We start from the raw sequence: 56,678 nt of genomic DNA, 5'->3' as shown, positions 1-56,678 counted from the left end.
GGAAAGCGTAATCTTCCGGCACCACCAGCGATCCACGCGGCCCGCCAATCGTCAGTTTATCGCCCGGCTTCGCCTGCACCGCCCAGTCGCTTGCCAGACCGGCCTGATGAATATAAAAGTCGAGCGTCAGGCGCCCTGCGTCACCGTCAAACGCCAGCGGCGTATAGTCGCGTGCAGCGGGCCGTACGCCATCTTTCCATACCACGCCTTCGGGGGTGATTTCCGGTAAATTCAGCTCACCGCCGTTGGGGAAAAAGACTTTGATATGATCGTCGAAACCTGCTGAATTGAAGCCCTTCAGCGCGTCGCCGCCAAATTCAATACGATTAAAACAACCCGCAACCTGGCGGGTGCTCAGCACGTCAATGGTGCGAAATCGCAGTTCATTTCTGACGCGCTGGGGTAAACGAGAAAAAGGGTGATTATCCTGCATGGGATCTCCTGCATAGCGTCGGCACATTATTATGAATGATTCTCACTCAACAGGGTGGGAATATATCTATGATATATCTTAAGCGCAAGCGGCAGGCGGGGTGAATTTGTGCGATCGAGGGTGAAAAGCGCCGTCGAATGACGGCGCGGAGTATATTACCGTGCGGAGACGCGCCAGACGGTATTACCGGCATCATCGGCAATCAGCAGGCCGCCCTCCTTGTCCATGCTCAGCCCCACCGGCAGACCGCGTACGTTTTTGTGATCGTCAGTCAGGAAACCGGTCACGACAGGTTTTGGCATCCCCTGGGGTTTGCCGTCTTTGAAAGCCACCCAGACCACCTGATAACCGTTCAGTGGTTTACGGTTCCAACTGCCGTGTTCACTGATAAAGGCGCCGCCGCGATACTCTGCCGGAAGATTGTCGCCGGTATAGAACAGCAGGCCCAGTGGCGCAACGTGCGAGCTGAGGGCGTAGTCAGGCTTGATGGCTTTTTTAACCAAATCGGGCCGTTGCGGTTTGACGCGCTCATCCACATGCTGGCCGTAATAGCTGTAGGGCCAGCCGTAAAAGCCCTGGTCCTGCACCGAGGTGAGATAATCCGGCACCAGATCGGCGCCGATTTCATCACGTTCATTCACCACCGCCCACAGCTTGCCGCTTTGCGGCTCCCATTGCAGGCCGGTCGGATTGCGCAGGCCGCTGGCAAAGATACGGCTTGCCCCGTTGGCCACATCCACTTCCAGTACCGCCGCGCGACGGTATTCCGCGCCCGTGCCGTTTTCGGTGATATTGCTGTTGGAGCCGACGCCCACATAGAGCTTACTGCCGTCCGGACTGGCGAGCAGCGATTTGGTCCAGTGGTGGTTGATGGGCCCGCCGGGAAGATCGGTCAGTTCGGTGCCGGGATCGGTGATTGAGGTTGCGCCGCTGTCATAGTGATATTTCATGATCGCATCGGCATTGGCCACGTAGAGCGTGTCGCCAATCAGCTGCACGCCAAACGGTGAAAAAAGATTGTTCAGGAAGGGGTGTTTTTCCCAGTGCTGGCCGTCGGCGCTTCTTCTGAGCAGCGTGATACGGTTGCCGCCCGCGCCGCCTTTGCCGGAGGCTTTTTGCACCAGCCCCATGATCAGCTCTTTAGGTTTGGCGGTCACACCCGGCGGGCTGTTGCCTTCCACCACCAGGATATCGCCATTAGGCAGAGTGGTGAGCTGGCGCGGGTGTTGCAGGCCATCGGCAATTTTTTCAATTTTTAACCCGTCGGCCACGGTGGGTTTCTCGCCCTGCTTCCAGGCTGCACCGCGCGGCACCTGCATGGGCGGCAGCAGAAAGTTTTGTGCCGCAGGCAGTTCAGGGTTTGCGCCGGTCTGGCGCGCGGGATCGATTTTAGCGCTGTCGTCGCAACCGCTGATCATCAGCGTTATGGAGAGCGTCAACAGGGAAAGTTTCAGAGACGTTTTCATCGGGCTTCTCCATAAGCGTAGCGGGTACGGACGGCGAGCTGGACGTTGGCGATCAGCAGCAGTAAAACCACCAGGGTGGAGAGAATGACGCCGGAAGGCACCACCGCCCAGGCATCGCGGCTGTGAACGAAAGCATTAAAAATGGCCAGCACGACGGCCAGCGCCGACAGCCAGAAATGGAGATTCAGCGCGGAGCGTCCTGGCAGATTGCGGCCCTTCACCAGATGCACAAGGCTGATAATACGGGGAATGATGGCAAGGATCAGACCGAAAACAATCAGCCAGCTGGCCGACTGCGTCCAGGCAATTTCCGTACTGAAGAGATAGATAACATCGAAGATCCATGCCGCGACAAAAAATCCCAGCGGCACCGGGTCGAGCAGTGAATAGACAAAACCAACAGGTCGGGAAGCGTGGTGTAGCGCCGAAGACGTCATGAACTTACTCCTTTTACCGTAAACGGTGACGACCAGATTGTCGTCACGCGGTTTGGTAAAAGGTTAGTAAGTTTAATGCCTTTATGTCGGGAAATATCACAAAAAATTAACGCTTACTTTGTGACGTTGTCACGCAGAGCCGCCAGGCTGTGGCGCTGTTTACCGTCTTCATCAAAGTTTTCTGGCTTCAGCCACTGTTCGAAAGCCTCCCGAACAGAGGGCCACTCTTTATCAATGATGGAAAACCAGTTGGTATCGCGGTTGCGCCCTTTATAAACGATGGCCTGACGAAACGTTCCTTCAAAACTGAAGCCCAGACGCCGCGCCGCGTTGCATGAAGGCGCATTCAGGCTGTCGCACTTCCACTCGTAGCGGCGATAGCCAAGCTGGTCGAAGACGTACTTCATCAATAAAAATTGCGCCTCGGTTGAGAGCGGGCTGCGTTTCAGGTAGCGGGAAAACGTAACGAATCCCACTTCAATCACACCGTGCCCCGGTTCGATACGCATTAACGCCAGGGTGCCCACCGCGCGATCTGTCGTCAGATCGATAACCGTATAGTGCAGCGCATCGCTGCTGCCGCCCGTCGCATCAAGATGGCGGCGGAATTCTCCTTCGTTCCTGAACGGCCCGAAAGGCATATAGGTCCAGTCCTTTTCATCTTCAGGATCTGCCCATGCGGCACAGAGATCGGCTAAATGAAGTTGGGGGTCAAGCGGTTCCAGACGGCAAAAACGCCCCTGCATGGTGACGCGCTCCGGTCGCGGTCGCGATGTCCAGCCTTCAAGGCTTGCGCCTACCGGCTGCTGATACTCGTTATCGTTCTCAGACAAAAAACACCTCGGTCGTTACGGCTCAAAACAATAACATAGAGTAAGTGAGGAGAGGTTGTCCAGACAACGATGGATCAGTCAAGAAAGCGCCCCGGATAATCGGCGCGTGGTTTCTGATAAGCGTCAAAGCGCCCGAACAGGCGATATCGGTTGCGGGCGATAAGATCATAACAGCGATTGCTTATCCCTTCAGGGAAGTAGCGCAGGATGCCGAGCGCCCGCCACGGCCACGGCAGCCCGGCCAGCACACGGAAAATCGCTGCGGCGCGCAGGTAAACCCGATCGCCCTCCAACAGTACAATGGTGTTAATGTTGTCGGGCGACAACCCTGCCTGCGTCAGCAGCGCCCTTCCCTTATCGGTTTGCACCGCCGCCAGCCTGACGGTGCGGCGTTTATCGTGACGCAACAGGAAGTTGACCCAGCCATTGCAGAGTTTACACACGCCGTCGTACAACACGATACGCCCGGTGGCGTTTTTCGTCATCGCGTTCATTATCCCTCCGCAGGCAAAACGCGACGTTACACCGCTTTTATGCCGGCATCAACTCTCACGCCAGACCGTCTGGGCATTAGTGAATTCCTGAATGCCAAAGCGCGACAGTTCACGGCCAAAGCCGCTGTTTTTCACCCCGCCGATCGGCACGCGCGGATCGGAAAACGTCGGTGAGTTGATAAATACGCCGCCGGTTTCGATACGCGCCGCCAGAGAAGTAGCCTGCTCAATATCGCTGCTCCAGATGCTGCCGCCCAGGCCGAATTCGGAGTCGTTGGCCATTGCAACAGCGTCATCCGCATCTTTCGCGACAATCAGTGAGGCAACCGGGCCAAACAGCTCCTGACGGAAGCTGGTCATGCCGGGCCTGACGTTGCTCAGCACCGTCGGCGCATAAAAGTTGCCTTCGCCCTGCATTGTATGGCCGCCAAGCAGGCACTCCGCCCCTTCAGCCAGCGTTGCCTGTACCTGCGCATCCAACTCATCACGCAGATCGTAACGCGCCATCGGGCCGATGTAGGTGGCTTCGTTGCGCGGATCGCCGACAGGCAGCGCGGCAACGGCGGCAACAAACTTGTCGCGAAAGGCCGTAAAAACAGATGATTCAACAATAATCCGCTTCGCGGCAATGCAGATCTGCCCGCTGTTCAAAAAGCGCCCGGAAATGGCGCCGGCCACCGCCGCATCAAGATCGGCATCTGCCAGTACGATAAACGCATCCGCCCCCCCAAGCTCCAGCACGCATTTCTTGACCGCTGCGCCGGCCAGCGCGGCAACAGCAGCACCGGCGCGAACGCTGCCGGTCAGGGTGACGGCGGCGGTGCGGCGATCGTTAATCAGCGTAGACACCGCGTCATTATCGGCATTGACGACACGGAACAACCCCGCCGGCACTCCGGCCTCAGTGAGGATCTTTTCCAGCAGCAGCGCGCAGCCCATGACATTTGGCGCAGGCTTGAGCAGGTAGCTGTTTCCCGCCATTATAATCGGCACGGCGCCGCGCAGCACCTGCCAGACGGGAAAGTTCCACGGCATAATCGCCAGGATCGGCCCCAGCGGAAGGTACTGAACAAACGCTTTGTTGTTTTCAACCAGCGCGGGTTCCGGCTGAAGGAAAAGCGGCCCGTGTTGTGCGTACCATTCACACAGGCGGGCGCTTTTTTCCACCTCGCTGACGCCCTGAACGATTGGTTTGCCCATCTCATCGCTCATCATTGCCGCCAGTTCGCGGGCATGATTGCGTAGCGCATGCGCCATTGCCGTCAGCAGGCTGGCGCGCGCGTCGGTATCGCTTTTGCGCCAGCCCTGGAAAGCCTGCCAGCTGCTTTCAAGCGCATGTTCGACTTCCGCCGCAGCGGCAAATGGCAGGACGGTAATAACGTCGCCGGTGAAAGGATTGCGGGAAACAGCACCGGTCTGAGCGGAGGATAATGCAGTCATAACGTCTCCATAAAGCGAAAGGATTGATACATCAATGAGGTCATCATAGGCTTGCCACTCTTTCTCATAAAATGAATAATAATGAAAATAACTTACCTGAATTGAGAAAGTTTATGGATATCACCCAGCTTGAAGTTTTTCGCGCTATCGCTGAAGAAGGCAGTGTGACCGCAGCGGCGGAAAAGCTGCATCGCGTGCCGTCGAACATCTCCACCCGGCTGCGCCAGCTTGAAGAGGAACTGGGCACGCTGCTGTTTAATCGGGAAAAGCTGCGGTTGCATATCACCGACGCGGGGAGAACGCTGCTGGATTACGCCACGCGTATTTTAGATCTCACCGCAGAAGCGAAGCAGCGCATAGCCGGCGGTCAGCCGGCCGGCGTATTTACCCTGGGCGCCATTGAAAGCACCGCCGCCGTCAGGCTGCCACCGCTGATTGCGCGTTATCATCAACAGTGGCCGGAGGTTGAGCTGTCTCTGTCAACCGGCCCGTCCGGAGCGATGACCGACGGTTTGCTGGCGGGCGAATTCAGCGCAGTATTTATTGACGGGCCGCCCATGCATCCACAGCTGGACGGCATAGCGGCCTTCCCCGAGGAGATGGTGCTGATCTCGGCGTTAAACTATCCGGCGATAACCGGCGCACACGCGCTTTCCGGCGCGACCCTCTATGCGTTTCGCACCAACTGTTCCTATCGCCGTCTGTTCGAAAACTGGTTTGCGCGCGCCAACGCGATGCCCGGTAAAATTTTTGAGATGGAGTCCTACCACGGCATTCTGGCCTGCGTCAGCGCAGGCGCGGGGCTGGCGCTTATTCCACGCAGCATGCTGGAAACGATGCCGGGCAGAGACAGCGTGCAGGCCTGGCCGCTCGCCGACAAGGCGGGTCATCTGGATATCTGGCTGGTGTGGCGAAAAAACGGGGAGAATGGCAATCTGAGGGCGATGATTGCCCTGTTGCAGGAGCAGGCCCGTCCGCAGACGAGCCTGACTGATGTGGCCAGAATTACATCTGCACCAGATTCCTGATTTTGACGTCGGCGTTAACGTCGGCGCCATAATCCACGCCCTCAACGCCAAAACCGAACAGGTGCATGAACTCTTTTTTGTACCCGGCGAAATCAGTAATGTCGTTGAGGTTATCGTTCGTCACGGTCGGCCACTGCGCCACTACCGTGTCCTGCACGTCCGCCGCCAGTTCTTTATAATCCGCGCGTAGACGGCCTTCATCATCAACGATGGGCGAAGCGCCGTACAGACTCTCTTTAAACAGGCCGTAAACCTGCTCAATGCAGCCCTCATGCGTTCCTTTCTCTTTCATCACCTTAAACAGCAGTGACAGATAGAGCGGCATCATCGGGATCGCCGAGCTGGCCTGCGTTACCACCGCTTTCAGCACCGAAACGCGGGCGTCGCCGCCTTTGTCTGCCAGCGTATCGCGGATAGTCAGCACGCGCTTGTCCAGATCCTTTTTCGCTTCGCCGATGGAGCCGTTCCAGTAGATATCGTGGGTGATTTTCTCACCGAGATAGGTGAACGCGGTGGTTTTCGCGCCGTCCGCCAGTACACCTGCGTCCTTCAGCGCATCAATCCACATTTGCCAGTCTTCGCCGCCCATCACCGCGACGGTGCCGTCGATCTCTTGCTGGGTGGCAGGCTCCAGCGTGGATTCGCTAATGGTCTCTTTATCGGTATTCAGACCGCGGATGGTCACCTGTTTGCCCACCGGCTTCAGCGTCGAGTTGAACACTTCCCCGGTTTTTGGATGGGTGCGGCGCGGCGCGGCCAGGCTGTAAACCACCAGATCGACCTGGCCGAGATCCTGTTTAATCAGCTCGATGGTCTTCTGCTTGACCTCGTCCGAGTAGGCGTCGCCGTTGATGCTTTTCGCATACAGGCCTTTTGCTTCGGCGAATTCTTCAAAAGCGGCAGAGTTGTACCAGCCAGCGGTAGCGGGTTTGGTCTCTTCGCCCGCGCGCTCAAAGAACACGCCCAGCGTGTCCGCACCACAGCCAAAGGCGGCAGAGATGCGCGCCGCGAGGCCGTAGCCGGTAGAGGCGCCGATAACCAGTACTTTTTTCGGGCCGTTGGCGATGGCACCCTGCCGGGTAACATAATCAATCTGGTTCTTGACGTTAGCTTTGCAACCCACCGGATGGGCAGTTACACAGATAAAGCCACGAATGCGTGGTTTAATAATCATGAAGACCTCATGTGGACTCTCATTAAATTTGGGCAGTAGAATACCTGCTTGTGTCGATTCAGGCAAAGTCGTCAGACAGTTATCGTGGATAAGGTAACGAAATCGTCTGCTATTTATCCGCCTGCGGCGCGAGATAGCGCGCCATTTCAGCTTCCGGCACCATACCGCCGCCGGTAGCCCAGACCAGATGCGTTCCCTGTTGCAGCATTGCCGTCGTAATCCCCTGCGCCGCCAGCGCCTCGCGCTTCTGCCAAAGCCGCCACGGGCCGGGCAAACCGGCCAGCGCCGACGGCTCCAGCGAGATCCCTTCATCATGGTTCAACAGCCGGAGCAGGTCGAGCATCTCGCTGTCCTGCAACGTATAAAACCCGCACAGCAGCCCTGCCATTGTGCGCCCGACAAAACCAGACGGGCGACCCACCGCCAGACCGTCCGCAATGGTTTTATTGTCGATGCCCAGATCCTGCACGGCAATGGCATCATGCAGCCCGGTATGCACGCCCAGCAGCATACAGGGCGAGTTAACCGGTTCGGCAAAGATGCAGTGTACCGCGTCACCAAACGCCAGCTTCAGGCCAAATGCCACGCCTCCCGGCCCGCCGCCCACACCGCAGGGCAGATAAACAAACAACGGATGCGCGGCGTTGACAATGACGTTGCGGGCAGCCAGTTGACGTCTGACGCGCTCGCCTGCCACCGCATAGCCCAGAAACAGCGTGCGGGAGTTTTCATCATCAATAAAGTAACAGGCCGGATCGCTGGCGGCCTCGCGCCTTCCCTCTTCAACCGCCACGCCGTAATCCTGCGCATGTTCAATCACCTCGACGCCATGCGCGCGCAGGCGGTCTTTTTTCCACTGACGCGCATCAGCAGACATGTGCACGCTAACCTTAAAACCGAGCCGGGCGCCCACGATACCGATGGAAAGCCCCAGATTGCCGGTTGAGCCGACGGCAATGCGATAGCCGGAAAAAAACGACCGGTGGCGCGCCGACAGCAGTATGCTGTAGTCGTCGTTTTCGTTCAGCAATCCCGCGCCGACGGCCAGCCGCTCCGCGTGCGTCAACACTTCGCAAATGCCGCCCCGGGCTTTGATTGAGCCAGAAATGGGCAGATGGCTGTCCTTTTTCAGCAGCAGGCGGCCGTTCTGAACGCAGCCATAACGCGTGTTGAGCGTGTGCTGAATAGCAGGAATAGCCACGATATCAGATTCGATAATCCCCTGTGCGGCTTCGGTTTCCGGGAACGCCTTCATCAGCCAGGGCGCAAAACGGCGCAGACGTGCCGCCATCTCTTCAACCTGGCGTCCCGTGCCGGACAATTCAGTATCAACCGATCCCGCCAGCGGGTTGATCCAGGTGACGGGTTCCAGACGACGCAGGCGTTCCAATAGCGGAAACCGCGTCAAAAGCTGTTTTATGGTGACATCCATTTGACCCTTTCCTCTTTCTTAACCAAAAGGTGATAAGAGAAGCTTAACAAAGTTTGAGCTTGTTCAAACTTTTGAAAAATAGCGATTAACCGCCTGCTATGCAGATTTACTGCATAAAAATGGCCTTTTTTTCTGAACCGATTCTCTTTGTGACCAACACAATAACTAATTATTCGTTACAGAGGGGCTGAGATGTAATTTCCTATAAAATTTCACAATAATTTAAAGAATTGAAAACCTCAGTTTGGTGTTAAATTACCGGCGTATAAGTCGTATGCACCAAAAAATTACCGATTTCGTAGTAGATATCACTTATCACACTAAGGTTTCTTATGGAAAAGCTATCATACGTTTCTGAAGGCAGCACAACAGCCTGGTCAACTTATTTGCAACAGATTGACCGCGTGGCGCCCTATCTGGGCGACCTTACTCGCTGGATCGATACGTTGCGCCACCCCAAACGCGCGCTGATTGTTGATATCCCCTTACAGATGGACGACGGCACCATTCGTCACTTCGAGGGGTTTCGCGTGCAGCACAACCTGTCGCGCGGGCCGGGCAAAGGCGGCATTCGTTACCATCCCAACGTTGACTTAAACGAGGTGATGGCGCTTTCGGCATGGATGACCATCAAGTGTGCGGCGGTAAATCTGCCTTACGGCGGCGCAAAAGGCGGTATCCGCGTCGATCCGTTTACGCTGTCGGACGGTGAACTGGAGCGACTGACCCGCCGCTATACCAGCGAAATCGGTCTGATTATTGGCCCGCAGAAAGATATCCCTGCCCCGGACGTCGGCACCAATTCACGGGTGATGGCGTGGATGATGGATACCTACTCAATGAATCACGGCACCACGGTAACCGGCGTGGTCACCGGTAAGCCTATTCATCTGGGCGGCTCGCTCGGCAGGGAAAAAGCCACCGGACGCGGCGTCTTTGTGACCGGCCGCGAAGTGGCGCGTCGCTCTAACATCCGCATTCAGGGCGCGAAAATTGCCGTACAGGGTTTTGGTAACGTAGGTAGCGAAGCGGCGCGACTGTTTGTGGAAGCGGGGGCCTATGTGGTGGCGATTCAGGATCATTCGGCAACGCTGTTTAACGCCGACGGCATCGATCTTGCCGCCCTCGCCGACTGGCAAAAAGCGCATAAAAATATTGCCGGTTTCCCTGGCGCAGAGACCGTTGACAGCGAAGCATTCTGGTCGGTGAGCATGGATATCCTGATCCCGGCAGCGCTGGAAGGACAGATAACCCGCGAGCGCGCTGAGCAGTTGAGCTGCAAGCTGGTGCTGGAAGGCGCTAACGGGCCCACCTTCCCGGATGCCGACGATATGCTCAGCTCACGCGGCATCATTGTGGTGCCTGACGTGATATGTAACGCGGGCGGCGTAACGGTCAGTTATTTCGAGTGGGTACAGGATATGGCCAGCTTCTTCTGGAGCGAGGGTGAAATCAACGACCGCATGGATAAGATTATGACCGAAGCGATGGTTCACGTGTGGGATAAAGCGAAAGAGAAGTCGTGCAGCCTGCGCACCGCAGCTTATATTGTTGCCTGCGAGCGTATTCTGATGGCGCGTAAAGATCGCGGTATCTATCCGGGTTAAGCAGCATCGGGCGGAACGCTTCCGCCCTTTTTCGTTGCTCGTTACGATTTGCCGATGAACAACGAAACCAGCCCTGCGGCAATCAGCGGCCCGACCGGCACGCCGCGAAACAGCGAAACGCCAATAATTGTCCCGATAATCAACCCCGCCACCACGCCAGGCTGACTGCCCATCAGGGTAACGCCGCGCCCGCCTACCCACGAAACGAAGATCCCGACGGCGATCGCCAGCAGCGATTTCCAGTTAAGAAATGATTGTATCAGCGTGCTGGTGGGTATAGCACCGCTGGCAATCGGCGCCAGCATGCCAATGGTCAGAACAATGATACCGATTGATACACCCTGCTTTTCGATCCATGGAAACAGGCTGCTGAGCGGCGTCATTTTCACAATAATCAGTACCAGCAGCGCAATCGTCACCGCCATGTTGTGGCTGAAATAGCTCATGCCGGCCAGCCCCAGAAGAATCAGCAGCGTGATATCGAACATTCTCTTTCCTGATGTAAGTCGTTATAACGGCAGCTTAAAACGCTTTAATCTCACCTGCCAGCTTTTTTACAGCTTAATACAGCGCATCAATAGCGGCCTGCAAACTCACTGCCGGTCCGGTCAGTACCGAGAGCGTGCTGTTAATCTGTTTTTCCGCACCGGCCATCGATATTTGCGCCAGTACGATGCAACCCAGCGGTGACTCCGGGCGTTGCTGGATATAACCGGCAATTTCCCGGTAGTAGCCGTCGAAATCGCCTGCATTGAACCACACCCAGGCTCCTGGTATCAGCTCGACCGACAGCCGTTCGGGAGGAATAAACGCTTCAAAAAGATGGGTGGTGGCCGCCAGCGTGGCGTGCGCGGTGCAAAGCACAAGGATCGAACCCTGATAGCGCGACGCGACTTTCGCCAGCGCGGCATCAACCCGGATCACCGGTTTGCTGAACTGGCTGGCGTCCCATGCCACCACCCCAAGCGTGGTGCAGGTAACGATCACCGCATCGGCGTAGTCACACAGCTCATGAATGGCCTGACGTGTCGCATCCGCGATCGCCTCGGTGACGTCTCCCGCATCGGCAACGCTTGCCAGCAGCTCGCCCTCTACGCGATGCAGCAGTTCAACATCGCTGAAATCAAGCCCGCGCAGCGCATCTTCATAAAGCGCAATGTTGCTTCTGGCCGCATGCAGGCAGGCGATAACAGTCATTCCACTTCTCCTGTCCAGAGGAAAGATTATGCTGACAAATTACTCTTTTATCGCCCGGAGATCCGGTCTTTTTAAAGGAGTAAGCGTCAGCCTTACCATTCTCATGGTGAAGTGCTAAGGTGTGTAACCCCCAAAATGTGTTGAGGAACAGTGAGATGATTGTATTTGTTACTGGTGCCACCGCCGGCTTTGGAGAGAGCATCACCCGCCGCTTTATCGCACAGGGTCACCGTGTGATTGCCACCGGCCGACGCAGCGAACGCCTTCAGGCCTTGAAAGATGAGCTGGGCGACAATCTTTATACGCTGAGGCTGGATGTGCGTAACCGCGCGCAGATTGAAGAAGCGCTGCAAAGTCTCCCCGCCGACTGGCAAAACATCGCCGTGCTGGTGAATAATGCAGGCCTGGCGCTGGGGATGGAGCCTGCGCATAAGGCCAGCCTTGATGACTGGGAAGCCATGATCGATACCAACAATAAAGGTCTGGTCTACATGACCCGCGCAATCCTGCCCGGCATGGTTGAGCGAAACGCGGGGCACATTATTAATATTGGCTCCACCGCCGGTAACTGGCCTTATGCGGGCGGTAACGTTTATGGCGCGACCAAAGCCTTCGTTCGCCAGTTCAGCCTCAATTTACGCACCGACCTGCACGGCACTCCGCTTCGCGTGACGGACATTGAGCCAGGCCTGGTGGGCGGCACGGAGTTTTCTAACGTGCGCTTCAAAGGCGATGACGCAAAAGCCGGTAACGTTTACGAAGGTACCGAGCCGTTAACCGCTGAAGACGTTACCGAAGCGGTCTGGTGGGTGGCCACGCTGCCGAAGCATGTCAACATCAATACGCTGGAAATGATGCCGGTGTGCCAGACGCTGGCAGGATTAAAAGTCGCGAAGCGTTGAGTATGGGGCGGCCAGCAGGCTGGCCGCCGGACGTCATTTATGCGGCGTTAAATGTTGCCCAGGCTGGGTAAATTCCGCGTAGAGTTTATCGTAACTGTGCCCGGTCAGATCCTCCACTACTTTTCTTATTTCTGGCGCTGCGTGACGTTCCGCACCGCTTATTTTTAACCGATCCACCTCATCAACAAATATTTTATGCGTCTGCTTATTCAGATGAAAACTTAATGCCTGCCAGAGTGCGAGAAGCAGTAACCCTGCCGTGCCCGCAAATAACATAATGGCGATGGTCTGCACGGCGCTTTCAGGCTGCGTCTGACTGCCCTTTATAAATCCTCCCGCCTGAAGCAGCATGCCAACCATAAAGGTGGCAACAGCTATCGTCGTTTTACGTGAGAAGGTCATGACGGCTGCAAATAAGCCTTCGCGGCGTTGGCGGGTGATTAATTCGTCAATATCCGGAATAAACGGAAATACGTTCCAGGGCGTGAATTCAAGCACGCAACGCCCGACCTGATAAAGCACCGCCAGGACAACTAAAAGCGCAACGTTATAGTCGCCCGGAAACTGATAAACCATCAACAAACCCACCAGACACAGCAGCATCAGACTGTAGGCAAACGTATAAAGACGTGCTGGCCCGTATCTGATGATCGCCACGCCTGCCAGCAGCGTCACCGGGAGCCCGACAATACTCATCGAGAGCAGCGTTCCCGCCAGCGCAGCAGAAATGTTCAGGCAGTAGACGCAGAAAAAAACAAACACCGTGTTGTAAATATCTTTCGCGGTAAATGAGAGAAGGTAAATGGCCAGATGCTTGCGGAACGCACGAACCCGAAGCGTTGAGGCATATTCCTTAAACAGCGCGAGCACAGAGACAAGTCTTTCCACAAGCGTGGCCTGCGGCACGACACGTTCCAACTCTGCCAGCATCTCCGGCGTTAACTCGCGCTCCCAGGTGACCTTCCAGGAAATAAAGACGCACACCATAAACAGGACGGCGAAAACAATACCGTTGATTAAATACGCATGAGGATTGTCCTCGCCGAAATGATGAATCAGTAAACCGGGAATAAAGGTGGCCAGAAAAGTGCCTGATGCCGACAGGAACATGCGGCATGTCGAGAGTTTTGTCCGTGAATTAAAATCTCGGGTCATTTCCGACGGCAACGTTTCCCAGGGAATAAGCACCATCGCGGCGATAATTTCAAAAGCAAGATAGACGGTAAGGTAAAAACCGTAGCTCATGCCATTAACCCATAACAGGGCATAAACCAGCATCAGCGGCGCGCCCGCCAGTAAAAAGAAACGGCGTCTGCCAAATTTTTTGCCGAAATATGTTTTATAAAAGTGGTCAGTGATGCTGCCCATAAATAAGCTGACAACCGCATCCACAATACGGGCAATCGCCACGATGGAAGCCGCCTGCATCGGCGTCAGGCCAACCCAGGTGGTGTAAAAAAACAATAACCACGCGCCGATAACGGTAAAGGCGCCTCCGCCCATAATATCCGTAACACCATAACCCAAACTGACAGGGATGGTGATTTTCCTGTTCTTTTGTGACATAGGATGACCCTTCCGTGGCTGCCAGAGAAGATCGAGGCCTCTCTGACAATTAAGATCCGATATGGTTGACGACCGCGTCATTCACGTTCGCGGCACCTACCATACAAGTATCTTAAAGGCCGTATTGGAAGTTAAATCACATTTTCAAAAAGCATCTGGTTTCGGCTTTATACCGCTAGCCTCTTTCCCATCCCGCGACCATGATCAGCATCCCACAGAACGCGACGGCAGCGCCCAGCCAGTCGTAATAGCTGAGTTTTACGCCATCCACAAAACGGAGCCAGAGCAGCGCCGTTACCACATACACGCCGCCATAGGCGGCATATACCCGGCCGCTGGCGGCGGGATGGAGCGTCAGCAGCCAGGCGAACAGCGCCAGGCTGGCGGCCGCAGGTATCAGCAGCATCACGCTCCCCTGTTTTTTCAGCCAGAGCCACGGCAGAAAACAGCCGATAATTTCAGCCAGCGCGGTAATAAAAAAAAGCAGCGTTGTTTTGAACAGCATAGAAATCTCTCTCAACCCTAAACGAGATGCGGGCGGCTGGTGAGCTATTTGCGGGTGATGATATACTACATAACGTGATCCATGCAGCCGCTCCGGCGGGCGTTGCATTTCAAACAAGAGAATTTACGGTGAAAACGATGATGACACACAAGCAAAAATGTATGGGCAAGGCTGCTCTGCTGCTGGTGCTTGCCGGTACGCTGTTCAGCATGAACGGTATCGCGCAGGCGCAAACCGATCGCCTGATTATTGATAACGGCAACAATGCGCTGAGCAACGAGCAGGCCCGGCAGGAAAAAGAGCAGTGGGATCAAACCCATATGCTACGCAGGAAGGTGAATACCCGCGTTGAAAAAGAGTTCGATAAGGCTGACCGCGCCTATGATAATCGCGATAGCTGTGAACAAAGCGCTAACGTAAACGCTTATTGGGAGCCAAACACGCTTCGCTGTCTGGATCGCCGCAGCGGTCGTCTGATCACGCCCTGATGATAAATGGCTGCTATAGTTATTCGCTGATACTAAGCAAAAGGATAAGATGATGAAAGGTTACAAGTGGGTTATCGCGCTGATTATTGCCTCTCCTCTCGCAGCCCAGGCATCTTGCGAATCGGTTAAGGCAGATATCAGCCAGAAAATCATTAATAACGGCGTGCCGGAATCGGGTTTCACCCTTGACGTTGTTCCCAACGATCAGGCTGACAGCGCAGGCGGCCAGGTGGTTGGTCACTGCGAAAATGATTCACAGAAAATCGTCTATAAACGCAACGGGGGCGAAAGCGAGCAGCCCGTACCGGCGAATGCAGGTTCTTCCCAGGACTCGCCCTCTTCCTGATAATAAAGGCCGCTTTCGCGGCCTTTATTCATTTAGTCACCCGGCCTTTTAACCGGCAATGCGCGTGAAACTATCAGGCTGGCTGTCGCGATAATCACCGACACCGCAAATACCCAGTGCAGCGAAGCGGCAATCTGCCCCGTCACCTCCGCCAGCCCCTGCGCACCCATCGCTGCGCGCTCTGCATGCGACATCACCTGCTGCACCGGATCCTGCCTGTCAGGCAGGCGGATCAGAAGATTATAATTCAGCACCGCGCCCATCACTGCCGTGCCCAGCGCGGAACCCAACAGGCGGCTGAACATAATTGACGCCGTGCAGATCCCACGTATCGAATGATGCGCTGAATTCTGTACCGAGATCAGGAAGGTGGTGCTGGTCATTCCCATACCGCTGCCAATTACAAAGGCGGTCAGACCGGACTGGAAAATCGAACTGTGGCTGTTTAACAGCAATAACAGCCCGGTGCCGATAATCAGCAATAACGAGCCGGTCTGCGCGGTGAAACGGTAAGAGGTTCGATGCATCAACCGACCGCTGAAGGTGCTGGCAAGCGGCCAGCCAATCGACATCATAGCCAGGGCACTGCCGGCCTGAAGCGGCGTTCCGCCGTTTACGCCCTGAATCCACGTGGGTAAAAAAGCGCTGATGCCCATCATTGCCGCGCCGATAGCCAGGTTCCCCATATTGCCTGCCAGCAGCGTTCTGCTTTGCCAGATGGCATGCGGGAACAGCGGTTCCGGCGCGTGCTTTTCATGGCGTACCAGCGCCCAGCCGGCGAGCGCCGCCAGTACAAAGAGACACAAAGACCACCAGCCTGGCTCCTGCGCCTGTAACAGCGCGGCAAGCAGCGCCGTCACCGACAGCATCATCAAACCGCTTCCTGCCAGGTTCAGACGTTGCTGCTGATGGTGGCCCGGTTCGCTAAACCAGCGTGCCAGCATCAGCATGGAAACGATGCCGATGGGCACGTTAACCCAGAAGATCGCCGCCCAGTTAAGGTGCTGCACAATCCACGCGCCGCTGAGCGGGCCAACGATTGCTGACACGCCCCACACGCTGGAAAGCCAGCCCTGTATAGAGGCTCGCTCTTCGGGCCGATAAACATCGGCAACAATGGTGGCGGTCAGCGGCATGATTGCGCCCGCTCCCAGCCCCTGCACGGCGCGGAACAGGATCAGCCACTGCATGCCCGGCGCGAAGCCACACAGTACCGAGCCCAGTAAAAAGAGTGAAGTGCCGATAAAAAAGACCCGTTTGCGTCCCCAGATATCGGCCAGCCGCCCATAGATCGGTACGCTTACTGCCTGCGTCAGCAGGTAAATCGAAAATACCCAGCTAAACTGCGCAAATCCTCCCAGCTCAGCAACAATGGTCGGCATCGCGGTGGCTACAATGGTGACTTCAATGGCGGCCATGAACATTGCCAGCATGCAGGCAATAAGAATCAGCGGGCGTCCGGCAACCGGCTCGTGCGTGCTTTCAGACATAGACGTGAATGCTTTCCTGTAACAACCGTGAATTTATCGATAACCGACGTAAAACCCTCAAAATGTGACGTTGTCACCGGTGACGCCAGAAATTCTCTTTTTTACCCTCAGACCTGTAATAAAGCGAGTTACAGCGCTTTAGTGCGAAAACTATCCTGCTGATTTTCCGCCTGAAACTGGCGGAACAGAGGGCACGCTGCTATAGAGTTTAAGGTACTTTTTGGTCATCTGGCGTTAAAAAACACCTGATGTATCTTTTTTAACCATTTTACCCGGCACAAACCAGGCGGATATCGCCTTATGCGCGATCGATGTTGTTGTGCTGTTTGTCACTATAACAAGGGCATGCCCGTATCCTGAAAAAACCAGGGAGAGTGAAACTTATGCAAAACGCGACGTTTTTACGGCGCACGGCACTGGCGGTACTATTCGTTATTGCCATTGTGGCGCTGCTGGTTTACGGCCTCGGCGTTGATACCATCAAAGCCCGCCAGGTCGATCTGATTTATCTGGGCAGGCAACATATGTTCCTGGTGTTCTGGTCGATGCTGTTTGCTTTGCTGGTCGGTATTCCCAGCGGCATCATCCTCAGCCGCCCTTTCGCCCGCCGCTGGGCGGAATACGTGATGCAAATTTTTAACGTCGGCAATACTTTGCCCCCGCTGGCGGTACTGGCGCTGGCGATGGTCATTATTGGTATTGGCGATCGGCCCGCGATTGTTGCGTTATTCCTGGCATCGTTGCTGCCGATTGTGCGAAACACCTATTCCGGGCTGTGCTCCGTTCCCTCCTCGCTGATCGAGGCGGCCAACGGCATCGGTATGACCAAAGGGCAACGGCTGCGTCAGGTGGAGCTTCCTAATGCCTGGCCGGTGATGCTCTCTGGTATCCGCGTGGCGATGGCGATAAACGTGGGCACCGCGCCGCTGGCGTTCCTGATCGGCGCGAGCAGCTTCGGTGAACTGATTTTCCCCGGCATCTATCTGAACGATTTCCCTACCCTGATCCTTGGCGCTGCCGCAACGGCACTTTTTGCGCTGATCCTCGATATGTTACTGGCCGGATTAGGTCGCCTGCTCAGCCCACACACGGCTGTATAAGAATTAAGGAGCAGACATATGGCTAAGGCCACACTCTTTACCCGCTGGGTGCGCAACACCGCGCTGGCATTAAGTGCGACGCTGGCGCTCAGCGCAGGCGCCGCTGCCGCCGACGCCGACGCCGGAAAACCTATCGTTTTTGCGACGAAAAGTTTTACCGAGCAGCACATTCTCTCGGCGATGACGACAATGTATCTGCGTAAAAAAGGCTTTCAGATTGAGCCGAAGACCAATATCGCCACCACCATTGGCCGTAACGCGATGATCAACAAGCAGGTTGATATGACCTGGGAATATACCGGTACGTCACTGATTATTTTCAACCATATCAACAAGCAAATGTCGCCGCAGGAAGCGTATGACACGGTGAAAAAACTGGACAGCAAACTGGGGCTGGTCTGGCTGAATCCGGCCCCGATGAACAACACTTACGCGTTCGCCATGCAGCGCAAACGCGCCGAGGCCGAGCATATCGAAACGATGTCCCAGCTGGTGGCGAAAGTGGAAGAGGTGCGTAAAAACGATCCGGATAATAACTGGTTGTTAGGCCTGGATCTGGAGTTTTCAGGACGCTCGGACGGCATGAAACCGCTGCAAAAAGCTTACAATATGCCGCTGGATCGCCCGCAAATCCGTCAGATGGATCCCGGCCTGGTGTATAACGCCATCCGCGACGGCTTCGTTGATGCAGGACTGGTTTACACCACCGACGGCCGCGTTAAGGGGTTCGATCTGAAGGTCTTAACAGACGACAAAGGCTTCTTTCCCAGCTATGCGGTTACGCCAGTGGTAACCAAAGCCACGCTGGACAGCCATCCCGGCCTGGAAGAGGCGCTGAACAGCCTGTCGCCGCTGATCACCGATGAAGCCATTACTGAAATGAATAAACGCGTTGATATCGACCATCAGTCTCCACAACAGGTGGCGAGCGATTTTCTGAAATCTAAAGGCTTGCTTTAAGGAGGCAGAATGGAAACTATTCACTACATGATTAACAACGCGGGCTACCTGGCCTCCCTGACGTTTCAGCATTTGTGGCTGGTGGGTCTGGCCGTGGGTCTGGCGATCGTCGTCGGCGTACCGCTCGGCATCATGATTGTGCGCTACAAATGGCTGGCAACGCCGATCCTCGGCCTCGCCACCATTGTGCTGACCATTCCGTCCATCGCCCTGTTTGGCCTGATGATCCCGCTGTTTTCGATGATCGGTCAGGGAATTGGCGTACTGCCCGCAGTTACCGCCGTATTCCTCTACTCCCTGCTGCCGATTGTGCGCAATACGCACACCGCACTGGAAAATCTGCCGGGCGGCCTGCGCGAAGCCGGACGCGGCATTGGTATGACGTTCTGGCAGCGTCTGCGCTGGGTTGAGATCCCGATGGCGCTGCCGGTCATTTTTGGCGGCATCCGTACCGCCGTGGTGATGAACGTTGGCGTCATGGCCATTGCCGCCGTCATCGGCGCGGGCGGCCTCGGCCTGCTGCTGCTGGATGGCATCAGCGGCAGTGATATTCGCATGTTGATTGCAGGCGCGCTGATGATTTGCCTGCTGGCAATTATTCTCGACTGGCTGCTGCACCGTTTGCAGCTGGCGCTGACTCCTAAGGGGATTCGATAATGATAAAACTGGAAAACCTCACCAAAACCTTTACGCAGAAAGGCACCTCGTTTAACGCGGTGGACAACGTCAGCCTGAACGTGCCGGAAGGTGAAATGTGCGTGCTGCTTGGCCCGTCCGGCTGCGGCAAAACCACCACGTTGAAGATGATTAACCGTCTGATCCCCGCCAGCAGCGGCAAAATACTGATTAACGGTGAAGACACCAGCGGTATGGACACCGTGACGCTGCGGCGCAATATTGGTTATGTGATCCAGCAAATTGGTCTGTTTCCCAACATGACCATTGAAGAGAACATCACCGTTGTGCCACGCATGTTGGGCTGGGAGAAAAAGCGCTGTCGTGAGCGGGCCAGTGAATTGATGAGCATGGTCGCGCTCGATCCGACAAAATTCCTGCATCGCTATCCGCGTGAGCTCTCTGGCGGTCAGCAACAGCGTATCGGCGTAATCCGCGCCCTGGCAGCGGATCCACCGGTATTGCTGATGGATGAGCCGTTCGGGGCGGTCGATCCGATTAACCGCGAAGTCATTCAGAATGAATTTCTGGATATGCAACGCCAGCTGAAAAAAACGGTAATGCTGGTAAGCCATGATATCGATGAGGCGCTGAAGCTGGGCGATCGTATTGCAGTGTTTGGTCAGGGCAAAATTGTGCAGTGCGCCAGCCCGGACGAACTGCTGGCGAAACCGGCCAATGAGTTTGTCGGCTCGTTTGTCGGCCAGGACCGCACGTTGAAGCGCCTGCTGCTGGTTTCCGCGGGCGACGTTACCGATCAGCAGCCCACCATTACCGTCAGGCGTTCAACCCCGCTGGCGGAAGCCTTTGGCACGATGGACGATAACGATATGCGCTCGGTCACCGTGGTGGATGAAGACGGCAAGCCGCTGGGCTTTGTCAAACGCCGGGAAGCGCGTGGCGCCAGCGGGGAATGCAGCGAACTGCTGCATAAATTTACCGTTACCGGACGTGCAGAAGAGAACCTGCGCGTGGTGCTGTCAAAACTGTATGAGCACAATATGGTATGGATGCCGATTGTGGATGAGGAAGGTCGCTACAGCGGAGAGATTTCTCAGGACTATATCGCCAGCTATCTCAGTTCAGGTCGCACGCGCCGCGCGCTGAATCCCTGATACTACTTTACTCATATAATGGCACCTGTTGGGTGCCATTTTTTTAGCGCTTTATCGCGCTCAGATCGATATATTTCGCCAGATCGCGCGATTCAGCACGCGGCAGATAGGGCAATTCACCTAACAGCGGCGCATCAATTTTACAGCGTAAAACCTCAATGATTTCTGCGTAGTGCGCCAGCCCCGGATTGATACGATTCGCCACCCATCCCAGCAGCGGCAACCCATCGTTGGCTATCGCCTGCGCGGTCAGCAATGCATGGCTGATGCAACCCAGCTTGATACCGACCACCATCACCACCGGCAGTTTTTCATCCACTGCCCAGGCGGAGAGCGGACGTAGATCGTTCATCAGGCTGTGCCAGCCCCCGGTGCCTTCAACCACCACGTGATCGGCCTGCTCATGCAATGACATCAGACCTTCGCTCAATTTTGCATAGTCGACAGGCGTATCGCGGCTGGTACTGATCTCATCTTCCAGCAGCGTTATCGGATTGATCGCAGCATAAGGAAGCGCAATTGACGACGATTCCTGAAGGATCAGCGCATCTTTGTTGCGGATGCCCTCTTCCGTCTGCTGACTTCCTTTGGCGACGGGTTTATAGCCGACGGTACGCTTATTGCCTTCTGCCAGTTTTTGTAACAGGGCGCGGCTGATCACCGTTTTTCCCACTTCAGTATCGGTACCGGTAATAAACAAACGTTTCATGCTGTCCCACCCCACTGGCCACCATCGGCCAAAAAAAAACAAAAATCACTGAGGCAGAAATAGTAGGACAGCATGAGCATGGGCAGCTTGCGTTAGCGCAAGATTTTGTCATAACAAAGTTGCGTCGCTATTTTGTTAATACGCGCGCTAATCTATTGCCTCATGCCGATGGCAAGTCGGTTAAACGCTGACATCAGGGAAATGGCAAAGGTCAGGTCGGAAATTTCACTATCAGAAAAAAAGGCATGAAGTGGTGCAAAATATTCATCAGCCGCGAAGGATTTATCGACATTGACCAGCGCTTCAGTCCACTGTAAAGCCGCTTTCTCTTTCTCAACAAAGTGATTACTGACCCGCCATCCCGCAAGCGCGTCAATTTTGGCATTGTCGACGCCCGCTGCGCGCAGGGACTTTGCATGCATTTCAAGGCAGAACGCACACCCGTTTATTTGTGAAACCCGTAGATAAACAAGCTCAATAAGTGTTTTCCCCAGGGAACTTTTCTCTAATGCTTTTTTTGTAGCAGACAATCCCATGTATGCATCGTGAGATAGGGTGAAATAAGGCAGACGAAGAGAGGTCATCAGATATTCCGTCAAAGAGGGTGAGCATAAAAGAATATCAGTCCGGCAACGCACCATTTTCTTTTCAGTGCTGCCAGACGACTAAAATTTTATGCGACGCATTGATCAAGAGAACGTCTTCGCCAGCTCAGCGCACCGTAATTAATGAAGTTGAGCAGCAAATTCGGCTAAATCGCGGTTGAACCTTGAGGGTTCTTCATTAAACGGCGCATGTCCGGAATCAGCATATATCAGTGAGCGTATCTGCGGGTTAATACTTTTGGCCCGTGCCAGAGAGGTCTGCGGGTTAACCAGTGCATCATACTTGCCATAAATAAAGAGTAACGGAACACGGGCGGAGCCGAGCCCCTGTTCAAGGGGAATACGCATACCCGGCACCGCGCGCTGCATTGACCAGGAGGCCATCGCGGCGCTGGCGATAAGTTGTTCAAACGTGCGGCTGTCCGGCTGCTGGTGAAAACACAACCTGAGAAAGTCGCGCTCTCCATTGAGATGCGTTTTCAACTCTGCTGATGTCATGCCTTCATAGACGACCGGATGCGCCGGGATTAGCACTGGCGTTAACTCAACCACGCCATCGACGTACATGGCTCCCCGGATTTGACGATCGCCATAGGCAGCCAGATATTGGGTGATAACCGCCCCGCCGAGAGACCAGCCAACCAGCAGCGGCCTGGCTGCATGACTTCCTTCAATGACCGTTGCAAGATCCTCCGCCCAGCGTTTGCCTTCCCGGTACGCAGAATCCTGTTCCGGTTTGCCGGAAAGACCATGTCCTCTTAAATCATACGTAATCAGCCGCAAATGCTTTAGTTGGTCATCCTGTAATTGATTTTCCCAGTTCAGGTGGCTCCCCAGTAATCCGTGGATAAGAATGACGGGCGTGCCGTCAGGATCCCCCGCTTCCTGTACCGCCAGCCGGGTGCCGTCAGGCGCGGTCAGAAAGTAACTCTTTTGTGCTGCATAAAGATGCAGAGAAAACATCAGCAGAAAAACCGATAGCAAGAAGCGGGAAGCGCGAAATAACAGCATGATAAACTCCTCAGTAAGTCATTTCAGGCTATGCTGCACCCTGACATTAATGTCAGGGTCAAGAGAAAAGAAGGCGATAAGATGGATTTATCTATTGGCGAAGTATCAGAACGGTCAGAGGTCAGCGTGCGGGCAATCCGTCATTACGATAAACACGGGCTTGTTACGTCAATACGTGGCAGTAATGGTTATCGTTACTTTAACGATCAGTCGGTTACCGAGGTTCGCCAGATTCGCCGTTTAATCGCCGCAGGGTTTACCCTCTCTGAAATCTGTGGTTTTCCTGCCTGTATGCGTGCCAGGGAAGAGGCTGAATTTTGCCCGGAAACACAGGCCGCACTTTTGAGGCACCTTGCTGAGGTTGAAAAACATATTTGTGCACTCGAAACACAACGGGCGGAGTTGGTAAAAGCACTGAGCCAACAGAAGTGTCCCTGAGAGCATTACCCCTGGAGCAGCCTGACCAACAGCGTGCCGTTATAGAGCGCCTCTTTCACCAGCGCGGCGCCCGGCATGGTGCCGATATTGTAAAAATGCGTGGCTTCAACGGCGATCTGCTGGCTGTAAACGGGCAAAGACTGTCGGCGAATGCAGTCTGCGATAGCGGGGTAGAGAATTTCGCTGGCCTGATTAAGCGGTGATCCAATCAGGATCTTTTGCGGATTAAAAAGGTTAACCATAATGGCCAGAATACGTCCGACATTATGTCCGACGCCGGTAATCACGTCTCTGGCAAGAAGATCGCCCGCCAGGGCAGCGTCACAGAGCGACTCGATGCTCAGCGGCAGATGATGAAGCGTGGATTGCGGCGAGGCAGGCAGCCGCTGCGCCGCCAGTTCCAACATGCTTTCGATACTGGCGACGGTTTCAAGGCAACCGTGATTGCCGCAATAGCACTGTTTGCCCCAGGCATCAATTTGCGTATGCCCTATTTCCACCAGCGTACTGCTGCCGCCGTGCAGCAGCCTGCCGCCGGTTATCACACCTGCGCCAACGTTATGATCGATAACAACCTGAATCACATCTTTTATATCGCGTGAGGCGCCAAACAGCGCTTCCGCCATCGTCCATGCACAAATATCATGCTGAATATAGACCGGCAGACCCGTGCGCTTCTCGAGCTCAGGGCCGAGCGGCATGGCATCTACCTGATAAAATGGCATCCGCTGGACAATGCCGGTTTTCGCATCAACAATGCCCGGCAAGGTGATAGCGATAGCAGTAAGCCGTTCAAGTTTGTTTTGATGGCGGACAAAAAAAGCGTCGATTTCAGCAATGATGCGGTTCAGTAGCGGCTTGTCATCGTTAACGGGAAGCGGGCGCAGCTCTTCCACCACCAGTTTGCTGCTAAGCTCGCGCAGAGCCAGCGTGATTTCGCCATTGCCGATACGCGCCGAGAGGAAATGCCAGGCGACGGTGTCGAGCGTTAATCCAATCGCGGGACGGCCGCGGCTGCCTGCATCCTGAAACTCCGTCTCCTGCACCAGATGCGCTTCCAGCATTTCGCGCACGATTTTTGTGATACTTGCGGGTGCAAGCTGGGCTTTTTTGGATAAATCAATGCGTGATACAGGCCCGAAGCGATCGATCAGGCGATAGACAGCACCTGCGTTAATTTGCTTGATCTGGTCGATGTGGCCTGGCTGACCGTCCGTTATCACACCCCTGCCTCCACTTATTTTCACGCTTCAAAATAAACCCTCAGACCATGGTGGAACAGTTAGCTGACCGCGTCAAATATTTGATTAGAAATGTGATTTACTGCACACAAAAAACCTTCTCCGTTCAGAAATCATTCGCCAGCAGCAGCGCTTTCATGTGTCGGATCGTTGCGCTCATCTCACGTCGCGTCGACCACACCAGCCACACTTCTGACCAGACGTCTTTTTCACGCAGCGGCAGCCAGCAGACATCATCCAGTCGGATGCGGCGAAATGAAGCGGGCAAAATGGAGACGCCCAGCCCTGTGGCGACCAGTCCGATAATCGTCATCGCCTCACCGACCTCCTGAGCAATATCCGGCACGATACCGTAACGTTGCAGCATGGCCAGCGTTTCTGAATAGAGCGCCGTGCCTACCTGGGGATCAAAAAAAACAAAAGGTTCGTTAGCCAGTTCGCTGACAGAAATACTCTCTTTGCCCGCCAGCCGGTGCGCACGATGAACCACGGCGCAAAGCGGCTCGCGCAGCATCAGCTGATGGTTGAGAACGTCAGGCAGCGGCGTATTGCGCATCACGCCCAGATCAAGCCGACCATCAAGCAGCGGCTCAAGCTGCTGCCGGGTATTGATCTCCTGCATCTGAATATGGACATGCGGATAGCGCTGGCGGAAGGTAAAGAGCGCATCAGACACCGTAGCGATAAAAGGCGCGGAAGAGGTAAAACCAATCCGCAATTCGCCCTGATGGCCGTGATGAATGCGTGACGCTTTATCGGCCGCCAGCGCCACACTCTGCATAATCTGGCGCGCATCATGCAGAAAGTGTTCTCCGGCGGGCGTGAGCTGCACGCTGCGATTGGTACGGGCAAACAGTCGGGCATCAAGCTGTTGCTCAAGCGCCTGGATTTGCTGGCTCAGAGGCGGCTGCGAGATATTAAGGCGTCGCGCGGCGCGGCCAAAATGCAGTTCTTCAGCGACGGCAATAAAATAACGGAGGTGGCGTAGCTCTATATTCATATTTTAAAAATATCATTTGAGATAATTAATATATTAGACATCATATTACTGCTTATTTACAGTAACCCTGCTGATTATTGTAAACAGGATTATGTGTGAATCGTTCAATGTCCGGCTCCGACGTGGAAGAAATAGTTCAACAACCTTCCGGAGCACACCCTGCTAAAAACCTCTATATCCGACGCGGTACCAGGCCCTTTATTCGGGTCACCTTCGCGCTTTTCTCTGCGGGACTGGCTACCTTTGCCTTACTTTATTGCGTGCAACCTATTCTGCCTGTCCTGTCGCAGGAGTTTGGCGTATCTCCTGCCGCCAGCAGCCTTTCGTTATCGGTTTCCACCGGCCTGCTGGCGCTGGGACTGCTGGTCACCGGGCCGCTTTCTGATGCCATCGGCAGAAAATCGGTGATGGTAACTGCGCTGCTGCTGGCGGCGGTCTGTACGTTGCTCTCAGCAACCATGACCAGCTGGCATGGTATTTTGATCATGCGAGCGCTGATCGGGCTTTCGCTCAGCGGCGTGGCGGCGGTGGGCATGACCTATCTCAGTGAAGAGATGCACCCTGGCGTTATCGCTTTTTCGATGGGGCTTTATATCAGCGGCAACTCTATCGGCGGCATGAGTGGACGTCTGCTGAGTGGCGTGATCACCGATTTCAGTTCATGGCGCGTGGCGGTGATGGCCATCGGCTGTTTCGCGCTGGCGGCGGCGCTGATGTTCTGGAAAATTCTCCCGCCTTCACGCCATTTTCGCCCGATTTCGCTGAAGCCACGCAGCCTGGCGATCAATTTCCGTTTGCACTGGCGTGACAGCGGCCTGCCGTTGCTGTTTGCGGAGGGTTTCCTGCTGATGGGCGCCTTTGTGACGTTGTTCAATTATATTGGCTATCGCCTGCTGGCGGCGCCGTTCTCTCTTAGTCAGGCGACGGTCGGCCTGCTGTCGGTAGTCTATCTGACCGGCACATGGAGCTCACCGAAAGCGGGCGCGATGACCGCGAAATATGGCAGAGCACGCGTGCTGCTCTTCTCGACCGCCCTGATGCTGGCGGGGCTGCTGATCACCCTGTTCAACAATCTCTTACTGATTCTGCCAGGCATGATGCTGTTTGCCGCAGGCTTCTTTGCCGCGCACTCTGTCGCCAGCGGCTGGATAGGCCCGCGCGCACGGCGTGCTAAAGGACAGGCTTCGTCGCTCTATTTGTTCAGCTACTACCTGGGCTCCAGCGTGGCGGGCACGCTGGGCGGCGTGTTCTGGCGGCAGTTTGGCTGGAATGGCATCAGTGCGTTTATCGGCCTGATGCTGGTCGTGGCGCTACTGGTGGCGCTTCGCTTGAAAAGTAAGGGGCTTTGAGCAAAAAAAAGCCTCCGGGCAGGAGGCTTTTACATCATGAGCGGGTGCGTTCCGCATAGCGCTTGCGTAATTTTTGCAGCTTGGGCGGGATAACGGCCAGACAGTAACGGTTCTCCTGTCCCTCACCTTCCCAGTAATTTTGATGATAATCCTCCGCCGGATACCACTCCGTCGCGGCTTCAATAGTCGTCACGATGGTTTCCTGATGATCGGCCTGCGCGCGAGCGATTGCCGCCTTCGCTTCAACCGCCTGCGATTCATTCAGCGGAAAAATAGCGGAGCGATACTGGGTACCGATATCATTGCCCTGCCGGTTTAACTGCGTCGGATCGTGTGTGGCAAAGCTGATATCCAGCAACTCACCATAACCGATCTTTTCAGGATCGAAGCCCAGCCGGATAGCTTCTGCATGGCCGGTTTCGCCGCTGCACACTTCACGATAGGTCGGACTGGCGGTGTGGCCACCAATGTATCCGCTTTCAACGGATTCAACGCCATTGATTTGCTTGAAAACCGCTTCGGTACACCAAAAGCAGCCTCCGGCGATGATTGCATATTCTGTGGTCATTAAGACTCCTTATCTGATGCGTGACGGGCAGTATGGCAGCCCAGGCGGCTGAGCACGGGCCATTGCAGCATAAGTGTATCAATAATGCTATTCAGCTCCGCACGCGTGGTGCCTGCGCGAGCGCGCACCGACATCCCCTGAAGAATACAACTAAGCCAGGCAGAGAGCGCATTGATATCCGTTTCAGCATCCAGCTCGCCGGTTTTCTGCCGCGCCAGCAGAAATGCCTTGAGATGATTTTCCTGGCTGAGCGACTGCTCATGAAGCATCTCAGCCACTTCTGTGGCGTCGGCGGAAAGCGCCGTCGAGGTGCAGATAAAAAAGCAGCCCGATGGCTTTTTACCGTCGGTAAAACAGACGGCGGTAGCACGAAAATAGTGTTCGATGCCCTCAGCCACGCTGCGTTCAGGACAGGCCAGTGCAGCTTTACGCTGCTCGCCAAACTTTTCATTATAGCGTTCGAGAACGGCGCGAAACATGCCCTGCTTATTGGTGAATTCGGCATAGAGCGTGGGTGCCTTAGCACCTGTTGCTTCCACAAGGTCGGATAATGAGGTGGCCTCATAGCCGTGTCGCCAGAACAGCTCCAGCGCCTTATCGATCGCCGCTTCGCGGTTAAACGTCTTAGGTCTTCCGCGGCTTTTTGCTGCACAAATTTCACCTTCAGTCATCACGTCTCCCGCCACTAGCGTTCCGGTAACCTGCTTAATACGATAAAAAAGCATGCGTTGGCATGCCGGGCGCAGTCCGTTGCACAGTAACCACGGTAACACAATTAAAATATAATTCACTAATAAAATAAATAATCAACATTATCAGTTAGTTATTTCATTTATTATCAATCATTAATAAATAGCATTGACGCGCTGAAATTCCCCGCGTAACATTAAGTTATCGATCGTTATTTAATACGATCTTGACAACCCTTTTACGATATTTCGAGGCGCATTATGAAACGTTACAGCATCCTGTTTACCACTTTACTCCTTACCGCTCTTTCTTCTTCAACCTTTGCTGCCGAGCTCATTGACAACGCGCCAGCGCATCAACAAGAGGTGGGCGTGATTTCCGTATCGGGAACGAATCTTTCTTCAATGGAATCACAACTGGCTGAAAAAGCAGACGCCACTGGTGCCAAATCTTTCCGAATCGTTTCCACTACCGGAAATAATCGCATGCACGCGACCGCTGCAATTTATCAATAATTACGCAGCGTGCGTAATTAAATATCAGTTCCCTACCCTTAAGGTAAATTTTATGAAAAACGTAACACGGTTAATCGTCTCCACAATATTTAGCGTGTTTGTTTTTAACGCTGCGGCGGCTGAGTTAGTGGTAAATACGCCCGTTGAACAACAACGTGCAGGCGTAATAAGTGCGACTGGCAGCAGCAGTCTTACCTCGCTGGAATCGCAACTGTCGACAAAAGCCGATCGCGCTGGCGCAAAGGCGTTCCGCATCGTTTCGACCTCTGGTCAGAACAATCTCCATGGCACCGCCATTATCTATAATTAACGCCCGCCTCAGCTGCCGTCAGTAATCCTCTGACGGCAGAGAGTTGAAAACGATAAACATATTCATCTCCCCTTCAGTCATTATTTCATCGCTTCGTTTCTTCAGTAGTAACACCCTTCAACCTGCCTGACCTTGTTCTTATATGAAGCGACTCTGTGTCTCATCAGGAGTATGAATTTAAAGCAACGGTATTATTAATAATATTAGTATGTTGTAACTAAAAAAGGATGATAACTTACCATCCTGATTGTCCCCGTCTTTTACTCGGCTTAACGAAGGAAGCGATAACGTAAATTTCTTTTATGACTATTCACGGCATGGTGTCGGATGAATCGAATGGTAATCGAACGCGGATTATTTGCCTTCCATCTTTCTTTATCGCGTTCAGTAACATGACTTACTCGCATCAACATTAAGCGCCGCCGTAAAACGGTACTTATCCGTTAAGATTTGTCTCAATAATGTAAATGTATTTACATCTGATGGTTGATCGTCTTCGCATAAAAAAAGAAAAACAGTGGTAATTGCGCATTATTTTATTAATTAGGTGTTTTTTACCGACGAATTTATCTGTACACTGGCCTTCGAATCGTACACTGATTAATTTTCAACCCAACACTACGGATTTCTTTATGAGCGAAACTCTGAAAGTATTAAATAACATTCGAACTCTTCGTGCACAGGCTCGTGAAGTTTCTTTAACTGAACTTGAAGAGATGCTGGAAAAACTCGAAGCCGTTGTTAACGAGCGTCGTGATTCGGAAGCGGCACTGGCTTCTGAAATCAAAGAAAAAGAAGAGAAGTTGGCTAAATATCGTCAAATGCTGCTCGACGACGGTATCGATCTTAGCGAACTGACTTCTGTTGATGCGGGTTCTGCTAAATCACGTTCCAAGCGTGCACCGCGTCCGGCAAAATACCAGTATAAAGACGAGAATGGCGAAACCAAATCATGGACCGGCCAGGGTCGTACGCCTGCAATTATTAAGCAGGCGCTTGACCAGGGTAAAAAACTGGAAGACTTCCTGATTTAATTTCTCCCGGCTGCGTCGGCCCCATTGGCGCAGCCAGCATCGTCTCCCCTGCTCTTATTAATTTTTCTTCTTTAATCATTAATGTCTTTGCTAATATAACGGATATCACTGCGAAGTATTTTCCAGCTTTTAAGCATGTTGTAACTAAGGATAAATATGAGTCGCCATGATGCTATCGACAGGCTGCACCGCTGCGTCGCCGACCTGGAAACAAGCCTTTCTGCCCTTTGCGACAGGCTGCAAGAGCAACGCTTGTTTGCTGCCCGCGTGTTTGAATTACCTGCTATCAATAAGGGAAACGAGCATGAACCTGTCAACCAGATTGCGGTTGAGCAGCATCTGGCCCAACCGGCTCTTGACCGCACACTCAAACATTTCACCCGTCTTTTTATACATCATCAGTCGGAAACGATCAGTACGAAAGCTGCCGTGCGTTTACCGGGTGTAATATGCGTTGAAGCAGCGCCCCAGGCGTTTATGGCAATCCATCAGATTACAGAAAGCATTAATAACCTGAAGAAACGACTCGAAGAAATTATTACCATTGAGTCGGGCGTGGCCAGTGAAGAACGCTTTGAATTTGTCCATACACATATCCCTGGCCTTATAACGCTGAACGCATATCGTTCAATTACGCTTCTCGACGCGCCTGATTCCGTGCGTTTTGGCTGGGCAAACAAGCATATTATTAAGAAAGTCAGCCACAAAGAGATCCTGCATAATCTGGAGAAAAGCATTGCTGCGGGGCGTTCAGTCGCGCCGTGGAGCCGGGAGCAGTGGGCGGAAAAATTAGAAGAAGAGATGGCCGCAATTAAATCGCTTCCTGCCTCAGCCGTCCTGAGGATTAAACGTCCGGTAAAGGTCCAGCCAATAGCGAGAGTGTGGAATAAACAACAACAAAAGCAGACGCAATTCGCCTGCCCTTCTCCATTGATTGCGCTTTGCCCGGATGCGGGCAGCGTACCGAAAATTGGCGAACTGCTGAATTATGATCAAACTAAAGTGACATATCGTTACAAGCCTGATGCAAAACCCCTGTATCCGATCGTTCCTCGTCTTCATCTCTACAGCGATCGGCTGATTTAAAATTTATTAAACTAAAAAAAAGGCGAAGAAACCTTCGCCTTTTACAATAGGATGGAAATCAGGATTTCATGCTGCCTACCATTTCCTCAGGACGTACCCATTCATCAAACTGTTCTTCGGTAAGATATCCCAGTTTCAACGCAGATGCTTTCAGCGTCAGTCCTTCCTTATGCGCCTTCTTGGCAATTTCAGCGGCTTTATCGTAACCAATATGCGTATTTAAGGCGGTGACCAGCATCAGCGATTCATTAAGCAACTGCGAAATACGATCGCGATTCGGCTCAATGCCAACGGCGCAGTGATGATTAAAACTGTCCATGCCATCTGCTAACAGGCGAACCGACTGAAGGAAATTATGAATAATCATCGGACGATAAACATTCAGTTCAAAATTACCGGAGGCGCCGCCCATATTGACCGCAACGTCATTGCCAATAACCTGACAGCAGAGCATGGTCATCGCCTCACACTGCGTCGGATTCACTTTCCCTGGCATGATTGAACTGCCCGGCTCATTTTCAGGAATAGCGATTTCCCCAATGCCGCAGCGCGGCCCGGATGAGAGCCAGCGCACATCATTGGCGATTTTCATTAACGAGGCCGCCAGCCCTTTAAGTGAGCCATGCGCATGAACCAGCGCATCGCAGGTGGCAAGCGCTTCAAATTTGTTGGGTGAGGTGACGAAAGGCTGATGCGTGAGATCGGCCAGCTCTTTCGCGACACGAACCGCGTATTCAGGATGCGTATTCAGCCCTGTTCCAACGGCAGTTCCCCCCAGCGCCAGTTCGGCGACGTGCGGAATGCTCTGCTCGATATGTTTGAAATTATGTTCCAGCATCGCCACCCAGCCGGAGATCTCCTGGCCGAGGGTCAGCGGCGTGGCATCCTGAAGGTGGGTACGGCCAATCTTCACAATGTCTTTGTACGCTTCTGCTTTCTGGTTCAGCGTATCCCGCAGCGCATTGAGCTGTGGAATAAGGTGCTCTTTCACCGCAATCACTGCCGCAACGTGCATCGCGGTCGGGAAAACGTCATTGGAGCTCTGACTTTTATTAACGTCATCGTTAGGATGGACCAGGCGCGACATGCCGCGCTCACCGCCAAGCAGTTCGCTGGCGCGATTCGCCAGCACTTCATTCATATTCATGTTTGTCTGCGTGCCGGAGCCGGTCTGCCAGATAGCGAGCGGAAACTCTGCGCTGTGCTTGCCTGCCAGCACCTCATCCGCCGCGCGAATGACAGCGTCGGTACGCTCGGCCGGCAGCAGTCCCAGATCGCCATTGACCTTCGCCGCCGCGCGCTTGGTCAGCGCCAGCGCATTAACCAGCTCGACCGGCATTTTTTCGGTTGAGATGCGGAAGTGTTCCAGCGAGCGTTGCGTCTGCGCGCCCCACAGTTTGTCAGCCGGTACGTCGACAGATCCCATTGAATCTTTTTCGATGCGATTGGCGGCCATTGTGCTCTCCTTAAGTATCAACAGTTAACAGATAAGTCACTTACCCTCTCACAAAAAGCAGGATGCGGGCCAGAGGTGACATACAATAATTTAACATTATGAGACAGCATTACGCTTATTTCATGACGCATTGACTCTTTACCGCCGTTTTCTGTTTTAATACACGCGATATATAAATTTTTGGTGAATCCACATGCAAAAATTAATTAATTCGCTGCAACATTACGCCTGGGGCAGCCCCCGCGCATTAACGGAACTTTACGGTATTGAAAATCCGCAACGGCTGCCGATGGCGGAACTTTGGATGGGCGCGCATCCCAAAAGCCCGTCATCTGTCAGGACCGGAGCAGAAACGCGCTCGCTTCGTGAGGTCATTGACGCGGACAAAACCGCGCTGCTGGGTGCGGCAGTCGCTTCCCGCTTTGGCGAGTTACCGTTTCTGTTTAAAGTGCTGTGTGCCGATCAGCCGCTCTCCATTCAGGTTCACCCCAGCAAAGCGGCAGCCGAAAAGGGCTTTGAAAAGGAAAATGCAGCAGGCATCGACCTTACCGCCGGCCATCGTAATTATAAAGATGCGAATCACAAGCCGGAGCTGGTGTATGCCTTAACGTCTTTCAAAGCGATCAACGGCTTTCGCGAACTGCACGAAATCGTTTCACTTCTTCAGCCGTTATCCGGCGCGCATCCGGCAATTGCACATTTTCTTCAGTTGCCTGACACCGACGGCCTGGCGACGCTGTTTGCCGCCCTGCTTTCGCTGGAAGGTGAAGAAAAAAGTCTTGCGATTGATGTGCTCAAAGCCACACTGCGCGGACAGCACGGCGAACCGTGGGAAACCATTCGCCTGATTGCGGAATTTTATCCGGACGACAGCGGCCTCTTCTCGCCGCTGCTACTGAACGTAATTGAACTTCAGCCAGGCGAAGCGATGTTTCTCTTCGCGCAGACGCCGCACGCCTATCTGCAAGGTGTGGCGCTGGAGATCATGGCCAATTCGGATAACGTTCTGCGCGCCGGCCTGACGCCCAAGTATATTGATATCCCGGAACTGCTCGATAATCTGAAATTTGAAGCGAAACCGTTTGCCAGCCTGTTGACACAGCCGGTAAGCGATGGCGCGACGCAGCATTTCCCGGTGCCGGTGGAGGATTTCGCTTTTTCAATCCACCACCTGAGTGCCGAACCCGTTACCGTTCGGCAGACGAGCGCGGCCATTCTGTTCTGTATCGACGGCCAGGCGCTGGTCAGCCACGGTGAAGAGAGCCTCTCGCTGAAACCGGGCGAATCCTGTTTTGTCGCAGCGAATGAGTTTCCCGTTACGCTCGCCGGTAACGGGCGCGTCGCCAGAGCCTGGAATGATTTGCGCAATAGCGGCTGACGTTAACGGCGGTAATTGCTATGATTATTCAGGTTTTAAGCAAAAAACGCCCGGTGGGCGTTTTTTTATCGCCGGGCAGTTGTCCGCAGGGCGGACGTGTCGGCACCAGGACTTAAAGGACGAATGGCAAATGAAAAAGACGAAGATAGCAGTAGGCGTGGTCGTTGCGCTTGGCGTGATTTGGACCGGCGCCGCCTGGTTTACCGGTAAGCAGCTTGAGAAAAACATGGGCGAGCTGGTGCAAAACGCAAATGCTCAGTTAAATACCATGGCGCCAGAGAGCCGCTTACGGCTCAGCTATCAGGATTTTAACCGTGGCGTGTTCAGCAGTACCGCGCGGTTCGTACTTCAGTCCAGTTCACAAACCGAAGACAATTCCATCATTAAACCAGGCCAGAGCGTGGTTTTTAACGAGAAAATCGATCACGGCCCCTTTCCGCTGGCGCAGTTGAAAAAGTTTAACCTGATCCCAAGCATGGCGTCGGTGCATACGCAGCTGGAAAATACCGATGCGGTTAAAAAGCTGTTTGAAATGACCAAAGGCGAATCCATCGTGAAGGCCGAAACCCGTATTGGTTACGGCGGCGCAACGGCATCCGATATCCATTTGCTGCCGGTCGATTATAACAATGCGCAAACCGGCGAACGTTTTGCCTCCAACGGCGGCACCTTCAAGGTCGATGCTGATGATAAAGGCGATAAGGTGAGCTTAAACGGCGAGCTGGAGAGCGTGCTGCTCACCGCGAAAAATCAGTACGACATGCCGGTACTTTTTACCGCTAACGGCCTGTCGCTGGACGCCAATACGCATCTGAGCGCGGAAGGCATGCGTATCGGCGATCAGCACATCTCGCTGAAAAAACTCACCGCAGCGGTCAACGGCGAAGAAGCGTTTACCGCGGAAGGCCTGAACGGTAAATCCTCATTTGATTCTGATAAGAGCCTGATCTCGGGCAGCATCGACTACACCCTGGATGCGCTGAAGGTGCAGAAGCAGAACTTCGGCCAGGCGAAGCTTGGCATCAAGCTGTCACAGTTTGATGCCAAAGCCATGAAAGCCTTCTCTGAAAACTACAATCAGCAGGTGCAGGCGCTGATGAATGAGCCCGGCATCAGCGATAATCCTGAGCGCTATCAGCAGCGAATGAGTGAAATTTTCAGCACCAATCTGCCGCTGCTGCTGAAAGGCGATCCGGTAGTGAACATCGCGCCGCTGAGCTGGAAAAATGATAAAGGCGAAAGCAGTTTCAACCTGGCCCTCCACTTTAAAGATCCCTCCGGCGGTAACGCCCAGCCGCAGGATATCGGCCAGGCGGTTGATAACGTCCTGAAAACGCTGGACGGCAAGCTGACCATCTCAATGGACATGGCGACCGAGCTGATGACCCGTGTGGCGATGACGGAAGGCTACAAGGAAGACGATGCGAAGAAACTGGCCGAGCAGCAGGTCAAAGGCCTGGCGGCGATGGGCCAGATGTTTAAGCTGACCACGCAGCAGGACAACAACATTGTCACCCGTCTGCAATACGCTTCCGGCCAGGTGACCATGAATGGCGATAAGCTGCCGCTCGATCAGTTCCTGGCGCGCTACATGCTTGGCGGTATGATGCCGCAGGTTCAGCCCGCGCCGCAGGCGCCGGCGCAACCTCAGGCGCAACCAAACGTGCCGTTGCAGCAGCCTTAATAGTAAACCTTTTATCGGGGCGCTTTCGGCGCCCCTTTTTTATGCCGATCCCCGCTCAATCAATATCGGCGGCAGGATCACGCTCTGTACCGCCCCCTGCCTGTCCGCCATCCGCTGTAACAGCCGCTGCGCTGCGCTGCGACCGATTTCCCGCGCCGAACTGGTGACAAAAGTCAGCGGTGGATCGGTGAGTTCCGCTTCCGGCACGTCGCCAAATCCTACCAACGCCATCTGCTGTCCATAATAGCTGTCTACTGCGCCCTTACCGATGGTTCTGCCGGTGCGTTGCAGGCCGAAATAGCATCCCAGCGCGACAGAGGCGTTATGGCACAGCACGGCGGTGATAGTGGGATGCTGATGGATCAGCTGCTCGGTCAATGCGGCCACGTCGCGCTGCTGGCGCCCACATTCGACGATCCACTCGCTGCGGAACGGCAAACCGTATTGCATCAGAGTGGCACAGTAGCCGCCAATGCGCTCCGCGCGGGTGAGTGACGAGCCGGAGCCGCCCAGCCACGCAATGCAGTGATGACCGCGACGGATCAGGTACTCGGTTGCCATTTTCGCAGCGTGCAGGTTATCAGGGCGAATGGTATCCGTCTCATCAAGGCTTGACGCGCGTGACGCGCAGATCAACGCGATCTGCTGCTCGCGTGCTTTACCCACCAGATGGGCCGCGTTTTCCGCGCCGCCGCCCAATACAATCCCCTCCACGCCTTGCGCCGCCAAAGAATCAAAGCAGCGATCAATATTCTGACCGCGCGCGCCGCTTTGCGTCAGAAACAGTACCTTGCCCTGCGCTTCCAGCCCTTCGCTGAGTCCGGCGGTCATTTCCGCATAAAAAGGATGGCAGATGTCACGCACGATCAGCCCAATCACGCCGCTTTCACCACCGCGCAGCATGGCCGCCGAACGGTTGCGGACAAACCCCAGCGCTTCAATCGCCTGGTTGACCCGTTCTGCGGTCGCTGTTGAAATACGTCCTTTTCCGGACAGCACCATAGATACAGTAGTGACCGAAACACCCGCCTCGTCAGCAACATCATTGATGGTAATTTTCTTCTGCGACATTTTTTAACCCGTTGCTGGTATCAGCTTTTAGCACCATGGGTAAAACGTTACACCTTCATGAAATTAAAGAAAACTCTTAAGCGTATCAGGAGTGTGATCGCTCGCGCATTCATGGTCGGTAAAACGTTTTATCATTTTTTACCTCAGCAGTGGCTGAGCATTTTTTTGCCAGGAGAACCTATGTCCGCCACCAAACAGAAAATCACGCTCTGGGAGTTTTTCCAGAGCCTTGGAAAGACCTTTATGTTGCCCGTTGCGCTGCTCTCTTTCTGTGGGATCCTGATGGGGATCGGCAGTTCGCTCAGTAGCCACGATGTGATCACCCTGATCCCTTTCCTGGGGAATACCGTGCTTCAGCTCATTTTTACCTGGATGAGTAAAATGGGGTCATTCGCCTTCAGCTACCTGCCGGTGATGTTTGCCATTGCCATCCCTCTGGGTATGGCGCGGGAAAACAGTTCCTCTATTTGATCCACGCCGTGCTGACCGGACTGGGCTTTACGGTGATGGCGGTATTGGGCGTCACCATCGGCAACACCGACGGCAACGTGATCGATTTTGTGGTGTTCGGCATCCTGCACGGTTTGCAGACCAAATGGTATCTGGTGCCGGTGGTGGCCGCCATCTGGTTCGTCAGCTACTACCTGATTTTCCGCTTTGCCATTACCCGTTTTAATATTAAAACGCCTGGCCGTGAGCTGGAGAGCGCCAGCGTCGAAAAAACTTTCTCCGCCGCGGTGGCCGGTAAGTCCGGCTACAATACGCCGGCCATTCTGGCAGCGCTGGGCGGTGTGGAAAATATCACCTCGCTGGATAATTGCCTGACGCGCCTGCGCCTGTCGGTCAAAGACATGAGCCTGGTGGATGACGCCGCGCTGAAGTCCAACCGGGTCATTGGCGTGGTTCATCTGAACCAGCACAATCTTCAGGTGGTCATCGGGCCGCAGGTTCAGTCGGTAAAGGATGAGATGGCGAGCATGATGCACACCGCGTCCGCCTGAGGTCAGATCGGGCCGTTCAGGCCCGTTTTTATTGAGGTGACTATGTTTGATTTTGATCGGGTGGTGGATCGCCGCGGTAGCTGGTGCACCCAGTGGGATTTTATCACCGACCGCTTCGGCCACGACGATTTACTGCCCTTCACTATCTCGGATATGGATTTTGCCACCGCGCCGTGCGTGATTGATGCGCTTCAACAGCGCGTCGCGCACGGGGTGTTTGGCTACAGCCGCTGGCAGCATGATGATTTTCTCTCCGCCGTGTGCCACTGGTATCAACACCGCTTCGGGCTGACTGTTGACAGACGGCAGCTTGTTTACGGGCCATCGGTGATCTATATGGTGGCGCAGATGATCCGCCGCTGGTCGTCGCCGGGTGACGGCGTGGTGATCCATACGCCAGCCTACGACGCCTTTTACAAGGTCATTGAAGGCAACCAGCGCACGGTGCGCGCGCTGTCGCTGCATAAGCAGGGCGCGACGTGGCGGTGCGATATGGTTGCGCTTGAAGCGCTGCTGGCGCAGCCGCAGTGCAAAATTTTATTATTGTGCAGCCCGCATAATCCTACCGGCAAAGTGTGGCGGCGCGAGGAGTTGGCGCAGATGGCGTCACTGTGTCAGCGCTATGACGTGCGGGTGATAAGCGATGAAATTCATATGGATATGGTGACAGGCGCGACGCCGCACACGCCCTGGTCGGCGGTGGCGCACGATCGCTGGGCCTTGTTCACGTCGGCCTCTAAAAGTTTCAATATCCCTGCCCTGACCGGCGCATATGGTTTTATCAGCGATGAGCAGGATCGTCTTGCCTGGTTTCAGGCGTTGAAACAGGCCGATGGTCTGTCGTCCCCGGCCGTCATGGCGGTGGCAGCACATATCGCCGCCTATCGTGAGGGCGAGCGCTGGCTGGATGCATTACGCAGTTACCTGGCCGAAAACCTTCGGCGGGTTGCCGATCGACTGAACAACACTTTTCCCGTTCTCGAGTGGGCGCCGCCGGAGGCGACCTATCTGGCGTGGATCGATTTAAGGCCGCTACAGATCGATGATGACCTGTTGCAGCAGAAGCTCATTGAGCAGCAAAAAGTCGCAATCATGCCCGGTTATACCTATGGTGAAGACGGCCGGGGTTTTCTCCGCCTCAATGTGGGTTGTCCGCGCAGTAAGCTCGATCGCGGTCTGGATGGGCTGATTGCCGCCATTCACGACTGCCTGGTGCATAAATAAACGGCAGTTAATTGTTATGATGCGCAATTCGCTGGCGGAGTTGCGCAAATTGTTTTTATACTGTTATGCACTTTTATGAAAAATTAACAGAGTGCGCCATCATGATTGATCCTCAGCTTCCCCTTACCGATATCCATCGCCACCTTGACGGCAACATCCGCGCACAAACCATTCTTGATTTAGGTCGCGAATTTAACCTTACCCTGCCCGCTACCACGCTGGAGACGCTGCGTCCGCATGTCCAGGTGACGAAAAATGAACCGGATCTGGTGAGCTTTTTGCAGAAGCTGGACTGGGGTGTAAAAGTGTTGGCGTCACTGGATGCCTGCCGTCGGATTGCTCAGGAAAACGTCGAGGACGCGGCAAAAGCCGGTATCCACTACGCCGAGCTGCGTTTTTCACCTGGCTATATGGCCATGACCCACTCTTTGCCGATAGCGGGCGTGGTTGAAGCGGTCATTGATGGCGTTCGCGCAGGCTGCCAGCGGTATGATATCGACGTGCGTTTGATTGGTATTATGAGCCGCACTTTTGGCGAAGACGCCTGCTTGCAGGAGCTGGAAGGCTTACTGGCTCACCGCGATGGCATCACGGCGTTGGATCTGGCGGGCGATGAAATCGGCTTTCCCGGCAGTCAGTTCCTCAGCCACTTTAATCGGGCGCACGATGCCGGGCTACATATCACCGTGCACGCTGGCGAAGCCGCCGGCCCGGAGAGCATCTGGCAGGCGATCCGCGAGCTTGGCGCCGAGCGCATCGGTCATGGCGTGAAAGCGGTTGACGATCCGGAACTGATGGATTTCCTCGCGGCGCATCATATCGGTATTGAATCCTGCCTGACCTCGAATATTCAGACCAGCACGGTGTCATCGCTGGCGCACCACCCGCTGGCAACCTTCCTCGAACGTGGAATTTTGGCAACCATCAATACCGACGATCCGGCGGTTCAGGGTATTGAACTGGCGCATGAGTATAACGTCGCCGCACCGCAGGCAGGATTGAGTCAGGCGCAGATCCGCGCCGCGCAGGAAAATGGTCTGAAAATTGCGTTCCTGAGCGATGCAGAGAAGGCAGCCATACGTAAAAAGGTATCGACAAACATTCAGGCGTAACGGGAATAGCAGAGTCATGCCCGGCAGGGATGCTGAGGGTCGCGGAGCGTCGCGCATTATTGCCGTTTCACGTTCAACCCGGAAACGGGCTTTATCCCGTCAATGTTCTCAAGGCTGCTTATCAATGCGTCGGTCAGCATGCGTGCTTTCAGCGGGATAAAACGTCCTGTGGGATATAACGCATACAGCGTGAGAGGCGCCCAACGGTACTGTGGCAACAGGCGAACAAGTGTTCCCTTCTGCAAATGTTCAGCAACCAGCGGTTTCTGGATGCTGCCGATGCCCATGCCTTCTTCCAGTGCGGTGATCAGCGATAAACTGTTATTGGCGCGAAAAACAGTTTTCAGAAGAACCGTTTCTTTACCGTCTGGCCCTTCCAGCGTCAGCGCGTCTCCTTCAGCCAGCCCGCTGTAGCGCACAGAACGATGATCCGCTAAGGTGGACAGCGTTGCGGGCGTACCTGCGCCGTGCAGGTACGCGGGCGCAGCAACCAGCACACGTTCAACTTCCCCCAACTGCCTGATAACCTGATTTTGTCTGACCGGTTTGCCGAGTCTGATTGCCAGATCAATACCTTCACTGACGATGTCTGAAAGACGATCTTCCAGCATTAATTCTATGATCAGCCCGGGATGTTGTTGCTGAAAAGCGATCACTACCGGCGTAATCAGTTTCTGACCGAGCCCGGAAGGCGCCTGTATGCGCAACGTTCCGGTAAGCTGCTGGCGCTGTGTGAACAGGCTGTCTTCCGTTTCAGCCAGTGCGTCCAGAACCGGCACAATCTGGTGATAGTAACGTTCGCCAGCCTCTGTGAGGGTGACAGAGCGAGTGGTTCGAAACAGCAGGACGGTGCCGAGCAGCTGCTCAAGGGCGACAATTTGCTGACTGACCGCGGGCTGAGTCAGATTGCGTTCCCTGGCAACTGCCGAAAGATTGCCGGTTTCGGCGACGCGCACGAAAATTTCCATCGCTTTCAGCTTGTTCATCTGCCTGTCCAAAGTTTTTTTTATAAATAATATTAGAAAGCCTCCTCTTCTGCCTGAAAAATTTATGGGTCATGCTGCCGTTCGAATCTTACTCAAAGAGAATGACATCGATGAACAATCAACGTGTAGCTGTGGTCGCCGGGGCGAATGGCGTGGCAGGGAATAAGTTAATTGAAGAGCTGGTAGAAACGGGCTGGCAGGTTATTGGGCTGTCGCGCCGTGGCGGCAAAGACCGTCCCGGCGTTCGCTATCTGTCCGTCGATCTCCATGATAAAGCAGCAACGCTTGCGTTGTTAAAACCGCTGGACGTCACTCATCTTTTTTATACCGCTTATCAGCATGCTGACAGCTGGGCCGGGCTGGTCGAACCCAACCTTCGCATGCTTGACAACGTTTTGACCGCAGCAGAAAACGCCTCGCGGCTTGAGCATGTCAGTCTGATGCAGGGTTACAAAGTTTACGGCGCGCACCTTGGCCCCTTTAAAACGCCCGCACGGGAAAGTGATGAAGGCCATATGCCGCCAGAATTTAATGTGGCGCAGCAGGCATTGATTGAAGATCGACAGGCCGGTAAAAGCTGGCACTGGACCGCCCTGCGCCCCAGCGTCGTCGGCGGCATTTCAACGGGAAATCCGATGAATCTGGCGCTCTCGCTGGCGGTGTATGCTTCTCTCTGTAAAGAATTGCATCTGCCCTTTCGTTTTCCGGGTAAACCCGGTGCCTGGACCAGCCTGATCGAAATGACAGACGCAGGGATGCTGGCGAAAGCCACCGTCTGGGCGGCCACCGGCACAGCGGCGAAAAATCAGGCATTTAATGTTAACAATGGCGATCTGTTTCGATGGCAGGAGATGTGGCCAAAGATTGCCGCCTGGTTTGACCTGGCGGTTGCCCCGCCACTGCCGATGTCCCTGAAGGAGGTGATGTCCGATAAAGCAGCATTGTGGCAGGATATTGCCAGCAAACATTCTCTTCAGGAAAACCGCATCGGGCATCTGGCGGGGTGGGAATTTGTCGATTTCGTTTTAGGCTGGGACTACGATATGTTTGCTGACGGGAGCAAGCTAAGACGCGCCGGGTTTCATCATTATTGTGAAACTGAACAGATGTTTTATCGGCTGTTTACACAATTTCGACAACTACGGCTTATTCCCTGAATTGACAGCGTCCCCACGCACGTGTGCAGCACCGGCATTGAGAAGCCATTCGCAGGCGCGAATGGCTTCTCTGTCGTGACGCGTTAAGTAACTTGCGCGCCTGAGCACAACGCCCCGCGTTTTACTTCATGGAAAGCGTCTGGCGTTTCTCGGCGGACTGCATACCTAACTCGATAAGCTCCATAACCTGAATCGCTTCTTCCGCCGTCACCGGGTTGCTGCCTTCGCCATTAATCGCATCGCGCACGCCCGCATAATAAGCCGGATAATTACCCGGCAGGGTCGGCAGGGTCTGAGCGGCGATCCTGTCGCCCTCCGCCAGCGTCAATACGCCATCGCGCTTGTCCTCGCCCCAGTTAGCCTGCGGAGGACGCGCGCCAGCCTTCAGTGCGTCTTCCTGCGGATCAAGGCCGAACTTCACAAAGCTGCCGCGCGTGCCGTGCACCTGATAGCGTGCCGATTCGGCAGCCACCAGCATACTGCCGTGCAGCACAACGCGGCGCTGCGGATAGGTCAGCACCGCGTGAAAATAGTCGGTGGTTTGCGCGCCGGGACGCAGTTCCGCCAGATCAACGTTGATCGCCACAGGCGAGCCAAACAGTTGAAGCGCCTGATCGATAACATGGGGCCCCAGATCGTACCAGATACCGCTCCCAGCGCCCTTCTGCTCGCGCCAGCGGTTGCGAACTTCAGGCCGGAAGCGATCGAAATGCGATTCAAAATAACGCACTTCGCCCAGCGCGCCGTCCGCCAGCAGCGCCTTCAGCGTCAGGAAATCACTGTCCCAGCGGCGGTTATGAAACACCGACAGCAGCAACCCTTTGGATTTTGCCAGCATATCCAGTTCACGCGCCTGTGACAGTGTCACGGTGAACGGTTTATCAACGACCACGTGTTTTCCCGCATTCAGCGCGGCTTTTGCCAGCGGAAAATGGGTGTCATTGGGGGTGGGGATAACAATTAACTGAAGCGAGGGATCGGCAAACAGAGCCTGAGGATCGCTGACTACCTGTGTTTCCGGCCAGTCGGCATGCACCTTGCCTGCATCGCTGCTCGATACGGCCGCCAGCGTCATGCCTTCAGTGCCGACAATCAGTGGCGCATGAAATGTTTTACTGGCGAAGCCGTAACCGACCAGCCCAACACGAATTTTTTCGCTCATTTGCACTCCTTTTATCTCAGACCCTGTTGATTTAAGACCATCGACAGGCTGTGAACAAGGGAGATTTCGCTGAAATGCTTATTCATTCGCACTTCGCGGTAATTCCCACATCTCAAGCGCCACCAGCGCGTCATGCGCGTCAAGCGAGCGGCGGCGAAAATCGCTGGGGCTGACGCCAACCCGCTTGCGAAACACGCGCGAGAAGTAGAGCTGATCGTCGTAACCGACCAGCCGACCGACGGTGGCGATGGGTTCCTGGGTGGTTTGCAACAAAAGCCGGGCGCGAATAATGCGCTGATCCTCCCGCCAGCGCAGCAGATTCACGCCCATCTGTTCGCGGAAAAGATGCGCCAGACGCGAAGGTGAAAGACAGACGTGATTCGCCACGTCATCAATCTTCACCTCGCCCGCCAGGTTGCCGGTAATAAACTGGCACGCTTCGATCACCCGCGCATCGCGAATTTTCTGATGGCTGCGCGGATCTTCTTCCACCGCGCGCAGCAGCAGCCGCTCCAACAGATTCATCGCCAGCTCCTCCGCAAAGCGGCGGCCGGAGGTGTGGGTCTGCTCGATATTGGCAAAAAGACGGTCAAACTCGCCGCGTAGCCGCTCCGGCAGCCGCAGCCGTCCGACCCCGTGTTTTTCCTCCTCCCACGCCAGCCAGTCGCTCCAGTAAGCGCGCGGGCGGAAGTAGATCCAGCGGTGGTGCCAGCAGTCGCTGCCGGGCGAACGTCCGTAAAAATGAGGCGTTTGCGGCGGAAAAAGCAGTAAATCTCCTGGTTCGCAGTCAAACGCGCGCTCGCCGCTGAACACCTGCCCCCGGCCCGCCGTGGTCAGATTGATGATATAGCCCTTCATGCCGCCAGGGCGGTCGATAAAGAAGTCCAGCGAATCCCCTGCGCCAATCGGCGTCAGGCCCGCCACCAGCCAGGCATTAAACGGATAGCCGGGCAGCAGCGGATTGGGCTGGGTAACGGGCGCCAAACGATGATACATAACCGCCTCCGGGTCAGGCCGCTTTCGCTTTCTGTTTGTAACGGTCGAAAATAACTGCCGCTAACAATATCAAACCGCGCACGACATACTGTGAAAAAGGCGAGATATTGAGAAGATTCATCGCATTCTCTACCGTCCCCAGGATAAGCACGCCCGCCACCACATAGGAAATTTTACCGATGCCACCCTTCAGTGAAACGCCGCCCAGCACGCAGGCTGAAATCACAATCAGCTCGTAGCCCAGCGAGGTCATCGGCTGGCCGCTGGTCATGCGTGATGCCAGAATAATGCCTGCGGCGGCGGAAACCAGCCCGGAAAGGATGAAAATGATGATGCGCGTCCGTACCACCGGCACGCCAGCCAGTCTGGCCGCCTCTTCATTGCCGCCGATGGCCAGCGTATTGCGCCCGAAGGTGGTTCTGTTCAACAGAAAACCAAAAATCACCATGGTGGCGAGCGTCAGCCAGACCGGCGCAGGCACGCCGAGCCAATTGGTGTAGCCCAGCGCGAAAAAGCGCTCGTCTTCAATACCGACCGCTTTGCCATCGGAAAAAATATAGGCCAGACCGCGCACGATCTGCATGGTCGCCAGCGTGGTGATCAGCGCATTGATCTTCAGTCTGGCGATAACAAATCCGTTGACGAAACCGCAGGCAACGCCCAGTAGCAGACCGGCCGCAATGCCAATCCACAGGCTTTCGGTCATGTTGATAACCACTGCCGTGGTAACGCCCGCGCAGGCGATGACGGAGGCCACAGAGAGATCAAAGTCGCCCGACGCCAGGCAAAACAGCATGCCACAGGCCACCATGCCGGACATGGACATCGCCAGCCCCAGCCCTTTCATATTGATAAGCGTACCAAAGTTTGGAACGAAAACGGTGCAGCCGATAAACAGCACGGCAAAGACCACCAGCATGCCAAAGTTATCCCAGATACGGCCGGGGTTAAGACGATGGCGTGAAGGTGCCGCCGGCGTGGTTGTTGAGGTTGACATCTTTTTACTCCCTGGATCAGGCCACAACTGCGGCACGTTGCGTTGTTTTCGGCATAGCCAGGCCCAGCGTCAGCGCTTCGGTGGCCTGGTCATGGCTCAGTTCTCCGGCGATGGCGCCTTCGCGCATCACCACTATTCTGTCCGCCAGCCCCATCACTTCCGGCAGGTCGCTGGAGGCGAAAAGTACGGCAATGCCCTTCTCTGCCAGTGCGTAGATCAGGCTGTAGATCTCATTTTTTGCGCCCACATCGATACCGCGCGTGGGTTCATCCAGCAGAATGACCTTCATCTCCTCCGACAGCCAGCGGCCAAGGATTGCCTTCTGCTGGTTGCCGCCGGAAAGATGCATAATCAGCTGATCGGCAGACGGCGTTTTGATATTCAACGAGCGAATATGTGAGGCGGCGTTCTGGTCTTCCCATTTGTTGTCGATCAGGCAGCCCGCGCTGACATTGTTGCGCCGCGCGCTGATGTTGATGTTGTCGCGTACCGAGTGAACGGGAATGATGCCGTCCGCTTTGCGATCTTCCGGACAGAGCAGAATACCGGCGCGAATGGCGTCGCCCGGTTCGCGAATGATCAGCCGCTGCCCGTCAAGACGCAGTTCGCCGCCGGTCAGCCTGGTAGCGCCGAACAGCCCTTTCATCAGTTCGCTGCGTCCCGCGCCGACCAGCCCGAACAGGCCAACAATTTCCCCCGCGCGCACGCTGAGCGAGATCGGCTTACGAACCCCTTTCGCCTGTACCTCGTTCAGTTGCAGACGCACCTCGCCGGTCGGACGCGGCGAATAACCATAAATATCGCCAATTTCACGGCCTACCATTGCCTGCACCAGATCATCATGGCTGATAGTGGCAACGTCGTTGAACGTGCGGACGTAGCGCCCGTCTTTAAATACGGTAATGGCATCGCTCAGCGCAAAGATCTCCTCCATGCGGTGCGAGACATACAGCACCACGCGGCCGTGGTCGCGCAACTGGCGGATCACCCGGAACAGATGTTCAATTTCACGGGCGGAGAGCGAGCTGGTGGGTTCGTCAAAGGCGATGACTTTGGCGTTTCGCGCCAGCGCCTTGGCGATCTCCACCATCTGCCACTGCCCCAGCGACAGCGCCTTCAGCGGCGTATCGGGATCGATATCCATCCCCAGATTTTTTAACTGCTCGCCCGCCTCATAACGCAGAAGCGAACGATTAACCAGTCCGCCGCGTTGCGGTAACTGGCCCAGATAGATATTTTCTGCCACCGACATTTCGGGGATCAGGTGCAGTTCCTGATAAATAATGGCCACCCCGGCATCGAGCGCTGCGGTGGTATGCGTAAAACGAACCGGCTCGCCGCGCAGCACGATCTCGCCGCTGGTGGGCTGATAACTGCCGCTGAGGATCTTTAACAGCGTCGATTTGCCCGCGCCGTTTTCTCCCATCAGCGCATGGATCTGTCCGGCAGCGCAGTCAAAGCTGATATCTGAAAGCGCCTTCACGCCGGGAAAGGTTTTGCTGATACCGCGAAAGCTGAGATAGGCGGATTGCATGCTCATGTTTCACTCCTGCAAAGGTTACCGTACCCGCTGCGGAGCCAACGGTTATCGGCTCCGCCCGCATCTGCCTGATTACTTCAGTCCCTTTTTCTCCAGCTCGGTTTTGAAATTTTCGCGGGTGATCAGCACCACATCGGTCACTTCGGTAAACTTCGGCGGTTCAGCGTCTTTGGTCACCCAGTTGTAGAGCATCTGGATACTTTTGTAGCCATGCACGTCCGGGCTTGGCAGCAGCGAACCGAAGAAACCGGTGGCCTGACCTTTGGAGAGTTCGCTTACCGCGTCCACACCGTTGATGCCGATACCGATCACGTCTGGCGCTTTGAAGCCTTGCCCTTCCGTGGCGCGCACGCCGCCCAGCACGGTGTTGTCATTCATGCCCAGCACCAGCCAGTGTTTGACCTCCGGGTGCTGAACCAGCAGAGAGTTGCCCGCGTCAAAAGCGCCGGGAATATCGTTGGATTTGGTCGGCACCTTATAGATTTGCGCCGCCGGGAAACCTGCCGCCTTCAGCGCATCCATTGAGCCGGTGGTGCGGCGGCGCGCGGTATCCAGCTCATCGGCGGTGATCGCCATCACGCCGGTCTCTTTTGCATCCCAGCCGCGCTTTTGCATCTCTTTATAGAGCTCCTGCCCCTGACGTTCGCCGATTTTGGTTGCCGCCATCATCACCAGCGGCACGCTGTCCATCGGCTTACCTTTGGCGGTCACAAACTGATCGTCAACGGCAATCACCTTCAGATCATAGCTGCGCGCCTTGGCGACGATTGCCGATCCCAGTTTTGGATCGGGCGTGCAGATAACAAAACCTTTTGCGCCACTGGCCGCCAGGCTGTCGATGGCATTAAGGGTTTTCTCACCGTCCGGCACGGCAATTTTAATCACCTCAAAGCCCATCTCTTTCCCGGCCTTGTCAGCGAATTTCCATTCGGTCTGAAACCAGGGTTCTTCCGGCTGTTTAACCAGAAAACCGAGCTTCATGGTGTCGGCCATAGCCGAATGTGACATAACGGCAGCGAGACCAACGGCGGCCAGCGCGTGGGTAATTTTGTGCATAAGGTTCTCCGGCAAAGTCGACCGCTTTTTGCGGCCTGTTGTAACGTTTATCGTCATGACGCGGCCCGGTTAAGGGCTTCAAACGGCCAGTGTTTCGGTTGATACAGGGGTAAAGCAACCGACGAGCGGTAGTTTTAGCGGTAACTGAACATTAAAAGGGAGAGCATTATCACACCCTGAAACTACAGCCATTTTGTCCATGGATTCAGCAAAATTAACCTTTTTGCAACATTTGAAGCCGGTCACAGAATAGGGGGAGACGGCAGAAAAGTGCATATCTGTAGCGACCTTAGCCTAACGCCCGATGACACAGCTTCTTAGGGTATTGAGACCGTGGAACGAGCGTCTGGAGAAAAGATATGCAGAGGGGTGCCATTACATTAGGTCTCGATTTTGGCAGTGATTCCGTGCGCGCGCTGGCGGTGGACTGTGCCAGCGGGCAGGAACTGTTTAAGCAGGTGGTTGCTTATCCACGCTGGCAGCAGGGTAAATATTGTCAAAGTCGCCTGAATCAGTTTCGCCATCATCCACAGGACTATATCGATGCGCTGACGCAGGCCATCAGTGACGTTGTCACACAAATGACGCCTGAACAACGCCAGCAGGTGGTGGGCATTGGCGTTGATTCAACGGGCTCGACGCCCGCTCCTATCGATCGCGACGGCAAGGTGCTGGCGCTGCGGCCTGAATTCGCGGAAAACCCCAACGCAATGTTTGTGCTGTGGAAAGATCATACCGCCATTCAGGAAGCCGAAGAGATCACTGCGCTTTGCCAGGGCGGCCAGTTTCCTGACTATTCACGCTATATCGGCGGCATCTATTCGTCAGAGTGGTTTTGGGCAAAAATTCTGCACGTCAGCCGGGAAGATGCCGCCGTGCGCGAGGCCGCCGTTTCATGGATAGAGCTGTGCGACTGGGTGCCCGCCCTGCTGAGCGGCACCACTGCGCCCGCTGCCGTGCGTCGTGGACGCTGCGCGGCCGGACACAAATCGTTATGGCATCCCGACTGGCAGGGCCTGCCCGATAAAGCCTTTTTGCAGGCGCTTGATCCGCTCCTGACACAACAGCTTGACTGCCCGCTCTTTCACGATACCTGGACGGCGGACGTGCCGGTTGGCGCACTCACCGACGAGTGGGCCGCTCGGCTTGGCTTACCTGCCGGGGTGAAAATCGCGGGTGGCGCGTTTGACTGTCATATGGGCGCGGTCGGCGCCGGTGCCGGGCGCTACACGCTGGTGAAAGTGATTGGCACCTCAACCTGCGACATTCTGATCGCTGATGCAGACCGGGTCGGCGACGCCGCTATTGGCGGCATTTGTGGTCAGGTGGACGGCAGCGTGGTACCTGGCGCGATTGGCCTTGAAGCGGGCCAGTCGGCCTTTGGCGATATGTATGCCTGGTTCAGCCGCCTGCTCGGCTGGCCGCTGGCGCAGGCCGCAGAAAAACATCCGCACCTGCGCGCCGATCTAACGCAAATTCAGAGCACGCTGCTTAACGATCTCACTCAGGCATGGGCCGTCGATCCGCAACTGGATCATCTGCCGGTAGTGCTGGACTGGTTCAACGGCCGTCGTACGCCTTATGCCAATCAGCGCCTGAAAGGCGTCATCGCCGATCTCAACCTTGGTACCGATGCGGCCACGCTGTTTGGCGGTTTCATTGCCGCCACCGCCTTTGGCGCGCGCGCCATTATGGAGTGTTTTGAAGAGCAGGCGATCCCGGTGGAAAACGTGCTGGCGCTCGGCGGCATTGCCCGCAAATCGCCGGCCATTATGCAGGTGTGTTGCGATGTGATGAACCGTCCGCTGGAGATTGTCGCCTCGGACGAGTGCTGCGCGCTGGGTGCGGCGATTTTTGCCGCCGTTGCCGCGGGCGTTTACGCCGATGTTCCTGCCGCACAGAGCAAGATGGCCAGCCCGATTGAGGTCACCCTTCAGCCCGATGCCAGCCGCGTTGCGCGTTTCCGGCAGCTTTATCAACGATACCTTCAGTGGTGTGACGCGGCCGAGCCGCAGTACGCCGCCCGGCAGTTTACCGATCAAGGAGAATACGATGTCCCAGCTTAAGGTCTGGTTTGTTATTGGCACGCAGCATCTGTACGGCGCGGAAACGCTGCGTCAGGTTGAGCAGCACGCGCAGCAGGTGGTCGACGGGCTGAATCGCGACGGTCAACTGCCGTTCGTGCTGACGCTGAAGCCGCTGGTGAAAAGCCCTGACGAGGCGCTGGCGCTGTGCCGCGAAGCGAACCACGCGCAGGATTGTCTGGGCCTGATCGCCTGGCTGCATACGTTTTCGCCGGCAAAAATGTGGATCGGCGGCCTGTCGGTTCTTCATAAGCCGCTGCTGCAATTTCATACGCAGTTCAATGCTGAAATCCCGTGGGACAGCATGGATATGGATTTTATGAACCTGAATCAGACCGCGCACGGCGGACGCGAGTTCGGTTTTATTGGTGCGCGGATGCGTTTGCCGCACAGCGTGATCACCGGCCACTGGCAGGACAAAACCGCACAGACGCGCATCGGCAAATGGATGCGCGCGGCGGCGGCGAAACAGGCCAGCCAGCAGCTAAAAGTGGCGCGTTTTGGCGACAACATGCGTGAAGTGGCGGTGACCGAAGGCGATAAGGTGGCGGCGCAGATCCAGTTTGGCTACGCGGTGAACGGCTGGGGCGTCGGCGATCTGGTTGAGGTGATCAATCAGGTCAGCGATGGTGATGTGAATACGCTGATCGATGAATATGAAAGCCTGTATGAATTTACCGCCGCCGCCGCTGTTAACGGTGAAAAGCGCCAGAACGTGCTCGATGCGGCGCGCATTGAACTGGGCATTACGCGCTTTTTACAGGCTGAAGGCTGCATGGCGTTTACCACCAACTTCCAGACGCTGCACGGTATGACGCAGCTTCCGGGGCTGGCGGTTCAGCGCCTGATGCAGCAGGGATACGGCTTTGCCGGTGAAGGCGACTGGAAAACCGCCGCGCTGCTGCATATTTTCAAAGTGATGGCGACCGGGCTGCCGGGCGGTACGTCGTTTATGGAGGATTACACCTATCACTTTTCGCCGGACAACGAGTTAGTGTTGGGTTCGCACATGCTTGAAGTGTGTCCCAGCATCGCTAAAGAGTCACGCCCGCTGATTGACGTGCAGTTCCTTGGCATTGGCGGCAAGGCCGATCCGGCGAGGTTGATATTCTCCGCCCCTGCCGGGCGCGCGGTCAACGCCAGCGTGATTGATATGGGCGACAGGTTCCGTCTGCTGGTGAATGTTGTCGATGCCATCGAGCAGCCCAAACCGCTGCCAAAACTGCCGGTAGCGCGCGCATTGTGGCGTGCCCAACCGTCACTGAACACCGCATCGGAAGCCTGGATTCTGGGCGGCGGTGCGCATCATACCGTGTTCAGCCAGGCGCTGACGGTAGACGATATGAGGCAGTACGGCGAAATGCACGGCATTGAGGTGTTGGTGATTGATGAAGAGACCACGCTGCACGGCTTCCGTGATGCGCTGCGCTGGAACGAAGCCTGTTACCGGCTGAATCAGCGTTAGGTTTTCCCGCCCTTAATAGGTTAAAGCAATAGGGATGTTTACTGGCAGGGAGAAGCCATTCGCAGAAGCGGACTGTCGAGCGCAGGGATGCGTGAGCCGAGGCTCCATTGCGGGTGGATCGGTTCGCATCCCTGCGGATGAGGTTAATGTCGCTCGTGATAACGCCGCTGCATTTTTGGAGTTCAACACAAGGCTGAAATCTGAACACCTTTAGAATCATCGACGTTTTAACCAAGAGAAACATTTAAAAAAATTAATGCAATATTACAAAATCCCGGCGCCTACCTTGATGTCACTTTTTTTTATGTAAGGCCGGCTCTTAAATTCAAATAATCTTTCTTCTAACTTTACCCACTTAGGTGAAGCGTAAAACTTTTTAAAAGAAGCTTCATTTTTATCAATGATTTCAGCAAGTTTACCTCCATATATTTTTAAATCTTCTGTATCAAGCCCGCTTTGGATATGCTGATTACATCTCTGTGATTGCAAGCAAAGATTTTTTATATCATCGGCTTTCTTTTCATGATTATGCCGTGATTTCATATGGCCCCATTCATAATAGATATAATTCAAATTCCATTTGGCAGGCACGTTCCAACAGTATGGAAGATCGGAGTCTATATGGAAGTATGGCTTACATCCCTGTGCCTCGAATATAGCCATGGTGATATCGTAAGCGAGTTGCAAACATCGTGGATTGTTTTTATCCATTTTATTATAACCACTTTTTTTTAAAAGACTCACCAAGGTAACAGATTTCCTCTCCATATCTTGAGTATAGGCAGTCGGATTATCTCGTAATTTTTCGCGGTGTTTTTTTAGCCTCAGCTTCTCTTTAAGTATTGCATCAGCCGACTGATTCTCAAGACTTTCGTCCATAAAGTACCTCTTGATTTTCGAAATGGGATTAAGATTCAGATCGCCGGGACACAGGAATCCATGCCTAAAGGCCTCGCTGCCGCATCCATGCGGCAAAGACCCGGTTATTCTTAAGCCTTAAAGCCGCCCGCTGGCAATGGCGTTGCCATGAAGATTTAATCTCGCCTGCCTACAAACTGTATTGCCTTAAAGTTATTAAAGCAATGCGAAAGGGTTACTGGCAGGGAGAAGCTATTCGCAGGAGCGCACCGTCGAGCATATGGATGCGCGAGCCGAGGCTCCAGGGATGGATTCACGCCGTGTCCGCGATGCGGATGGCTTCTCCAGAGCCTGACGCTATACACAAAGCAAAACCAACAGCGCCGTCATCCTCACTCCTCCGTCACCGCAATCCTTTTCACCGGCGCGTTCTGCTGGCGGTCCCACATTACCGTCAACAGACGCTGAAGCGCGATAAAAGCAAATAACAAAATACCGATAGCGATTTTCGTCCACCACGAGCTCAGCGTGCCGTCAAAGTTGATCCATGTCTGAATCAAACCCTGAATCAGTACGCCAAACAGCGTGCCAAGCACGGTGCCCACGCCGCCGGAAAGCAGCGTGCCGCCAATCACCACTGAGGCGATGGCATCCAGCTCCACGCCCATCCCCGCCAGCGCATAGCCCGCTGAGGTATAAATCGAAAAAACAATACCGGCCAGCGTCGCCAGCGCAGACGAAAGCATATAAATCCGCACCGTGGTGCTGCGCGTCGAAATGCCCATTAACTGCGCAGACGTCACGTTGCCGCCAATTGCGTAAACCTGATTACCAAAGCGGCTGCGGTGCGCCAGAATAATGCCCATCGCCACCACCAACAGCATCACCAGCGCCAGCAGACTGAGCCGTCCGCCGCCGGGGATCTTCCACGCCATACTGGAAAGCGTGGCATAAAGCGGATGGTCAACCGGTATTGAACTTTCCGCAATCAAATAGCTGCTGCCGCGCAGAAAAAACATACCGGCCAGCGTGATGATAAACGCCGGGATCTTCAGCGCATCGATCAACCAGCCCATCAGCGCGCCAAAGGCCGATCCCATCACCATCACCAGCCCAAACGCCAGCCACGGATTGAGATGAAAATCACCCATCGCCCGCGCCAGAAATACGCCGGTGAAGGCAATTACCGCCCCCACTGAGAGATCGATACCGCCGGAGAGGATCACAAACGTCATGCCAACGGCAATAATACCGAGGAATGCGTTATCGGTCAGAATGTTGGCGATAACGCGCGTAGAGGCGAAACCGGGGAACTGCGACAGGCAAAAAAGATAACCGGCCACAAACACCAGCAGCGTAATAATGAGCGGTAAATGACGTTTAACCACCGTGGCGCCCTCTTTTAAACAGTTGAATAAAACGCGGAGACTGAATCAGCAGCACCACCATCACCACCACCGCCTTCACCACCTGGTTCAGTTCCGGCGGAAAACCCGACAGCAAAATACCGGTGTTCATCGCCTGAATGATCAGCGCGCCGGTCAGCGAAAGCAGCAGGTTGAACCGCCCGCCCATCAGCGATGCGCCGCCAATCACCACCGCCAGAATCGCATCCAGTTCCAGCCACAATCCGGCGTTGTTGGCATCGGCACCGCGAATATCGGCGGCAACGATCAGACCAGCCACCGCCGCGCACAGGCCGCTCAGCACATAGGTGGTCATCACTACCAGCCAGCCGTTTACCCCGGCGTTTCGCGCCGCGCGGAGGTTAATTCCCACCGCTTCAATAAACATGCCCAGCGCCGTTTTGCGGGTCAGTAGCCAGACCAGCAGCGCCATCAATAACGTTATCCATACCGGAACAGGAAACAGCAACAGCGTGCCGCTGCCGATTTTTGCCAGCGACTCGCTGTCAAAAGTGACAATCTGTCCCTGGGTAATCAACTGTGCGATCCCGCGTCCGGCGACCATCAAAATCAGCGTCGCCACAAAAGGCTGGATCTTCAGCAATGCCACCAGAATGCCGTTCCACAATCCGCACAGCAGCCCGCTCGCCAGGGTAACAATGATAATCACCGCCAGCGAGTGTCCGGCCACCGTCAGCGTGGCGGCGGTCGCACCGGCGATCGCCATCACGGCACCGACGGAAAGATCGATACCGCCGGTGGCGATCACCAGCGTCATGCCGATAGCCAGCAGCGCAACCGGCGCGGCGCGATTGAGAATATCAATCGGGCTGCCAAACAGCCTGCCGTCCTGAAGATGGATAGCGAAAAAATTGTTCGCTACCAGGCTGTCCACAATCAGCACCAGCGCGAGCGCGGCGAGTTGCGGAATACCCGGCGGCAGCCTGCGTTTTAACATCGGCGGTTTCCCCGCAGTCAGAGGTGATTCAGACATGCTGGCCGCCTCCCTCGGCAATCGCGTTGACGATTGACGAAACGGAAAGCTGTTCCAGCGGAATTTCCGCAACCTGTTCGCGGTCCCGGAGGATCAGCACGCGATCCGCATAACCGACCAGCTCTTCCAGTTCGGAAGAGATAACCAACAGCGCCAGCCCGTCGGCGCACAGCGACTCAATAAGACGAATAATTTCCGCATGGGCGCCGACGTCAATACCGCGTGTAGGTTCATCAAGGATCAGAAACTGTGGCCGCGTCACCAGCCAGCGCGACAGCAGCACCTTCTGCTGATTACCGCCCGATAACAACTCAACCGGCTGTTCCGCGTGCGGCGTGCGGATGCCAAGGCTTTTAATAAAACGTTCTGCAATCTGCTGCTGCTTGCGCCGCGCAATCGGCCTCAGCCAGCCGCGCTGCGCCTGAAGCGCCAGAATGATGTTTTCCCGCACCGAAGCGGCGCCAATGATGCCGTCGGTTTTACGATCTTCCGGGCAGAACCCCATGCCCAGACGCGATGCCTGCGCGGGCGTACGGATGGTACGTTTTTTGCCTTTGATTAAGGCACTGCCGCTGTCGGCGCGACGAATGCCAAACAGCAGCTCGGCGGTTTCGGTTCGCCCTGAACCCAACAGCCCGGCCAGCCCAACCGCTTCGCCCGGCCGGACGCTGAGGCTGAACGGTGCCAGCGTGCCCTTCTTGCCATAATCTTTAAATTCCACCACCGGCTGATTGCTTTTCAGCGTGCTGCCCGCGCGCTGAAGTGCCGTTTCCAACAGGTCACGACCCAGCATCAGCTTAATCAATGCCAGCTGTGACAGATCGCGCGTGTCGTGCGTGGCGACAAACTGCCCGTTACGTAACACGGTGATGCGATCGCTCACTTTATAAACCTGATCGAGAAAATGCGTGACGAAAATCAGGCTCATACCGCGCGCTTTAAGCTGATTCATCAGGGTAAACAACATCCCGACTTCGCTGGCGTCAAGGCTGGCGGTTGGCTCATCAAGGATCAGTACCTTTGCGGAGAGATCGACCGCGCGACAGATGGCGATTATCTGCTGCATCGCCACGGAAAACTGGCCCAGCGGTCGCGTGACGTCAAGATCGAATCCGTAACGGTTAAGCAGCCGCTGCGCATCGCGTACCAGCGCAGCGCGATCGATAAAACCAAACCTCCGTGGTTCGCGGCCAATAAACAGATTGTCGGCAACCGACATATTGGGCAGCAGGTTTACCTCCTGATAAACGGTGCCGATGCCCATCTCCTGTGCTTCAGCGGTGTTGCGAGGCGCGATAGCCCGCCCTTCAAGCTCAATGGTGCCGCCATCGCGCTGGTAAACGCCGGTTAATACCTTGATCAAGGTAGATTTCCCGGCCCCGTTTTCACCCAGCAGCGCCATGATCTCGCCGGGACGAATATCGAAAGAAACGTTATCCAGCGCCTTTACGCCGGGAAAGGTTTTACTGACGCCGCGAATGGTGAGCAGCGTTGGAGGAGAAGTTGTCGGGTCAGTCATACGGCTTTGCCTCAACCATAAAAAGAGCCGCCCGATAAACAGGCGGCGTCGGGGTTAGTAACCCATGCCTTTTTTCTTGTCTAACTGAGACTGCGCGTCGGCTGAGAGAAAGAGTTTTGACTCGGTTTTGATGATTTTTGGCGGCATGGTGCCGTCTTTCTTAAACTTAGCCAGCGCGTCAAAAGCCGGGCCTGCCATATCTGGCGTCAGCTCTACGTTGGCGTTCGCCTCGCCAGCCAGCATCGCTTTATAAATATCCGGTACGCCATCAATTGAACCGGTCAGAAT

The 56,678-nt window shown here is 55.0% G+C and carries 54 protein-coding genes and 2 pseudogenes (1 of these 56 running past the window's edge); 23 read left to right on the top strand and 33 right to left on the bottom strand.

From position 1 onward, the window contains the following. The 6 genes from GS12_RS04410 to GS12_RS04385 form a co-directional block, all read right to left on the bottom strand. Positions 1–433 carry the 5' portion of a siderophore-interacting protein gene (locus tag GS12_RS04410; RefSeq protein WP_034944293.1) on the bottom strand. The gene continues 350 nt to the left of window position 1, outside the view, so only the first 433 of its 783 coding nucleotides appear in the window; the start codon lies at positions 431–433; its stop codon lies beyond the left edge, outside the window. Between the two features lie 155 nt (positions 434–588). Continuing rightward, positions 589–1,899, bottom strand: a complete 1,311-nt coding sequence (locus GS12_RS04405) for a PQQ-dependent sugar dehydrogenase (RefSeq protein ID WP_034944290.1) — start codon at positions 1,897–1,899, stop codon at positions 589–591. Next, positions 1,896–2,336 (bottom strand): DUF2231 domain-containing protein, encoded by a 441-nt coding sequence (locus GS12_RS04400; protein WP_034944288.1) that lies wholly within the window; start codon positions 2,334–2,336, stop codon positions 1,896–1,898. Before GS12_RS04400 ends, GS12_RS04405 begins: the two co-directional genes overlap by 4 nt. Before the next feature lie 113 nt (positions 2,337–2,449). Further along, complete coding sequence (locus GS12_RS04395; RefSeq protein ID WP_034914766.1) at positions 2,450–3,169, bottom strand: GNAT family N-acetyltransferase; 720 nt, start codon at positions 3,167–3,169, stop codon at positions 2,450–2,452. A gap of 74 nt (positions 3,170–3,243) precedes the next feature. Beyond that, positions 3,244–3,663, bottom strand: a complete 420-nt coding sequence (locus GS12_RS04390; RefSeq protein WP_034914763.1) for a thiol-disulfide oxidoreductase DCC family protein — start codon at positions 3,661–3,663, stop codon at positions 3,244–3,246. Positions 3,664–3,711: 48 nt separating this feature from the next. Next, entirely contained in the window at positions 3,712–5,103 is a 1,392-nt protein-coding gene (locus GS12_RS04385) for an NAD-dependent succinate-semialdehyde dehydrogenase (RefSeq protein ID WP_034944287.1), read from the bottom strand. Positions 5,104–5,216: 113 nt separating this feature from the next. On the opposite strand from GS12_RS04385, the gene ptrR reads away from it, so the two are divergent. After that, positions 5,217–6,131, top strand: coding sequence for a putrescine utilization regulator PtrR (gene ptrR, locus GS12_RS04380; protein WP_052118355.1), 915 nt, complete (start codon positions 5,217–5,219; stop codon positions 6,129–6,131). Here ptrR and fabV read toward each other — a convergent pair. Together fabV and GS12_RS04370 are read right to left on the bottom strand one after the other, a co-directional pair. Continuing rightward, a complete protein-coding gene (fabV, locus tag GS12_RS04375) occupies positions 6,109–7,305 on the bottom strand; it encodes an enoyl-ACP reductase FabV (protein ID WP_034944285.1) in 1,197 nt (398 codons plus the stop codon). The genes ptrR and fabV overlap by 23 nt on opposite strands. Before the next feature lie 109 nt (positions 7,306–7,414). Next, a complete protein-coding gene (locus GS12_RS04370; protein ID WP_034944283.1) occupies positions 7,415–8,737 on the bottom strand; it encodes a D-serine ammonia-lyase in 1,323 nt (440 codons plus the stop codon). Positions 8,738–9,069: 332 nt separating this feature from the next. On the opposite strand from GS12_RS04370, the gene GS12_RS04365 reads away from it, so the two are divergent. Further along, a complete protein-coding gene (locus GS12_RS04365; protein ID WP_034914746.1) occupies positions 9,070–10,344 on the top strand; it encodes a Glu/Leu/Phe/Val family dehydrogenase in 1,275 nt (424 codons plus the stop codon). A gap of 41 nt (positions 10,345–10,385) precedes the next feature. Here the strand turns inward: GS12_RS04365 and GS12_RS04360 are convergent, their stop codons facing one another. Then, entirely contained in the window at positions 10,386–10,832 is a 447-nt protein-coding gene (locus tag GS12_RS04360; RefSeq protein ID WP_034914743.1) for a DUF441 domain-containing protein, read from the bottom strand. A gap of 73 nt (positions 10,833–10,905) precedes the next feature. Further along, complete coding sequence (locus GS12_RS04355; protein ID WP_034914740.1) at positions 10,906–11,541, bottom strand: hypothetical protein; 636 nt, start codon at positions 11,539–11,541, stop codon at positions 10,906–10,908. Positions 11,542–11,696: 155 nt separating this feature from the next. Here GS12_RS04355 and ydfG point away from each other — a divergent pair, with 155 nt between their 5' ends. Next, complete coding sequence (gene ydfG / locus GS12_RS04350; RefSeq protein ID WP_034944281.1) at positions 11,697–12,443, top strand: bifunctional NADP-dependent 3-hydroxy acid dehydrogenase/3-hydroxypropionate dehydrogenase YdfG; 747 nt, start codon at positions 11,697–11,699, stop codon at positions 12,441–12,443. A gap of 33 nt (positions 12,444–12,476) precedes the next feature. Here the strand turns inward: ydfG and GS12_RS04345 are convergent, their stop codons facing one another. Together GS12_RS04345 and GS12_RS04340 are read right to left on the bottom strand one after the other, a co-directional pair. Next, complete coding sequence (locus GS12_RS04345) at positions 12,477–14,009, bottom strand: MFS transporter (protein WP_034944278.1); 1,533 nt, start codon at positions 14,007–14,009, stop codon at positions 12,477–12,479. A gap of 175 nt (positions 14,010–14,184) precedes the next feature. After that, positions 14,185–14,511 carry a YnfA family protein gene (locus GS12_RS04340; protein WP_034944333.1) on the bottom strand — a complete coding sequence of 109 codons (327 nt, stop codon included), beginning with the start codon at positions 14,509–14,511 and terminating at the stop codon, positions 14,185–14,187. 143 nt (positions 14,512–14,654) lie between these two features. Here GS12_RS04340 and GS12_RS04335 point away from each other — a divergent pair, with 143 nt between their 5' ends. Both GS12_RS04335 and GS12_RS04330 read left to right on the top strand, forming a co-directional pair. After that, the gene (locus GS12_RS04335; protein WP_082212632.1) at positions 14,655–15,002 is read left to right on the top strand and encodes a DUF1283 family protein; all 348 of its coding nucleotides are present in this window, start codon (positions 14,655–14,657) and stop codon (positions 15,000–15,002) included. 49 nt (positions 15,003–15,051) lie between these two features. Beyond that, positions 15,052–15,348 (top strand): DUF1161 domain-containing protein, encoded by a 297-nt coding sequence (locus GS12_RS04330; RefSeq protein WP_034914732.1) that lies wholly within the window; start codon positions 15,052–15,054, stop codon positions 15,346–15,348. Between the two features lie 32 nt (positions 15,349–15,380). Here the strand turns inward: GS12_RS04330 and GS12_RS04325 are convergent, their stop codons facing one another. Continuing rightward, the gene (locus GS12_RS04325) at positions 15,381–16,838 is read right to left on the bottom strand and encodes an MDR family MFS transporter (RefSeq protein WP_034944275.1); all 1,458 of its coding nucleotides are present in this window, start codon (positions 16,836–16,838) and stop codon (positions 15,381–15,383) included. A 383-nt stretch (positions 16,839–17,221) separates the two neighbouring features. Between GS12_RS04325 and osmY the strand changes: the two genes are divergently transcribed. The 4 genes from osmY to osmV are packed head-to-tail and all read left to right on the top strand — an operon-like array spanning position 17,222 to position 20,688. Further along, positions 17,222–17,938, top strand: a complete 717-nt coding sequence (gene osmY / locus GS12_RS04320; protein ID WP_034944272.1) for an osmoprotectant ABC transporter permease OsmY — start codon at positions 17,222–17,224, stop codon at positions 17,936–17,938. Positions 17,939–17,956: 18 nt separating this feature from the next. Continuing rightward, a complete protein-coding gene (locus GS12_RS04315; RefSeq protein WP_034944270.1) occupies positions 17,957–18,898 on the top strand; it encodes a glycine betaine ABC transporter substrate-binding protein in 942 nt (313 codons plus the stop codon). Between the two features lie 9 nt (positions 18,899–18,907). Continuing rightward, the gene (gene osmW, locus GS12_RS04310) at positions 18,908–19,555 is read left to right on the top strand and encodes an osmoprotectant ABC transporter permease OsmW (RefSeq protein WP_034914724.1); all 648 of its coding nucleotides are present in this window, start codon (positions 18,908–18,910) and stop codon (positions 19,553–19,555) included. Further along, positions 19,555–20,688, top strand: a complete 1,134-nt coding sequence (gene osmV, locus GS12_RS04305) for an osmoprotectant ABC transporter ATP-binding protein OsmV (RefSeq protein ID WP_034914722.1) — start codon at positions 19,555–19,557, stop codon at positions 20,686–20,688. Before osmW ends, osmV begins: the two co-directional genes overlap by 1 nt. A 43-nt stretch (positions 20,689–20,731) precedes the next feature. On the opposite strand, the gene bioD is transcribed toward osmV, so the two are convergent. The 3 genes from bioD to GS12_RS04290 all read right to left on the bottom strand — a co-directional run bounded on the left by bioD (position 20,732) and on the right by GS12_RS04290 (position 23,013). Further along, positions 20,732–21,397 (bottom strand): dethiobiotin synthase, encoded by a 666-nt coding sequence (gene bioD, locus GS12_RS04300; RefSeq protein WP_034914721.1) that lies wholly within the window; start codon positions 21,395–21,397, stop codon positions 20,732–20,734. A 152-nt stretch (positions 21,398–21,549) separates the two neighbouring features. Further along, a complete protein-coding gene (locus GS12_RS04295; protein WP_034944267.1) occupies positions 21,550–21,981 on the bottom strand; it encodes a carboxymuconolactone decarboxylase family protein in 432 nt (143 codons plus the stop codon). Positions 21,982–22,122: 141 nt separating this feature from the next. Continuing rightward, positions 22,123–23,013 (bottom strand): alpha/beta fold hydrolase, encoded by an 891-nt coding sequence (locus GS12_RS04290; protein WP_034944264.1) that lies wholly within the window; start codon positions 23,011–23,013, stop codon positions 22,123–22,125. An 81-nt stretch (positions 23,014–23,094) separates the two neighbouring features. Here GS12_RS04290 and GS12_RS04285 point away from each other — a divergent pair, with 81 nt between their 5' ends. Beyond that, positions 23,095–23,451: a MerR family transcriptional regulator gene (locus tag GS12_RS04285; RefSeq protein ID WP_034944332.1), complete on the top strand. Its 357-nt coding sequence runs from the start codon at positions 23,095–23,097 to the stop codon at positions 23,449–23,451. Between the two features lie 5 nt (positions 23,452–23,456). On the opposite strand, the gene mlc is transcribed toward GS12_RS04285, so the two are convergent. Together mlc and GS12_RS04275 are read right to left on the bottom strand one after the other, a co-directional pair. Next, on the bottom strand, positions 23,457–24,674 hold the full coding sequence (gene mlc / locus GS12_RS04280; protein WP_034914713.1) for a sugar metabolism global transcriptional regulator Mlc: 1,218 nt from the start codon (positions 24,672–24,674) through the stop codon (positions 23,457–23,459). 124 nt (positions 24,675–24,798) lie between these two features. After that, positions 24,799–25,692, bottom strand: coding sequence for a LysR family transcriptional regulator (locus tag GS12_RS04275; protein WP_034944261.1), 894 nt, complete (start codon positions 25,690–25,692; stop codon positions 24,799–24,801). 107 nt (positions 25,693–25,799) lie between these two features. Here GS12_RS04275 and GS12_RS04270 point away from each other — a divergent pair, with 107 nt between their 5' ends. Beyond that, entirely contained in the window at positions 25,800–27,041 is a 1,242-nt protein-coding gene (locus tag GS12_RS04270) for an MFS transporter (RefSeq protein ID WP_152601351.1), read from the top strand. Positions 27,042–27,075: 34 nt separating this feature from the next. Here the strand turns inward: GS12_RS04270 and msrA are convergent, their stop codons facing one another. Both msrA and GS12_RS04260 read right to left on the bottom strand, forming a co-directional pair. Continuing rightward, positions 27,076–27,609 carry a peptide-methionine (S)-S-oxide reductase MsrA gene (gene msrA, locus GS12_RS04265; protein WP_034944242.1) on the bottom strand — a complete coding sequence of 178 codons (534 nt, stop codon included), beginning with the start codon at positions 27,607–27,609 and terminating at the stop codon, positions 27,076–27,078. Then, complete coding sequence (locus tag GS12_RS04260; protein WP_034944331.1) at positions 27,609–28,280, bottom strand: TetR/AcrR family transcriptional regulator; 672 nt, start codon at positions 28,278–28,280, stop codon at positions 27,609–27,611. The genes msrA and GS12_RS04260 overlap by 1 nt, the downstream gene beginning before the upstream one ends. A 279-nt stretch (positions 28,281–28,559) precedes the next feature. Here GS12_RS04260 and bhsA (GS12_RS04255) point away from each other — a divergent pair, with 279 nt between their 5' ends. The 4 genes from bhsA (GS12_RS04255) (at position 28,560) to tus (ending at position 31,244) form a co-directional block, all read left to right on the top strand. Next, positions 28,560–28,814: a multiple stress resistance protein BhsA gene (bhsA, locus tag GS12_RS04255; RefSeq protein ID WP_034944239.1), complete on the top strand. Its 255-nt coding sequence runs from the start codon at positions 28,560–28,562 to the stop codon at positions 28,812–28,814. 52 nt (positions 28,815–28,866) lie between these two features. After that, the gene (gene bhsA, locus GS12_RS04250) at positions 28,867–29,124 is read left to right on the top strand and encodes a multiple stress resistance protein BhsA (protein ID WP_034944236.1); all 258 of its coding nucleotides are present in this window, start codon (positions 28,867–28,869) and stop codon (positions 29,122–29,124) included. A gap of 632 nt (positions 29,125–29,756) precedes the next feature. After that, entirely contained in the window at positions 29,757–30,158 is a 402-nt protein-coding gene (locus tag GS12_RS04245; protein ID WP_034914701.1) for an H-NS family histone-like protein, read from the top strand. A gap of 156 nt (positions 30,159–30,314) precedes the next feature. Next, positions 30,315–31,244, top strand: a complete 930-nt coding sequence (tus, locus tag GS12_RS04240; RefSeq protein WP_034944233.1) for a DNA replication terminus site-binding protein — start codon at positions 30,315–30,317, stop codon at positions 31,242–31,244. A 58-nt stretch (positions 31,245–31,302) separates the two neighbouring features. Here the strand turns inward: tus and fumC are convergent, their stop codons facing one another. Then, positions 31,303–32,700, bottom strand: a complete 1,398-nt coding sequence (gene fumC / locus GS12_RS04235; RefSeq protein WP_034914695.1) for a class II fumarate hydratase — start codon at positions 32,698–32,700, stop codon at positions 31,303–31,305. Between the two features lie 193 nt (positions 32,701–32,893). Here fumC and manA point away from each other — a divergent pair, with 193 nt between their 5' ends. Beyond that, positions 32,894–34,078: a mannose-6-phosphate isomerase gene (gene manA, locus GS12_RS04230; protein ID WP_034944230.1), complete on the top strand. Its 1,185-nt coding sequence runs from the start codon at positions 32,894–32,896 to the stop codon at positions 34,076–34,078. A 130-nt stretch (positions 34,079–34,208) separates the two neighbouring features. Next, positions 34,209–35,762, top strand: a complete 1,554-nt coding sequence (locus tag GS12_RS04225) for a YdgA family protein (RefSeq protein WP_052118354.1) — start codon at positions 34,209–34,211, stop codon at positions 35,760–35,762. Positions 35,763–35,801: 39 nt separating this feature from the next. Here the strand turns inward: GS12_RS04225 and GS12_RS04220 are convergent, their stop codons facing one another. Continuing rightward, entirely contained in the window at positions 35,802–36,833 is a 1,032-nt protein-coding gene (locus tag GS12_RS04220; RefSeq protein ID WP_034944227.1) for a Mal regulon transcriptional regulator MalI, read from the bottom strand. A 180-nt stretch (positions 36,834–37,013) separates the two neighbouring features. On the opposite strand from GS12_RS04220, the pseudogene GS12_RS04215 reads away from it, so the two are divergent. The 3 genes and pseudogenes from GS12_RS04215 to add all read left to right on the top strand — a co-directional run bounded on the left by GS12_RS04215 (position 37,014) and on the right by add (position 40,170). Further along, a pseudogene (locus GS12_RS04215) lies at positions 37,014–37,834 on the top strand (glucose PTS transporter subunit EIIB). Between the two features lie 42 nt (positions 37,835–37,876). Further along, a complete protein-coding gene (locus GS12_RS04210; protein ID WP_034944225.1) occupies positions 37,877–39,058 on the top strand; it encodes a MalY/PatB family protein in 1,182 nt (393 codons plus the stop codon). 101 nt (positions 39,059–39,159) lie between these two features. Further along, positions 39,160–40,170, top strand: a complete 1,011-nt coding sequence (add, locus tag GS12_RS04205) for an adenosine deaminase (RefSeq protein ID WP_034944329.1) — start codon at positions 39,160–39,162, stop codon at positions 40,168–40,170. A 56-nt stretch (positions 40,171–40,226) separates the two neighbouring features. Here the strand turns inward: add and GS12_RS04200 are convergent, their stop codons facing one another. Continuing rightward, a complete protein-coding gene (locus tag GS12_RS04200) occupies positions 40,227–41,156 on the bottom strand; it encodes a LysR family transcriptional regulator (protein WP_034944222.1) in 930 nt (309 codons plus the stop codon). 110 nt (positions 41,157–41,266) lie between these two features. On the opposite strand from GS12_RS04200, the gene GS12_RS04195 reads away from it, so the two are divergent. Further along, positions 41,267–42,313: an SDR family oxidoreductase gene (locus tag GS12_RS04195; RefSeq protein WP_034944219.1), complete on the top strand. Its 1,047-nt coding sequence runs from the start codon at positions 41,267–41,269 to the stop codon at positions 42,311–42,313. 121 nt (positions 42,314–42,434) lie between these two features. On the opposite strand, the gene GS12_RS04190 is transcribed toward GS12_RS04195, so the two are convergent. The 5 genes from GS12_RS04190 to GS12_RS04170 all read right to left on the bottom strand — a co-directional run bounded on the left by GS12_RS04190 (position 42,435) and on the right by GS12_RS04170 (position 48,064). Continuing rightward, entirely contained in the window at positions 42,435–43,475 is a 1,041-nt protein-coding gene (locus GS12_RS04190; protein WP_034944215.1) for an oxidoreductase, read from the bottom strand. 78 nt (positions 43,476–43,553) lie between these two features. Continuing rightward, positions 43,554–44,471 (bottom strand): arabinose operon transcriptional regulator AraC, encoded by a 918-nt coding sequence (gene araC / locus GS12_RS04185; protein WP_034914676.1) that lies wholly within the window; start codon positions 44,469–44,471, stop codon positions 43,554–43,556. A gap of 13 nt (positions 44,472–44,484) precedes the next feature. After that, positions 44,485–45,468 (bottom strand): L-arabinose ABC transporter permease AraH, encoded by a 984-nt coding sequence (gene araH / locus GS12_RS04180; protein ID WP_034944212.1) that lies wholly within the window; start codon positions 45,466–45,468, stop codon positions 44,485–44,487. 16 nt (positions 45,469–45,484) lie between these two features. Then, positions 45,485–47,008, bottom strand: coding sequence for an L-arabinose ABC transporter ATP-binding protein AraG (araG, locus tag GS12_RS04175; protein ID WP_034944209.1), 1,524 nt, complete (start codon positions 47,006–47,008; stop codon positions 45,485–45,487). A 72-nt stretch (positions 47,009–47,080) separates the two neighbouring features. Next, on the bottom strand, positions 47,081–48,064 hold the full coding sequence (locus tag GS12_RS04170; RefSeq protein ID WP_034944207.1) for an arabinose ABC transporter substrate-binding protein: 984 nt from the start codon (positions 48,062–48,064) through the stop codon (positions 47,081–47,083). Positions 48,065–48,423: 359 nt separating this feature from the next. Between GS12_RS04170 and GS12_RS04165 the strand changes: the two genes are divergently transcribed. After that, a complete protein-coding gene (locus GS12_RS04165) occupies positions 48,424–50,130 on the top strand; it encodes a ribulokinase (protein WP_034944206.1) in 1,707 nt (568 codons plus the stop codon). After that, the gene (gene araA, locus GS12_RS04160; RefSeq protein WP_034944204.1) at positions 50,117–51,613 is read left to right on the top strand and encodes an L-arabinose isomerase; all 1,497 of its coding nucleotides are present in this window, start codon (positions 50,117–50,119) and stop codon (positions 51,611–51,613) included. Before GS12_RS04165 ends, araA begins: the two co-directional genes overlap by 14 nt. 264 nt (positions 51,614–51,877) lie before the next feature. Here araA and GS12_RS04155 read toward each other — a convergent pair whose 3' ends face one another. From GS12_RS04155 to GS12_RS04135, 5 genes and pseudogenes are all read right to left on the bottom strand, one after another. Continuing rightward, the gene (locus tag GS12_RS04155; RefSeq protein ID WP_034944202.1) at positions 51,878–52,492 is read right to left on the bottom strand and encodes a hypothetical protein; all 615 of its coding nucleotides are present in this window, start codon (positions 52,490–52,492) and stop codon (positions 51,878–51,880) included. A 371-nt stretch (positions 52,493–52,863) separates the two neighbouring features. Then, on the bottom strand, positions 52,864–53,859 hold the full coding sequence (yjfF, locus tag GS12_RS04150) for a galactofuranose ABC transporter, permease protein YjfF (RefSeq protein ID WP_034944200.1): 996 nt from the start codon (positions 53,857–53,859) through the stop codon (positions 52,864–52,866). After that, positions 53,852–54,871: a galactofuranose ABC transporter, ATP-binding protein YtfT gene (gene ytfT / locus GS12_RS04145; RefSeq protein WP_034944198.1), complete on the bottom strand. Its 1,020-nt coding sequence runs from the start codon at positions 54,869–54,871 to the stop codon at positions 53,852–53,854. The genes yjfF and ytfT overlap by 8 nt, the downstream gene beginning before the upstream one ends. Continuing rightward, complete coding sequence (locus GS12_RS04140; protein WP_034944196.1) at positions 54,864–56,390, bottom strand: sugar ABC transporter ATP-binding protein; 1,527 nt, start codon at positions 56,388–56,390, stop codon at positions 54,864–54,866. The genes ytfT and GS12_RS04140 overlap by 8 nt, the downstream gene beginning before the upstream one ends. Before the next feature lie 54 nt (positions 56,391–56,444). After that, positions 56,445–56,678, bottom strand: a pseudogene (locus GS12_RS04135) (sugar ABC transporter substrate-binding protein); the annotation flags it as partial.

The sequence above is a fragment of the Erwinia oleae genome, assembly GCF_000770305.1.
In the GTDB taxonomy this organism is placed as follows: domain Bacteria; phylum Pseudomonadota; class Gammaproteobacteria; order Enterobacterales; family Enterobacteriaceae; genus Erwinia; species Erwinia oleae.
Note: the sequence above shows the minus strand (reverse complement) of the source record. Positions and strands in the feature narration are given on the sequence as shown.

Bases quoted from the DNA above. Each gene is read 5' to 3' on its own strand.
- GS12_RS04405 (WP_034944290.1), bottom strand. From the start codon at position 1,899: ATGAAAACGTCTCTGAAACTTTCCCTGTTGACGCTCTCCATAACGCTG.
- GS12_RS04400 (WP_034944288.1), bottom strand. From the start codon at position 2,336: ATGACGTCTTCGGCGCTACACCACGCTTCCCGACCTGTTGGTTTTGTC.
- GS12_RS04390 (WP_034914763.1), bottom strand. From the start codon at position 3,663: ATGAACGCGATGACGAAAAACGCCACCGGGCGTATCGTGTTGTACGAC.
- GS12_RS04385 (WP_034944287.1), bottom strand. From the start codon at position 5,103: ATGACTGCATTATCCTCCGCTCAGACCGGTGCTGTTTCCCGCAATCCT.
- ptrR (WP_052118355.1), top strand. From the start codon at position 5,217: ATGGATATCACCCAGCTTGAAGTTTTTCGCGCTATCGCTGAAGAAGGC.
- fabV (WP_034944285.1), bottom strand. From the start codon at position 7,305: ATGATTATTAAACCACGCATTCGTGGCTTTATCTGTGTAACTGCCCAT.
- GS12_RS04370 (WP_034944283.1), bottom strand. From the start codon at position 8,737: ATGGATGTCACCATAAAACAGCTTTTGACGCGGTTTCCGCTATTGGAA.
- GS12_RS04365 (WP_034914746.1), top strand. From the start codon at position 9,070: ATGGAAAAGCTATCATACGTTTCTGAAGGCAGCACAACAGCCTGGTCA.
- GS12_RS04360 (WP_034914743.1), bottom strand. From the start codon at position 10,832: ATGTTCGATATCACGCTGCTGATTCTTCTGGGGCTGGCCGGCATGAGC.
- GS12_RS04355 (WP_034914740.1), bottom strand. From the start codon at position 11,541: ATGACTGTTATCGCCTGCCTGCATGCGGCCAGAAGCAACATTGCGCTT.
- ydfG (WP_034944281.1), top strand. From the start codon at position 11,697: ATGATTGTATTTGTTACTGGTGCCACCGCCGGCTTTGGAGAGAGCATC.
- GS12_RS04345 (WP_034944278.1), bottom strand. From the start codon at position 14,009: ATGTCACAAAAGAACAGGAAAATCACCATCCCTGTCAGTTTGGGTTAT.
- GS12_RS04335 (WP_082212632.1), top strand. From the start codon at position 14,655: ATGACACACAAGCAAAAATGTATGGGCAAGGCTGCTCTGCTGCTGGTG.
- GS12_RS04330 (WP_034914732.1), top strand. From the start codon at position 15,052: ATGATGAAAGGTTACAAGTGGGTTATCGCGCTGATTATTGCCTCTCCT.
- GS12_RS04325 (WP_034944275.1), bottom strand. From the start codon at position 16,838: ATGTCTGAAAGCACGCACGAGCCGGTTGCCGGACGCCCGCTGATTCTT.
- osmY (WP_034944272.1), top strand. From the start codon at position 17,222: ATGCAAAACGCGACGTTTTTACGGCGCACGGCACTGGCGGTACTATTC.
- GS12_RS04315 (WP_034944270.1), top strand. From the start codon at position 17,957: ATGGCTAAGGCCACACTCTTTACCCGCTGGGTGCGCAACACCGCGCTG.
- osmW (WP_034914724.1), top strand. From the start codon at position 18,908: ATGGAAACTATTCACTACATGATTAACAACGCGGGCTACCTGGCCTCC.
- osmV (WP_034914722.1), top strand. From the start codon at position 19,555: ATGATAAAACTGGAAAACCTCACCAAAACCTTTACGCAGAAAGGCACC.
- bioD (WP_034914721.1), bottom strand. From the start codon at position 21,397: ATGAAACGTTTGTTTATTACCGGTACCGATACTGAAGTGGGAAAAACG.
- GS12_RS04295 (WP_034944267.1), bottom strand. From the start codon at position 21,981: ATGACCTCTCTTCGTCTGCCTTATTTCACCCTATCTCACGATGCATAC.
- GS12_RS04290 (WP_034944264.1), bottom strand. From the start codon at position 23,013: ATGCTGTTATTTCGCGCTTCCCGCTTCTTGCTATCGGTTTTTCTGCTG.
- GS12_RS04285 (WP_034944332.1), top strand. From the start codon at position 23,095: ATGGATTTATCTATTGGCGAAGTATCAGAACGGTCAGAGGTCAGCGTG.
- GS12_RS04275 (WP_034944261.1), bottom strand. From the start codon at position 25,692: ATGAATATAGAGCTACGCCACCTCCGTTATTTTATTGCCGTCGCTGAA.
- GS12_RS04270 (WP_152601351.1), top strand. From the start codon at position 25,800: ATGTCCGGCTCCGACGTGGAAGAAATAGTTCAACAACCTTCCGGAGCA.
- msrA (WP_034944242.1), bottom strand. From the start codon at position 27,609: ATGACCACAGAATATGCAATCATCGCCGGAGGCTGCTTTTGGTGTACC.
- GS12_RS04260 (WP_034944331.1), bottom strand. From the start codon at position 28,280: ATGACTGAAGGTGAAATTTGTGCAGCAAAAAGCCGCGGAAGACCTAAG.
- bhsA (WP_034944239.1), top strand. From the start codon at position 28,560: ATGAAACGTTACAGCATCCTGTTTACCACTTTACTCCTTACCGCTCTT.
- bhsA (WP_034944236.1), top strand. From the start codon at position 28,867: ATGAAAAACGTAACACGGTTAATCGTCTCCACAATATTTAGCGTGTTT.
- GS12_RS04245 (WP_034914701.1), top strand. From the start codon at position 29,757: ATGAGCGAAACTCTGAAAGTATTAAATAACATTCGAACTCTTCGTGCA.
- tus (WP_034944233.1), top strand. From the start codon at position 30,315: ATGAGTCGCCATGATGCTATCGACAGGCTGCACCGCTGCGTCGCCGAC.
- fumC (WP_034914695.1), bottom strand. From the start codon at position 32,700: ATGGCCGCCAATCGCATCGAAAAAGATTCAATGGGATCTGTCGACGTA.
- manA (WP_034944230.1), top strand. From the start codon at position 32,894: ATGCAAAAATTAATTAATTCGCTGCAACATTACGCCTGGGGCAGCCCC.
- GS12_RS04225 (WP_052118354.1), top strand. From the start codon at position 34,209: ATGAAAAAGACGAAGATAGCAGTAGGCGTGGTCGTTGCGCTTGGCGTG.
- GS12_RS04220 (WP_034944227.1), bottom strand. From the start codon at position 36,833: ATGTCGCAGAAGAAAATTACCATCAATGATGTTGCTGACGAGGCGGGT.
- GS12_RS04210 (WP_034944225.1), top strand. From the start codon at position 37,877: ATGTTTGATTTTGATCGGGTGGTGGATCGCCGCGGTAGCTGGTGCACC.
- add (WP_034944329.1), top strand. From the start codon at position 39,160: ATGATTGATCCTCAGCTTCCCCTTACCGATATCCATCGCCACCTTGAC.
- GS12_RS04200 (WP_034944222.1), bottom strand. From the start codon at position 41,156: ATGAACAAGCTGAAAGCGATGGAAATTTTCGTGCGCGTCGCCGAAACC.
- GS12_RS04195 (WP_034944219.1), top strand. From the start codon at position 41,267: ATGAACAATCAACGTGTAGCTGTGGTCGCCGGGGCGAATGGCGTGGCA.
- GS12_RS04190 (WP_034944215.1), bottom strand. From the start codon at position 43,475: ATGAGCGAAAAAATTCGTGTTGGGCTGGTCGGTTACGGCTTCGCCAGT.
- araC (WP_034914676.1), bottom strand. From the start codon at position 44,471: ATGTATCATCGTTTGGCGCCCGTTACCCAGCCCAATCCGCTGCTGCCC.
- araH (WP_034944212.1), bottom strand. From the start codon at position 45,468: ATGTCAACCTCAACAACCACGCCGGCGGCACCTTCACGCCATCGTCTT.
- araG (WP_034944209.1), bottom strand. From the start codon at position 47,008: ATGAGCATGCAATCCGCCTATCTCAGCTTTCGCGGTATCAGCAAAACC.
- GS12_RS04170 (WP_034944207.1), bottom strand. From the start codon at position 48,064: ATGCACAAAATTACCCACGCGCTGGCCGCCGTTGGTCTCGCTGCCGTT.
- GS12_RS04165 (WP_034944206.1), top strand. From the start codon at position 48,424: ATGCAGAGGGGTGCCATTACATTAGGTCTCGATTTTGGCAGTGATTCC.
- araA (WP_034944204.1), top strand. From the start codon at position 50,117: ATGTCCCAGCTTAAGGTCTGGTTTGTTATTGGCACGCAGCATCTGTAC.
- GS12_RS04155 (WP_034944202.1), bottom strand. From the start codon at position 52,492: ATGGACGAAAGTCTTGAGAATCAGTCGGCTGATGCAATACTTAAAGAG.
- ytfT (WP_034944198.1), bottom strand. From the start codon at position 54,871: ATGTCTGAATCACCTCTGACTGCGGGGAAACCGCCGATGTTAAAACGC.
- GS12_RS04140 (WP_034944196.1), bottom strand. From the start codon at position 56,390: ATGACTGACCCGACAACTTCTCCTCCAACGCTGCTCACCATTCGCGGC.